General features: G+C 62.9%; 44 protein-coding genes (1 of these 44 running past the window's edge). 13 read left to right on the plus strand and 31 right to left on the minus strand.

The genetic code is table 11. From position 1 onward, the window contains the following. The first annotated feature begins 104 nt into the window (after positions 1-104). Entirely contained in the window at positions 105-1,868 is a 1,764-nt protein-coding gene (locus ABFD92_04385; GenBank protein MEN6503755.1) for an IS1634 family transposase, read from the plus strand. A gap of 209 nt (positions 1,869-2,077) precedes the next feature. Here the strand turns inward: ABFD92_04385 and ABFD92_04390 are convergent, their stop codons facing one another. From ABFD92_04390 to ABFD92_04410, 5 genes are all read right to left on the minus strand, one after another. Further along, complete coding sequence (locus ABFD92_04390) at positions 2,078-2,647, minus strand: hypothetical protein (GenBank protein ID MEN6503756.1); 570 nt, start codon at positions 2,645-2,647, stop codon at positions 2,078-2,080. Between the two features lie 464 nt (positions 2,648-3,111). Beyond that, on the minus strand, positions 3,112-3,522 hold the full coding sequence (locus tag ABFD92_04395) for a hypothetical protein (GenBank protein ID MEN6503757.1): 411 nt from the start codon (positions 3,520-3,522) through the stop codon (positions 3,112-3,114). Between the two features lie 41 nt (positions 3,523-3,563). Beyond that, entirely contained in the window at positions 3,564-4,265 is a 702-nt protein-coding gene (locus ABFD92_04400) for a transposase (GenBank protein ID MEN6503758.1), read from the minus strand. A 103-nt stretch (positions 4,266-4,368) separates the two neighbouring features. Beyond that, positions 4,369-5,610 (minus strand): hypothetical protein, encoded by a 1,242-nt coding sequence (locus ABFD92_04405; protein MEN6503759.1) that lies wholly within the window; start codon positions 5,608-5,610, stop codon positions 4,369-4,371. A gap of 838 nt (positions 5,611-6,448) precedes the next feature. Further along, complete coding sequence (locus ABFD92_04410) at positions 6,449-8,665, minus strand: diguanylate cyclase (GenBank protein MEN6503760.1); 2,217 nt, start codon at positions 8,663-8,665, stop codon at positions 6,449-6,451. A 641-nt stretch (positions 8,666-9,306) separates the two neighbouring features. Here ABFD92_04410 and ABFD92_04415 point away from each other — a divergent pair. Next, entirely contained in the window at positions 9,307-9,795 is a 489-nt protein-coding gene (locus tag ABFD92_04415; GenBank protein ID MEN6503761.1) for a peptidylprolyl isomerase, read from the plus strand. A gap of 229 nt (positions 9,796-10,024) precedes the next feature. On the opposite strand, the gene ltrA is transcribed toward ABFD92_04415, so the two are convergent. Next, positions 10,025-11,362 (minus strand): group II intron reverse transcriptase/maturase, encoded by a 1,338-nt coding sequence (gene ltrA / locus ABFD92_04420; GenBank protein ID MEN6503762.1) that lies wholly within the window; start codon positions 11,360-11,362, stop codon positions 10,025-10,027. A 609-nt stretch (positions 11,363-11,971) separates the two neighbouring features. On the opposite strand from ltrA, the gene gltD reads away from it, so the two are divergent. The 3 genes from gltD (at position 11,972) to nth (ending at position 18,137) form a co-directional block, all read left to right on the plus strand. Next, complete coding sequence (gene gltD / locus ABFD92_04425) at positions 11,972-16,720, plus strand: glutamate synthase small subunit (protein MEN6503763.1); 4,749 nt, start codon at positions 11,972-11,974, stop codon at positions 16,718-16,720. 78 nt (positions 16,721-16,798) lie between these two features. Then, complete coding sequence (locus ABFD92_04430) at positions 16,799-17,470, plus strand: hypothetical protein (GenBank protein ID MEN6503764.1); 672 nt, start codon at positions 16,799-16,801, stop codon at positions 17,468-17,470. A 1-nt stretch (position 17,471) separates the two neighbouring features. Further along, the gene (nth, locus tag ABFD92_04435) at positions 17,472-18,137 is read left to right on the plus strand and encodes an endonuclease III (protein MEN6503765.1); all 666 of its coding nucleotides are present in this window, start codon (positions 17,472-17,474) and stop codon (positions 18,135-18,137) included. Positions 18,138-18,284: 147 nt separating this feature from the next. On the opposite strand, the gene proB is transcribed toward nth, so the two are convergent. From proB to ABFD92_04460, 5 genes are all read right to left on the minus strand, one after another. Next, positions 18,285-19,400: a glutamate 5-kinase gene (proB, locus tag ABFD92_04440; protein ID MEN6503766.1), complete on the minus strand. Its 1,116-nt coding sequence runs from the start codon at positions 19,398-19,400 to the stop codon at positions 18,285-18,287. Between the two features lie 60 nt (positions 19,401-19,460). Further along, positions 19,461-20,795 carry a 3-deoxy-D-manno-octulosonic acid transferase gene (locus ABFD92_04445; protein ID MEN6503767.1) on the minus strand — a complete coding sequence of 445 codons (1,335 nt, stop codon included), beginning with the start codon at positions 20,793-20,795 and terminating at the stop codon, positions 19,461-19,463. 106 nt (positions 20,796-20,901) lie between these two features. Beyond that, a complete protein-coding gene (locus ABFD92_04450; GenBank protein MEN6503768.1) occupies positions 20,902-21,165 on the minus strand; it encodes a MazG nucleotide pyrophosphohydrolase domain-containing protein in 264 nt (87 codons plus the stop codon). Further along, positions 21,162-24,113: a tetratricopeptide repeat protein gene (locus tag ABFD92_04455; protein MEN6503769.1), complete on the minus strand. Its 2,952-nt coding sequence runs from the start codon at positions 24,111-24,113 to the stop codon at positions 21,162-21,164. The genes ABFD92_04450 and ABFD92_04455 overlap by 4 nt, the downstream gene beginning before the upstream one ends. A 159-nt stretch (positions 24,114-24,272) precedes the next feature. Beyond that, positions 24,273-24,446, minus strand: a complete 174-nt coding sequence (locus tag ABFD92_04460; GenBank protein MEN6503770.1) for a 4Fe-4S binding protein — start codon at positions 24,444-24,446, stop codon at positions 24,273-24,275. A 224-nt stretch (positions 24,447-24,670) separates the two neighbouring features. Between ABFD92_04460 and ABFD92_04465 the strand changes: the two genes are divergently transcribed. The 3 genes from ABFD92_04465 (at position 24,671) to ABFD92_04475 (ending at position 27,434) form a co-directional block, all read left to right on the plus strand. Continuing rightward, on the plus strand, positions 24,671-25,462 hold the full coding sequence (locus ABFD92_04465) for a HesA/MoeB/ThiF family protein (GenBank protein MEN6503771.1): 792 nt from the start codon (positions 24,671-24,673) through the stop codon (positions 25,460-25,462). Between the two features lie 96 nt (positions 25,463-25,558). After that, positions 25,559-26,509, plus strand: a complete 951-nt coding sequence (cysK, locus tag ABFD92_04470) for a cysteine synthase A (protein MEN6503772.1) — start codon at positions 25,559-25,561, stop codon at positions 26,507-26,509. 7 nt (positions 26,510-26,516) lie between these two features. Further along, the gene (locus tag ABFD92_04475; protein ID MEN6503773.1) at positions 26,517-27,434 is read left to right on the plus strand and encodes a PHP domain-containing protein; all 918 of its coding nucleotides are present in this window, start codon (positions 26,517-26,519) and stop codon (positions 27,432-27,434) included. Positions 27,435-27,549: 115 nt separating this feature from the next. Here ABFD92_04475 and ABFD92_04480 read toward each other — a convergent pair whose 3' ends face one another. Further along, on the minus strand, positions 27,550-28,470 hold the full coding sequence (locus tag ABFD92_04480; protein MEN6503774.1) for a glycosyltransferase family 2 protein: 921 nt from the start codon (positions 28,468-28,470) through the stop codon (positions 27,550-27,552). A gap of 354 nt (positions 28,471-28,824) precedes the next feature. On the opposite strand from ABFD92_04480, the gene ABFD92_04485 reads away from it, so the two are divergent. The 4 genes from ABFD92_04485 to ABFD92_04500 are packed head-to-tail and all read left to right on the plus strand — an operon-like array spanning position 28,825 to position 34,648. Then, on the plus strand, positions 28,825-30,852 hold the full coding sequence (locus tag ABFD92_04485) for a nucleoside-diphosphate sugar epimerase/dehydratase (protein MEN6503775.1): 2,028 nt from the start codon (positions 28,825-28,827) through the stop codon (positions 30,850-30,852). Positions 30,853-30,874: 22 nt separating this feature from the next. Beyond that, complete coding sequence (locus ABFD92_04490) at positions 30,875-31,996, plus strand: DegT/DnrJ/EryC1/StrS family aminotransferase (protein ID MEN6503776.1); 1,122 nt, start codon at positions 30,875-30,877, stop codon at positions 31,994-31,996. Between the two features lie 18 nt (positions 31,997-32,014). Continuing rightward, positions 32,015-34,045, plus strand: a complete 2,031-nt coding sequence (locus tag ABFD92_04495) for an alginate lyase family protein (protein ID MEN6503777.1) — start codon at positions 32,015-32,017, stop codon at positions 34,043-34,045. A gap of 3 nt (positions 34,046-34,048) precedes the next feature. Continuing rightward, complete coding sequence (locus tag ABFD92_04500) at positions 34,049-34,648, plus strand: GNAT family N-acetyltransferase (protein ID MEN6503778.1); 600 nt, start codon at positions 34,049-34,051, stop codon at positions 34,646-34,648. Between the two features lie 6 nt (positions 34,649-34,654). On the opposite strand, the gene ABFD92_04505 is transcribed toward ABFD92_04500, so the two are convergent. After that, positions 34,655-35,884, minus strand: a complete 1,230-nt coding sequence (locus ABFD92_04505) for a glycosyltransferase family 4 protein (GenBank protein MEN6503779.1) — start codon at positions 35,882-35,884, stop codon at positions 34,655-34,657. A 101-nt stretch (positions 35,885-35,985) separates the two neighbouring features. On the opposite strand from ABFD92_04505, the gene ABFD92_04510 reads away from it, so the two are divergent. Continuing rightward, positions 35,986-38,250, plus strand: coding sequence for an ATP-grasp domain-containing protein (locus ABFD92_04510; protein MEN6503780.1), 2,265 nt, complete (start codon positions 35,986-35,988; stop codon positions 38,248-38,250). Here ABFD92_04510 and ABFD92_04515 read toward each other — a convergent pair. The 18 genes from ABFD92_04515 to ABFD92_04600 form a co-directional block, all read right to left on the minus strand. Continuing rightward, positions 38,195-40,372, minus strand: coding sequence for a bi-domain-containing oxidoreductase (locus ABFD92_04515; protein MEN6503781.1), 2,178 nt, complete (start codon positions 40,370-40,372; stop codon positions 38,195-38,197). The genes ABFD92_04510 and ABFD92_04515 overlap by 56 nt on opposite strands. 22 nt (positions 40,373-40,394) lie before the next feature. After that, positions 40,395-41,723 (minus strand): O-antigen ligase family protein, encoded by a 1,329-nt coding sequence (locus ABFD92_04520; GenBank protein MEN6503782.1) that lies wholly within the window; start codon positions 41,721-41,723, stop codon positions 40,395-40,397. Then, the gene (locus ABFD92_04525) at positions 41,723-42,919 is read right to left on the minus strand and encodes a glycosyltransferase family 4 protein (protein ID MEN6503783.1); all 1,197 of its coding nucleotides are present in this window, start codon (positions 42,917-42,919) and stop codon (positions 41,723-41,725) included. The genes ABFD92_04520 and ABFD92_04525 overlap by 1 nt, the downstream gene beginning before the upstream one ends. 123 nt (positions 42,920-43,042) lie before the next feature. Continuing rightward, positions 43,043-44,470, minus strand: a complete 1,428-nt coding sequence (locus ABFD92_04530; protein MEN6503784.1) for a hypothetical protein — start codon at positions 44,468-44,470, stop codon at positions 43,043-43,045. Between the two features lie 27 nt (positions 44,471-44,497). Continuing rightward, positions 44,498-45,103, minus strand: coding sequence for a class I SAM-dependent methyltransferase (locus ABFD92_04535; GenBank protein ID MEN6503785.1), 606 nt, complete (start codon positions 45,101-45,103; stop codon positions 44,498-44,500). Continuing rightward, entirely contained in the window at positions 45,103-46,152 is a 1,050-nt protein-coding gene (locus ABFD92_04540; protein ID MEN6503786.1) for a lysylphosphatidylglycerol synthase transmembrane domain-containing protein, read from the minus strand. The genes ABFD92_04535 and ABFD92_04540 overlap by 1 nt, the downstream gene beginning before the upstream one ends. Next, the gene (locus tag ABFD92_04545; GenBank protein ID MEN6503787.1) at positions 46,149-47,156 is read right to left on the minus strand and encodes a glycosyltransferase family 2 protein; all 1,008 of its coding nucleotides are present in this window, start codon (positions 47,154-47,156) and stop codon (positions 46,149-46,151) included. Before ABFD92_04545 ends, ABFD92_04540 begins: the two co-directional genes overlap by 4 nt. 23 nt (positions 47,157-47,179) lie before the next feature. Beyond that, a complete protein-coding gene (locus tag ABFD92_04550) occupies positions 47,180-48,091 on the minus strand; it encodes a glycosyltransferase (protein MEN6503788.1) in 912 nt (303 codons plus the stop codon). Positions 48,092-48,102: 11 nt separating this feature from the next. Continuing rightward, positions 48,103-49,257, minus strand: coding sequence for a glycosyltransferase family 4 protein (locus ABFD92_04555; protein MEN6503789.1), 1,155 nt, complete (start codon positions 49,255-49,257; stop codon positions 48,103-48,105). After that, positions 49,254-50,342: a glycosyltransferase family 4 protein gene (locus ABFD92_04560; protein ID MEN6503790.1), complete on the minus strand. Its 1,089-nt coding sequence runs from the start codon at positions 50,340-50,342 to the stop codon at positions 49,254-49,256. The genes ABFD92_04555 and ABFD92_04560 overlap by 4 nt, the downstream gene beginning before the upstream one ends. Next, complete coding sequence (locus tag ABFD92_04565; GenBank protein MEN6503791.1) at positions 50,339-51,355, minus strand: polysaccharide deacetylase family protein; 1,017 nt, start codon at positions 51,353-51,355, stop codon at positions 50,339-50,341. The genes ABFD92_04560 and ABFD92_04565 overlap by 4 nt, the downstream gene beginning before the upstream one ends. A 14-nt stretch (positions 51,356-51,369) precedes the next feature. After that, complete coding sequence (locus ABFD92_04570) at positions 51,370-51,903, minus strand: acyltransferase (GenBank protein MEN6503792.1); 534 nt, start codon at positions 51,901-51,903, stop codon at positions 51,370-51,372. A gap of 3 nt (positions 51,904-51,906) precedes the next feature. Then, entirely contained in the window at positions 51,907-53,034 is a 1,128-nt protein-coding gene (alr, locus tag ABFD92_04575; GenBank protein MEN6503793.1) for an alanine racemase, read from the minus strand. A 7-nt stretch (positions 53,035-53,041) separates the two neighbouring features. Then, on the minus strand, positions 53,042-54,055 hold the full coding sequence (locus tag ABFD92_04580) for a glycosyltransferase family 4 protein (GenBank protein MEN6503794.1): 1,014 nt from the start codon (positions 54,053-54,055) through the stop codon (positions 53,042-53,044). Positions 54,056-54,255: 200 nt separating this feature from the next. Next, on the minus strand, positions 54,256-55,902 hold the full coding sequence (locus ABFD92_04585; protein MEN6503795.1) for a hypothetical protein: 1,647 nt from the start codon (positions 55,900-55,902) through the stop codon (positions 54,256-54,258). Between the two features lie 13 nt (positions 55,903-55,915). After that, on the minus strand, positions 55,916-56,668 hold the full coding sequence (locus ABFD92_04590) for an acylneuraminate cytidylyltransferase family protein (protein MEN6503796.1): 753 nt from the start codon (positions 56,666-56,668) through the stop codon (positions 55,916-55,918). Then, on the minus strand, positions 56,665-57,474 hold the full coding sequence (locus ABFD92_04595; GenBank protein MEN6503797.1) for an SDR family oxidoreductase: 810 nt from the start codon (positions 57,472-57,474) through the stop codon (positions 56,665-56,667). Before ABFD92_04595 ends, ABFD92_04590 begins: the two co-directional genes overlap by 4 nt. Further along, on the minus strand, positions 57,467-57,671 hold the final stretch of the coding sequence (locus ABFD92_04600) for a Gfo/Idh/MocA family oxidoreductase (GenBank protein MEN6503798.1). The gene runs 794 nt beyond the window's last position; 205 of the gene's 999 nt are visible here — the last part of the coding sequence; its start codon lies beyond the right edge, outside the window — the gene reads right to left on this strand; its stop codon occupies positions 57,467-57,469. Before ABFD92_04600 ends, ABFD92_04595 begins: the two co-directional genes overlap by 8 nt.

A 57,671-nucleotide genomic window follows, 5' to 3' on the forward strand; every position in this document is an offset into this window, starting at 1 on the left:
AAAGGGTCTTTTCACTTGTTTTGGATCCGATCAGCCCGCCAAACGCAATGTAGTGAAGACCAAGTGGATTGCACCCTGGCAACGCCCGTCGCCACAATGGCGGCATGTATCTTCGACGCTGTTACAAGGTCAAGGACGGCAAGCGGCATGCGTACTGGGCGCTGGTGGAGTCGGTGCGGACAGAGCGAGGCCCGCGCCAGCGGGTTGTGGCGCACCTGGGCCAGTTGGAGAAGTCAGCGGCCCGGGACTTGGCGGCGGGGCTGGGGCCTGCGGCTGATAGCCGCGGCACTGCCGCCGGCACGCTCTTTGACGAATCTCACCCGCACTGGGTGACGGTCGATGCATCGCGGATGGCGGTCGTCGGCTGCAAGGAATTGGGCGGGGCGCTGCTGGGCCTGGACCTGATGCATCGCCTGGGGTTGATGGAGTTCTTCCAGCGTGTGATGCCGGCCGGCCGCGAAGATGTCCCTTGGCCGGCGATGGCGGCCGTGCTGGTACTGTGCCGCCTGCTCGATCCCTCCAGCGAGTTGCACATCGCAGAGCACACCTACGAGCGGTCGGCCTTGTCGGACCTGCTGGCCGTGCCGGCGGCCAAGGTCAACGAAGACCGGCTGTACCGCGGCCTCGACGCGCTTTTGCCGCATAAAGAACAGTTGCAGGTCCACCTCAAGAACCGCCTGGGGCAACTGTTCCAACTGGACTACGACCTGATCCTCTACGACGTGACGAGCACCTACTTCGAGGGGCAGGCCGATGGCAACCCCATGGCCCGGCGCGGCTACAGCCGCGACCATCGCGGCGACTGCAAGCAGGTATGCATCGGGCTGGTGGTCAGCCGCTGCGGGATGCCGCTGGGCTACGAGGTCTTCGACGGCAACCGCAGCGATGTGACGACGCTCCAGGAGATCGTCACGACGATGGAGACCCGCTACGGCAAGGCCAATCGAATCTGGGTGGTGGACCGCGGCATGGTCAGCCAGGAGAACATGGAGTTCCTCAAGAACGGCTGCCGGCGGTACATCGTCGGTACGCCCAAGAGTCTGCTCAAGCAGTACCAGCGGCAACTGCTGGAAGAGAACTGGCAGACGATCCGGGCGGATCTGGAGGTCAAGCTCTGCCCCTCGCCCGACGGACAGGAGGTCTTCATCCTCTGCCGCAGCGGCCCGCGGCGCGACAAAGAGAAGGCGATGCATGAGCGATTCGTCCGACGGATCGAGCAAGGGCTGCTGGACCTTCAGGCCGCCTGCATCCGCCAGAGACAAGATCCCATCCTGATCGCCCAGCGCCTGGGCAAACTGATGGGCAAGAACTCGCGCGGGGCCGGCGGCTTCCAGACCGCGGTGCTGGCGGGCCGGGATGGCTCGGCGTGGCTGGACTGGTCCAAGGACCCCGCCTGGCAGGACTGGGCGGCCCTGAGTGAGGGCTGCTACATCCTGCGCAGCAACGTCACCGATTGGACGGACCATGAGTTGTGGGAGGCGTATATCCAACTCACGGAGGCCGAAGGGGCATTCCGCATTCATAAAAGCGACCTGTCGCTTCGGCCGATCTGGCACCAGAAGAGCGAGCGAGTGCAGGCCCACATCCTGGTGTGCTTCCTGGCCTACGTGCTGTGGAAGACCTTGGGGCAACTGTGTCGGCGTGCGGATCTGGGCGATGAGCCGCGCAAGGTTCTGGATGAACTCTCGCAGATTCAGGTGATCGATGTGACAGTGCCGACCCGCCGCACCGACGGCTCGACCGGGCCGCTACTGCACAAACGCTGTATCAGCCGCCCGACGGATCACCAGGCGATCCTGCTTCAGCGTTTGGGCCTGAACCTGCCGTCGAGGATGAAGATCATGCCCCCGCCGCTGACTGCTTCGTAGCGATGTAGTGAAGACTTTCAGGGCGCTGCCCTTGATAATAAAGCACTTACGTCGCCAACTGCGGAAGTTGGGGTAGTGCGCCGCCGTGGTGCTTGTTGCAGTGTGGGCCAAAAGTTCATCGAGGCGATCCGCAACTGTAAATGACGCAAACACGATGGAACCGCGACAGAAGCGTTATTAGCGGCGGAGCTCGCTCTGCACCTCAGCATTCAGAGCAGAGTAGAAGCCCTGACCTTCAATTCACTCAAGCGGCGCCTGAGCCTCCAGATGAAGCCTGCAAGGCCCAGAGCATAGACTGTCATTGTGGCGACAACAGCCAGGTACACATGCGGCGACAACGGAACATCGAGCCTCGGCTGATCGTTGACGGGGGTAATTAGCACCGCTGCGACGAGCGTGAGCAAGGTAAACCACGTCCACTTGAGGAATCGTTGCCTCAGCGTATTGTCGCCAAGGTATCGGCTGACGTGCGACAGATACCAGCATTCGGCCGCGACGCAACAGGCAGCAATGCCATCGGCAATTGCCATCCAACCGAGCATCAGCGGGCTGCGGTGCGTGTTCGGATAGATGTATTCAAATATCAGTTCAAGAACCGAATTGAGGAAGGCGACGACCAGCAACCATCGGATCGTGTGGCGCAGCAATCGATGGCCCGAGATCTTCGGCAAAGGCAACGTCAGCAGAAAACCGCCCACGACCCAAAATATGTCGGGCAAAGTCTTGACTAGTTCACTGCCGGGAAAGCTGCCCAAGAAGGCGTCCGTCAATAGGAACATCACAGACGCATAGATAACTGCGGCTTGAAGTACGCACCCGCGGACACAGGGTCTGGCCCAGCGAATTACCGTCCATGCGGGGGCTATCGCGAGAAGATCTGCCTGCACCTTTTCTGAAACGCTCAATACACCCATGGTCAACCCCGATTCTATAGAGCCGCTATCCTAGCGTCATATTGTTTGCGATGCACCACTTCGTCGTGCATCTTGCTTCCACGGTAATAGGGTAATAGGGACAGCGCGCGGCCGTCGTCATCGACGAAGAAGACATCCTGACAATTATTGCCCCGCTGCGTGATGTGATGCGGGCAGCCAGGCAGCACCATTCGAGCGACTCGCGGCATGGCCGAATCCTATCCACCCCAGCCGCCGGCTGTCAACATCCGTGCAGAATGATGGGTGACTGTCCCCTAATGGGCGACTGTCCCCTATGACCCTGCAGAATAATAGGTGACTGTCCCCTATTACCCGGTGTGCAGGCGGACCAGTTTCCCCGAATCAAAGGTGACGGTCGTGGCAAAGCTGTCGTCGTCGGAGAGGAAGCCGAACAACCCCTGGCCGAGGAGGCGACTCACCTCGCGAGAGAAGTTCAGCCAAGGCAGTTCGTACTTCAGGAAAACCTTGTGGGCGGCTTTGACCGCCGCGATGAAGGGTTTCGCTTCTGGGAGCGCCTCGGCAGGATCACTGAACTTGTCGCTGGACACGAAGTCGGCGAAAGGTGGTAGGCGCTCTCTTCGCCCGGAGCAAGCACTCAGCAGCCAGAGGCCCTGTTTTTTGTGCTTGTAAAGCTCCCACCAAACTCCAGGGCCGAGTCCTGATAGCTTCCGGGGCTCCGGCTCATTCGTCACAACGTATCCGGATAGTAGCGATCCCATGGGCTTCTCCCGGGATAATAGGGGACAGTCACCCATTATTTTCATGGCTCACGGCCTTTTGTTTTTCTCCGGCGCGGGCGGCCGACGGGGAGGGGGCGCAGGCGGCGGCCGACCAGGTGCTCCAGCTTGGCGATGAATTTGTCGCTGCCCAGCGGGCGGCCGCGGTGCGTCCACGTCCGCATCTGCCGCAGCGTCGGCTCATCCTGCGGCCGTGCCAGCGATTCACGCCAGTTGCCGTCGGGGGGCTGGAGATTCTTCCAAGCCGCCATGTCCAACATACCCGGGATAGCTTGGCAGGCCGCCTCGCCGCAGTGGGCCGCAGCGCTGCTGAAGGGCCACCGCCACGCCACGCGGCACAGGCCGGCCCGCACGGGGTTGCGCTCGACGTACGCCATCGCCGTCCAGAAGTGCTCGTCGTCAAGGCCGCACGAGTAGAAGCGGTTTTGCCACAGATGCCCGCTGCGGCCGTGCATGCGGTTGATGTACTGCGTGTACAGCCAGTGCGTGCGCCCGACGGCCTTGGCCAGCGACTCCTCTGCCGCGGGCGTGGCGATCAGGTGCACGTGGTTGGTCATCAGGCAGTAGCCCTGGACGCTCAGGCCGTAGGCGGCCGACTGCTCGGCGAGGATGGAAAGATACGCGCGGCGGTCATCGTCGACGAAGAAGACGTCCTGGCAATTATTGCCCCGCTGCGTGATGTGATGCGGACAGCCAGGCAGCACCATTCGAGCGACTCGTGGCATGGCCGAATCCTATCCACCCCAGCCGCCGGCTGTCAACACTCATGCACAATAATGGGTTATCCGGGAGCATCGCTGTTCAGCTCCTCTTCTTTGTCTGTCGCACCTACCGAACGGGAAGCCCACAAATCCACGCTGCTATGCTATAGTCATTACTGTAACCTGGAGCCGTCCACCCGTCGTCGAACCCGAACACACCGTCGTTAGACTCCGGCATTGGGGTGGTGAACGCTTCCTGGGCCGATATGCATCCCCTGGCGAGATCAACGAGCGTGACTTTTGAAATAGTGGCATAGGCCTTTATCGGTTGCCCCCCGATTATCCTAGTTCCATTTTTGTGAGTGATTGTATAATTAGTTGGCGTTTTTGCCCGACTCTCCTCATAGAGATATACTGCGACGCTGTCCCGGCTTGCGACTTCGGAGAAACTGCGATATCGTACTCCATTGGTCGGAATTGCATACTCCAAGTGTTTCAGCCTGTCACCACTTCCACCGTAAAAGTAGATCTTGGCATTGGGCCGATAATTCTGAGCGGGCGAGTTAGCCGAACGGCCCTTCTCTGCGATTGCTCGTGCCTGACGGATCCAACACGACTTTCTGAGTCCTACAAACGTCTCATTCCATTGCACTGTCTCCTTTGCATCAAAAGTGATTCCGGCGTCCATAAGTACCTTGTCAGCGGCCTCCATAGCTCGTGCAGCCTCCTCAGGAGAACCACTCGCGGCGTGATGAACACCTTTCAGTAGTGCATCTAACGCCCACGTCTGCTCATAACTACCATAGCGTTTAACTACCTCAACCAATGCCGTAGCGTCCCCGGAACCCAAGCGATGAATGGCGGCATCTCGTATGTTAGGCGGGACAGATTTATATAGTGCCCAACTTAGACCGGATAGCAACAGGATCTGCATGAGCACAGCCGGGATAGTTGCGACATACCAGATGCCTGCCGATCTACCAATACTTGTTCTATGGGACGCGACGCGCACTATCAGGCATATTGTCCACCCTATGTATGCTAACCCGCATAAGCCAGATATCATATACGCCCACGAACCGCACAGTGAGATGAAAGTCATGAGGCCGATAACAACTGTAGTAAGTACTAGCGTCATGAACCAGAAGTACACGGGGCCCCCGAAATGGCTCTTTCGGGACATGGCATCAGCAGAGACAGGCTGCGATACTGTTTGCCCGTCGGTGGGCACGGCAGGGCTGATGCTGCTGGCGGTCTTCAAGGGGACCACAAACAGCTCCCCGCACTTCGGGCACCTCCCGTGCTTTCCAGCTTTGTCGTCTGCAAGTTTCAGCCTAGCCCCGCAACCTTGGCACTTGACGATGATCATTCGTTCGCCTCTTCTCGCCTGTGCAGCCGGACCTCGACGTGGTTCCCAAGATTCGTCTGACTGGGTGCCCGTGATTGTACGCGATTGGTCAGACGCGTCAAGAGACAACCTGACCGCTCCTCTGCCCACCCACCTCCTGGAAATTCGTCCATGAAGTCAGCCAACCGCCCATGCTCGCGATTGTTCCAGAATGCTCTGGATTCCTTCGTGGCTATCTCAAAACGCTCTTCTCGAACCTATGCTCCGGGCAAGGAACAAAGGGGACAGGCTACTTTTACGGGCTGGTCTTTGGATGTAGTTCCTTTATTCTGGGGCGGCCTCGGGGGCGGGGGGGTGTTCCAGGCCCGGCGCTGCGGCCGACCGCTTGGCGAGCATGGTCTGGCAGGACATCGCCTTGAGCCCGGTTTGTTGCCCGCGTCGTTGAGCAGAGCGCGCGGAGTGGAACGTCTACTATTGAGGTCTGCGCATACCACAATTAGACGCGATTCCCGCGAAACCGCTGTGAAAAGTACAACAAAGTGCAAGGAAGTGCAGCAGGGGTTAGGTCGGAGGGCGTAGGGCATAGAGGCAAAGAGATGCCAACCCGATGACCGAAGACCCTACGACCTATGACCTAAGCCCTAAGACCTCTCTGCCTGGGCGCTTCCCGCCAAACCGCTGTGAAAAGTACAACAAAGTGCAAGGAATGTGCAATTGTGGCACGGCCCGTACCGCTTATGCGGGAGGTCATGGGCGTAGGTCACAGGTCGTGGCATCGTATCGCCTATACCCTACTCCACGACCTTTGCGACGAACCATCCGGGCCAACAACCGCGCGGGGCAAGCCCCGCCGCTAACGTTACTCCTCCTCGGCGGGCTCGGGCGACTGGAGCTGAGCTTCCAGTTGCGTCTGCAGATCTTCCTGGGTGCGCCAGGTCTGCTTCTGGCGCTGGCTGTTGAGCAGGACGGCCGGGCTCAGGCGATCGGCCAAAGCTGTGAAGGCCTCGACGACGATCGGGTCGAACTGGGCTCCGGACTGGTTCTTGATCTCATTGAGGGCTTCCTGGGGCGAATGCGGTCCGCGGAACGCCCGGGGCGAGGTCATGGCCTCGAAGGAGTCCGCCACGGCCAGGATCCGCGCCGAGAGCGGAATCTTGGCCCCGACGAGGCCTTCGGGATATCCCGTGCCGTCGAAGTGCTCGTGGTGATAGCGGACGGTGGGAATTTCCTGTTCGAGGAACTCCATGCCTTCCATGATGCGCGCCCCGATCTGCGGGTGGCGCTGCATGATCTGCCACTGCTGCTCGTTGAGTCCGCCGTTGCACAGCAGCACCGAGTCGGGCATGGCCAGCATGCCGATGTCGTGCAGAATGGCCGCGCCGCTGAGGTGCTTGATCAGGCGGTCGGGCAGTTCCATCTCGCGGGCAATGAGCACCGCTAGGTGGCGCACGCGGTGGGCGTGGTCGGCCATGTGAGGGTTGCGTTGCTCGAGGGTCTCGATGACCTCCTCGACGGCGCTGACGAACAGGTCCTTGAAGTGCGTGTCGAGGCCGGCGAGCTTCTTGGACAGGCTGTTGACCTTCAGGCGATCGGGCGCCATGTCGGGCCACTGGATCGAGTCCAGGTCCTGCGAGAGGACGTACCGATTGCGTCCGAGCTCTTTGGCCGCGTACAGCGCGCGGTCGGCCATGCTCAGCAGCGCGCTGGGGCTCTCGATCTCGCCGCTGTGCAGGTCGGCGATGCCGATCGAGCAGGTGGCCCGCAGCTCGACGTTGGCGGCGGTAATGACCAGGTCGGCCACCGCTTTGCGGATGCGCTCGGCCACGGGAACGGCGTCGCTGGCGGCGCTTTCGGGCAGGAGGATGGCGAACTCGTCGCCGCCGAAGCGGGCGGCCAGGTCCGCCTTGCGGCAGGCGGCCTGGATGGCCGTTCCGACGCGCCGGATCATCTCGTCGCCGGCGGGATGTCCGCCGACGTCGTTGATCGCCTTGAAGAAATCGATGTCGATCACGACGGCTGTCAGCGGGCGGTTATAGCGCCGGGCCTGCTCGAAGCAGGTGTGGAGCATCTCGTCGAACCGGCGGCGATTGGCCAGCCCCGTCAGGGCGTCGGTCTTGGAGATGCGGTCCATCTCGTCAAACGCCGATTCGAGCCTCCGGGCCACCTCCAGCGGTTCGCCGTGCAGATCGCGCGTCAGGGTGTGGCTGTCGGCGGCGCCGCATTCGATCTGCTGCAGGCGCCGCATCAACCGCAGGACCGGACCGGCCACCAGCATGTGTACCCCGGTGATGACCAGCAGGATCAGCCCCACCGACAGGCTCAGGATGATCAGCACGGTGCGGCGGGCGCCGACCGCCTGGCGGAAGACCTGGTCGTCGTCGACCACCGCCCGGTAATAGCCCAGCACCTGGCCGGCATGGTCGTGGGCCAGCCAGACCGTCGTGAGCTTGTTGCCCTCGCCGTGCCAGAACGACTGCGAGGCGGTGACGCTGGAATCCTTCACCAGCGGCAGCGCCGGCGAGCTCACAAAATCAACCTGCCCGCTGATCAGGCGCCCCAACTGATCGAAACTGGCGCCGTCAAGCACACTGGCGATACAGAACGCGCCGCCGGCGCCCGGCGCCTCGCTACGGACATAGATACCAACACTGTGACCGAACTTGAGCAGCCGCACGGTGTCCGTCTCAGACGCTGCCGCGGTCTTGGCCGCATCGGCCCCGGTGGCGGCGACGCCACCCTGGCGCGACCACGCCATCAGGGTCTTGCCCCCGGCGTCGCTGATCCAGGCAACATCCACTTTGGTGGCATTGAACCCCTGATCGAGAACGGCCCGCATCGCCGTAGCGTCCTGTTTACCCGAGAGATATCCCTTCACCTGGCGACCGGAGGCCCAGGCCGCACAAACCTGCTGCAGCTCGTTGCGCTGGCTTTGCAGCGCCATTTCAACGGTCTTCTGGGCTCCCGTCGCCCGCTCGCTCAGCGCCGACTGCTGCTGATCGAGCGACTGCGGACGCAAGAAGAACAGGTCGACCAGGAAGATCGCCCCGGCCGAGGTAATGGCAAAAATCAGAAGCATACCCGGCGATGTTATTTTCAGACCGCTCAAAACCAACCTCCGTGGGCGTTTGCCAATACATCGAGCCGCGGTGCGGCTGGAGTGCTCTCTGATGGAAGTCTGGGATACATCCGCCCTCTTGCCAAGCCAGCGTCAAAAGAATCTACCGTCATTTCCTGGACTCCCGTCTGCACCGGGTCCGCACCCGGGGCAACTTGCCGCACCGCGCGCCCACACTAAAGGGTTCGGATGAATACCCGGCTGACTTTTGTAACGCCTTGAGTTGCTCTTGACTGACCGCCGCGACGGGCGTAGTATCCCTCAATCCTCATGAACCTTGGCGGCAGCGTGCGTTGCGCGCTACACTAAAGGTCATGGGATGAACCACAGAGGCACAGAGACAACTGAGGTAGAGACCAGAACAAGAGCTGCTGGGTCCCGTGCCTCATCGATCTCTGTGCCTTTGAGGTAAGTTGTTGTTAACACGCAACCTTGCCAGGAGCGATGAAATGAAGGCAACCGTATTGACCGTCGTCTGTGTCGCCGCCGTGGTCGGGGCGATTTTCATGGCCAAGAGCCAGGGGTGGTTCGCCGCCCCGGGCGTAACCTCAGCCGAGCCGACAGCGCCGGCACAGCCCAAGGAGAAGAATCCCGTGGTCATCATGGAAACCTCAAAGGGAACGATCAAGATCGAACTCTGGGCCGACAAGGCCCCCATTACCGTCAAGAACTTCCTGACCTACGCCAACGAGAAGTTCTTCGACGGCACGATCTTCCACCGCGTGATCCCCAACTTCATGATCCAGGGCGGCGGCTTCGACGCGACCATGAAGCAGAAGCCCACCCACGACCCGATCAAGAACGAAGCCAAGGCCGACGTGAAGAACGACCGCGGCACCATTGCCATGGCTCGCACCAGCGTCGTCGACAGCGCCACCGCCCAGTTCTTCATCAATCTCAAGGACAACGCCTTCCTCAACCACCAGGATGAAACCGACGAGCGGTTCGGCTACTGCGCCTTCGGCAAGGTCATTGAAGGCATGGACGTCGTCGACGCTATCGCCAAGGTCCGCACTGGAAACAAGAACGGCCACCAGGACGTCCCCGTCGAACCGGTGACGATCACCTCCGTCCGCGTGGCTGACAAATAAACCCGCTGAAGAACGACAAAGCGCCACAGAGATCACCGAGAACACAGAGAGAGTGAAAACTTCCTTGTGGGCTTGGTGATCTTTGTGGCGTTTCTTTTTCTGGCGACCGCTAACGTAATGGAACGCGGGCGCGCATATATAGGGGTAGGGAGATCCGGTTGTTAACCGGTTCCCCCTCCCTCCGAACCGGACGGGCGGGTCTCCCGCATCCGGCTCTCCAGTTGGTGGTTCACCCACGGGGGGATTGACGCAAGATGCCTTGGGCTGTCAGCAGTGACAGCAGCCCACGGGTCTCAAAGTATGCGTTGGGCCAGCGTTGATGATCGGCCCCCCGGCCGCGGCCACGCAGACCGTGGCGGCGTCGCTGGATGCTCCGCAGTCGCATGCGCACCCATCGGTCGACGTTTCGCAGGGCCGTGTAGTGGCTGTGCTTGAAGTATTCCAGCCAGCCACGCAGCGTTCCGTTGACGTTGGCGATGATCGCGTTGAGGCTTTGGCCGTTGTTGCGGCCGGTCTTGGGTCGCAGGGTGTCTCGAAGCTTCCTGAGGCTCTTGTCGCTGGGCCAGCGATAGCCCCGCTCAAAGTGATATCCCAGGAAGTCGAAGCCGCCTTTCTGACTGGCGTCCACGATCCGCGTCTTGTCCGGGTGCAGCGTCAGGCCCGCCTCGTGCGTCCATTGTCGCACGTGCTCCAGAGCCTGCCGGGCCTCCTGCTCACTTCGGCACAGGATCACGAAGTCATCGGCGTATCGAACCATCTCGTATCCGGCACAGGCCATTGCATGGTCCAGCCCATCGAGATAGATGTTCGATAGCAGCGGGCTGACGACTGCGCCCTGGGGTGTGCCTTCTTCCGGCGTCCACCACCGGGCCGTCTCCATCACCTGCTGCCGCAGATATGACTCGACCAGTCCCAGCACCCGACTGTCGGCCACGCGGGTCTTGACCCGCTCCATCAGCCGCTTATGAGGGATGCTGTCGAAGTAGCTCTTGAGGTCCGCATCCACCACCCAGACGTATCCGGCTTCCAATAGCCCGCTCACCCGACGCAGCGCGTCTTTGCATGATCGTCCCGGACGGAACCCGTAGCTGTGGGCTGCGAACTCCCGCTCGAAGATCGGCTCCAGCACCTGACGCACCGCCGCCTGAGCCACCCGGTCGCGAACCGTCGGGATTCCCAGCGGCCGCAACTCTTTGCCGCCGCTCTTGGGAATGTACGTCCGGCGGACCGCCTGCGGCCGGTATCGTCCCGTCCGCAGCTCTTCCTCCAGCCGCCCTAGATTCGCTTCCAGTTGCTCAGCGAACACCTCGATCGTCTGATGGTCCACTCCCGCCGCGCCTCGATTGGCTTTGACTTTTTCAAAGGCCGACCGAAGGTTCCGCGGCGAGTACACCTTGTCAATCAAGCTGAACCATACGCCTCCTTTGACGCCGTTTTCCAGCGCCGTCAACATGCGATCCGTCCAGACGGAGGGTTCCGTCCACGACCATCGGTCGCGAACCTGTCCGGCTTGATTAGCCTTGGGGGGCACTGCCGCCGGGGGTTGGTCCCTGCCTGGTTCCTTCACGCCTCCACCTTCCTGCGGTCCCTTCGCTCCAGGCCCGTTACGGCCCTTCGTCGCTACTATGGCCGCTCTGACTCCTGCAGGGTGCGGCTCTTCGGCACAGCGTGCATGAACACCGCGTCACTGGCCCTGCAGGTCTCCCTGCTTACGTACACGCCCTTGCGATCATTCCGTCTCCAAACACCCGGTGCCCCTCTGCCGTCGCTTTGACACGTTACCCTTCAGCTCGACAGACGTCCTTTGCAGGTCTGGGCTTCGCCAGCCGCTAGCGGGCTCGCCAAGGCACCTGGCCGAATCGAGTTCGTCATCCTACGGACTGATCGTTCACCTCTCGTTGCTCTCCACCTTGCCTCGCGGCAACGCAGTTACGGTCGGTTACAGGCCGGAGAACGTTTGCCTGGAAGGGACTTGCACCCTTCTGTTCGTGTACGCTCACAGGCGCACTAGCGATCGAGCTTGCTCGACGCGGTTTCTTCCCTGACCTCAAAACCGCGCGGGGCAAGCCCCGCCGCTAATGATTCCAGGTTCCCGGTTCCCCAGTTCCCGGTTCCCATCTCCTCGGCGGGGGAAAACTCTTGGGCTATGGGCGCTGCTTTTCGTAAAATGCCTCCCATGAAGGTCGATCCCCGTTACCTCACCAGCCAGGGCCCCCAGGTTTTCACCGGGGCGGAGATGTTGCTCAAAGGCGCCCTGGAAGCCGACGGCGGCGTACACCTGCTGGGCGGTTATCCCGGCAGCCCTGTCGCCGGATTTTTCGATTCCATGGCCCTGATCAAGGACCTGCTCAACGATAACGGCATCCGCGCCGTCATCAACCATAACGAAGCCCTCGCCGCGGCCATGCTCAACGGCACGCAGCTTCTGCCGGCCCGGGCCATCATCTGCATGAAGTCCGTCGGCGTACACGTGGCGGCCGACGCGCTGGCTCTGGGCAACATGTCCGGCGCCAACCCCGCCGGCGGGGCTATCGTCATCTACGGCGACGACCCCTGGAGCGACTCGACGCAGGTCGCCGCCGACAGCCGCTATATCTCCAGGCACCTGTACATCCCGACCATCGAGCCGGCCACGCACCAGGAGATCAAGGACTGGGTCAACCTGTCCTTCAAGCTCTCGGCCCGCAGCGAACTGTTCGCCGGGTTCGTGCTGACAACGAACCTGGCCGACGGCGGCGGCACGGTCGAGTGCAAACCCAACCAGTTCCCCGCGGCGAACATGCTCAACCCGGTCGAGCTCGAGACCGCGCGGATCGACCTGGACAAGCGCGTCCTCCTGCCGCCCAAGACCTGGTGGCAGGAAGCCACCTTCGCCGACCGCTTCGCCCGCGCGCAAGCCGCCGCCTGCGACCTCAAACTCAACCGCCTGGACTACCCCTCCGACACCCGCAAGCCCGTGGGCTTCGTCGCGACGGGGCTGGCGTATTCGTACCTCGTCCAGTCGCTGTGGGAGATGGACCTGCTGGGCGAGTTCCCGATCCTCAAGTTCGGCCTGAGCTACCCTATCGACCCGGCGATGGTACACCTGATGGCCGAGCAGGCCCAGCGCATCGTCGTCGTCGAAGAGCGACGCGGATTCATGGAAGAGCAGATCGGCCAGATCATCCTGCGCGACCGCCAGAGCGGGCAACTGCCGGCCGACCTGGAGCTCTGGGGCAAAAAGTTCCCCGCGCCGCTGCAGGGCATCCCCGACACGCGGGGGCTGCACCCCTCGATCATCACTGACCGCCTGGTGGCGCTGCTGCGTAGCCTCGGCGGCGGAAAAACCACGGTGGTCTTCCCGCCCGCCGCGGCCGAGGCCATCGAGCGCGAGGCCGCCACGCTGGCCTCGACCGCCCAGGCGCAGACGCCGGCGATCCCCGGACGCACGCCGACCTTCTGCCCCGGGTGCCCCCACCGCGACTCGGCCAGCCTGTGCCTGGAGATCAAGCGCCGCTTCGCCGACAAGGCGTACATGGCCCGCAAGTACAAGCGCGCCCCCATCGACATGGTCTTCCACGGCGACATCGGCTGCTACACCATGCTGATGTTCCCGCCGACGACGGACTTGATGCACAACCTCTCGGGCATGGGCCTGGGCGGCGGGACCGGCTCGGGCGCCGACCCGTTCATCACCAACAAGCAAGCCGTCTTCATGGGCGACTCGACGTTCTTCCACTGCGGGGCCCTGGGGATCTCGCAGGCCATCAAGCTCGGACAGGACATCACCTTCGTCATCCTCGATAACTCCACCACCGCCATGACCGGCCACCAGACCACGCCGGGGCTGGACTTCGACGTGCTGGGCAACCCCACGGCGGTGCAGGACATCGAGGACGTGGTTCGCGGGATGGCCTCGCATACCGACATGCTGGTGGCCCGCGTGGACCCCGAGCAGCGCGACGAATACGGCGAGCTGCTGGAGCGGACGTTCATGGCCGAGGGCGTCAAGGTCCTCATCGCCACCAAGGAATGCGGGATCACGCGCATCCGCCGCCATCGCCGCCTGCAGCGCCAGACCCGCAAGGAGCTTGGGTATCTGCCGGCGTGGCAGCACATGAACGTCAACACCGACGTCTGCCGCTTCTGCCTGGCGTGCGCGGAGCTGACGGGCTGCCCCGGGCTGCGCCACGTGCAGACGGACTACGGGCCCAAGATCGACACCGACATCACCGCCTGCGTCGACGACGGCGCCTGCCAGCGCATCGGGGCGTGCTGGAGCTTCGAGCGGGTGATGATCCACCGCCGCAAGGCCCCGCGCACGCGCGTGCCCGAGCTGCACCTCGACGACATCCCCGAGCCTGAGAAACGCGTCGTCGGCGATCTGTGGCGCTGCTGCCTGGCCGGCGTCGGCGGACAGGGCGTCGGCCTGAGCACGCAGATCCTCGTGCGCGCCGCCCACAAGGAAGGCTACCCTGTCCTGTTCCTGGACAAGAAGGGCCTGGCCATCCGCAACGGCGGCGTCACCAGCCAGATCGTCTACAACGTCACCGGCCAGCCCGTCACGGCCGTGATCCCCTTCGGCAAGGCCGACCTGCTGATCGGGATCGACGCCCTCGAGGCGGTTCGCATGCTCGAGCCGCACGGCCGCATGCGGGCGGCGTCGAAAGACCAGACCGCCGCGGTGGTCAACACGCACAAGGTGCCGACGGTCTCGGGCCTGATGGGGCGCGAGGACTACGACGTCGAGCAGATGGAGCGCACGCTGCGCGAGTGTACGCGCGACGACGACTTCATGGCCCGCGACATCTCGCGCATCTGCGAGGAGTACCTCGGCAGCAAGCTCTTCGCCAACATCATGATGCTGGGCTTCGCCTTCCAGAAGGGCCTGATCCCCGTCTCGATGCACTCGATGGCCTGGGCTATCAAGGACACCATCAAGACCGACATCCGCCGCAACCTCTACGCCTTCAACATGGGGCGCAAGCTCGTCGTCCAACCGGATCTCTTCCAGGGTCCGCCCGTCCGAAACGACTGGGGCAGCGAGCTGGAAGAACGCTGCCGAAACACCATCCGCCGCTATCCCACCGGACAGCAGCTCGCCGACGAGTTCCGCGCCCTGGCCGCGGGCGTGCTGACCGCCGGGGCCGACCTGGGCGAGGCGCTCAAGCGCGACTTCGTCATCCGCCTCTACGACACGATGCGCTGGGGCGGCATCGAATATGCCCGCCGCTACGCCGACGCGGTGCTGGCGACGTACCGGCGCGACAGCGCGGCGCGCCACTTCGCCGCGACCCACGCGGTCGTCCACAACCTCGCCTCGGCGATGCTGATCAAGGACGCGTTCTTCATCGCCGAATTGGCGACCAGCCCCGAGAAATACGCCCGCGACCGACGCAAGTACAACGTCAACCCCGCCAACGGCGACTGGATCGAGTACGTCCACCTGCTGCCGATGACCCTCAAACTCGGCCCCTGGCAGTGGACCTGGTGCAGCCACGTCGGCGACAGCGGAATGCGGTGGCTCCGCCGTCTGAAATTCCTGCGCCGCCTCATGCCCTGGCGCCACCGGCGCCAAAAACAGTTCCTGACGCGATACGAAGCCGCCATCGCCGCATTCCGCGGCGAGACCGACGAGGACTACCGCCGCACCCTGTCCGCCCTGGCCGCCCGCCAGTGCATGGACTGCCTGGTCCCCCGCTGCAGCGACGCCGGCTGTCCGCTCGAAGCCCCCGTGCCCGTCTGGCTCAACCTAGCGTACGAGGGCAAATGGTCCGCCGCCGCCGAGGCGCTCCACGAGGCCAATAACTTCCCCGAGTTCACCTCTCGCATCTGCCCCGCGCCGTGCCAGAGCGCCTGCAAGCAAAGCCACAGCGGCACGGCTGTGCCCGTGCGCGACGTCGAACGCCAGATCATCGAGAAGGCCTTCGAGAACGGCTGGGTCAAGCCTCACAAGCCTGCCCCCGCCAGCGGAATGAAAGTTGCCATCGTCGGAAGCGGACCGGCCGGACTGGCTGCCGCCCAGCAACTGGCCCGCGCCGGCCATGCCGTGACCGTCTTCGAACGCGACGACGCGCCCGGCGGGCTGCTGCGGTACGGTATTCCGGACTGGCGGCTGGACAAGGCCCTGATCGACCGGCGCGTCGATCAGTTGCGAGAAGAGGGAATCAGCTTTCGCACGTGCGTGCAGATCGGGCACGATCTGCCCGCCCACGCCCTGCGCGAGGACTTCGACGCGATCTGCCTGGCTGTCGGCGCCGCCCGCCCGCGCGACCTGCGCGTCCCCGGGCGAGACCATGGCGGCATCCACTTCGCCTGGGACTACCTTGCCCAGCAGAACCGCCGCTCTGCCGGCGTGGCTGTCGAGTCCACCTCGGCCATCGACGCCAAGGGCAAGGTCGTGCTGGTCATCGGCGGCGGCGAGACCGGCAGCGACTGTGCCGAAACCGCCCTGGCCCAAGGCGCCGTCGCGGTGCATCAGTTCGAAATCCTCTCCCCCGCCCAAGTGCGCCGCGACCCGCTGCACCAGGGACCGCCGCAGGTCAAACGCCACTGGTGTACCACCACCAAGGCCATCAACGCCAACGGCCACGCCGGGCTCGAAGTCGTCGCCAACGAAGTGAGATGGGTTCAGTCCGCCGCCGGAACGCAGATGATCGACGTCAGCGGCAGCGAGTTCGTCCTGCGAGCCGACATTATCCTGCTGGCCCTGGGGTACGACGCCGTCTGCGACGGGGCTGTCGCTGAGCAACTGAACCTGGCCCTCGACGCCCGCCAGCGCCTCGTCGTCAATGAGTTCGCGACCTCGGTGCCGGGCGTCTTCGTCGCCGGCGACCTGGCCAGCGGCCCGTCACTGGTCGCCGCCGCCATCGACTCGGGGCGACAGGCCGCAAAGAAGATCGACTACTATCTCAGGCACCTGAAGAAGCCCGAGGCGGTAAAATAGTATCGGATCGGGCGCCATGGCGGCCGTTCTCAGCCGCCGTGTCCCTGAGAGCTGATAGCTTTTCCCAAGGAGCCGGCCATGAAAACCGTCAGCATCTTCGCGATGGTCCTGATCCTGCTGGGACTGATCACCACCATCGGCCTCTTCGCCTTCCGGGACGGTCTGCAGCACGCCGGGTGCGACATGGAGGCCGCCGCCCTGGGCGTGCTGGCCGTTTGCCTGGTCGCGTGCGTCATGGGGTTCGTCTCTTTCCGCGAACCGTCTGGCAAGATCGCGGCCATCCTGGGCGCGCTGCTGGTGGCGTTCTTCGTTTTCCAATTCCTGTATGTTGCGCCAGACCAGTCGAGGTCGGCACAGAGCGTACCGCCGCCTGCTGCCAGACTGCTGCCGGCGTCTCTGGAAGAGATGACGCCGCTGCCGCGCGAACAGTCGCCCCGCGAGCAAAGCCTGCCCCGCCGCGAGGTGGTCGCCGTGGCGCCGGAACCGACGCCGGGCAACGCTCGCTTTGAAGGGTTCCGAGACCTGCGCGTCATCAGCACCGGACCGGTCGATGGGCCTGTAGACAACACTCAGAACTACCAGTTCTACGTCGGCGGATACGCGGGCCCCTTCATCGGCCCGGGCGGGTATCAGTGGGCCGGGCGGGTCGCCTGGCCAGGCCCCCGCGCCGGTCAGGCCGTATACCTCCGCTATGCCACGCCGCCCCAGGACGCCCAGCCGATCCTGATTTACGGCACGGGCGGGAACTGACATGAAGAAGGAAACGCCCCAGCAACTCCGCAAGCGCGCCGGCACGATCATCGCCCTGCTGAAAAAGAAATATCCCGACGCGACGACGCGCCTGTTCCATCACTCGCCGATGGAACTGCTGGTCGCGACGATCCTGTCAGCCCAGTGTACCGACGACCGCGTCAACATCGTCACCGACACGCTGTTCAAGAAATACAAGACGCCGCAGGATTACGCCAACGTGCCCCAGGACGTGCTCGAGGCGGAGGTGCGATCGACGGGGTTCTTCCGCAACAAAGCCAAGAACATCCGCGCCGCGGCGGCAAAGATCATCAGCGACTTCGACGGCAAGGTCCCGGCGACGATGGCCGAACTGCTGACGCTGCCAGGCGTGGCCCGCAAGACCGCCAACTGCGTGCTGGGCAACGCGTACAAGATCGCCGAGGGCATCACCGTCGACACTCACGTAGCGCGCCTGAGCATCCGCCTGGGCTTCACCGACAAGAAGAAACCCGACGCCGTCGGGATCGAGCAGGACCTGATGGCGATCGTGCCCAGAGAAGACTGGATCCACGTCTCGCACCTGCTGATCTACCACGGACGCGCCACCTGCACCGCCCGCAAACCCGACTGCGCCGGATGCGTGCTGAATAAACTCTGCCCCTCAGCGTTCAGAGTGGACGCGTAGCGGATACTTTTCCGTCGCTTGCGGCGTAGCATCTTTTCAGTATAGAGTTGGTCTCGGTTATGGGGAGACTACATTGGCGCATCCCATCGTCATCGCGCATCATCTGATCATGACCGCCTACGGATGGTGGTAGCACAGCATCACTGCTCATCCTAACGTCATGTTGTTGCGATGAACCACTTCGTCGGGCGTTTTACCGCTCATAATCTTTGCGATCTGCGCAGTCTTGAGTCCCTTGATCCTCTCGATCTGGGCGGAGGAATAATTGCTAAGCCCGCGAGCGATCTGGTTGCCCGCGGCGTCGATGATCGCCACGTTGGCGCCCTTGGCAAAGGGACCGCTAACGGCGATGATCCCCGAGGGCAGCAGGCTCTTGCCGCCCTGAACCAGCGCCTCGATGGCGCCGGCATCAACAACGATCTTGCCTGCAGCGCGGGCGGCCTGCCCGATCCACCGCCGACGGGAAGACATCTTGCGCTGGGCGGGCACGAAGATCGTCCCGACGCGCTCGCCGGCGAGCAATCGCGTCAGCACGTCGGGCATCCGGGCGTTGGCGATCACCGCCACCTCGCCGGCACTGGTGACCATTCGGGCGGCCTCGAGCTTGGAGCTCATGCCGCCGCTGCCCAGTCGGCTTTTTTCACCGGAAACCAGCGCTCGCACGTGCGAATCAACCTTCTCGATCACGTCGACCACGGCGCCGTCCTTGAGCACGCCGTCAACGACGCTCAGCAGCACCAGCACGTCCGCGGCCAGCATGTTAGCCACGTGGGCGGAAATGATGTCGTTGTCGCCGTAGCGGATTTCATCGACAGCAACGGCGTCATTTTCGTTGATGATCGGCAGCGCTCCATGTCTGCCCAGTGCGGTCAGCGTGTTGCGGATGTTGAGGTATCTCGCGCGATTCTCGAAATCATCCCGCGTCAGCAGCACTTGGCCGACCGGAACGCCGTGCTCGGCGAACAGGTCGTGGAAAGCCTGCATCAGTTGCCCCTGCCCCACCGCGGCGCAGGCCTGAAGTTCGGGCATCGACCGGGGGCGCTGCGACATGCCCAGCTCATTGAGTCCCGAGCCGATGGCGCCGCTGGCAACAAGGGTGACCGATATGCCTCGCTTGACCATAGGGGCCAGTTGAGCGGTGATGCTGCCCAGCGTCGCCGTGTCGGGCCGCCCGGATTCGTCGCAAACGGAATTGGTCCCCATCTTGACGACGATCCGCCGTGCGCGGGCGATGATCTGTTGTCTTACTTTCATATCAGGCATGACGTGAGATTATGGCGCGGGCCCGTCCAATGCAAGTTCCCACCGTTTGCGCGGAGGGCATTACCGCGCGGTTTGAATCTTGTCTGTGGCAATGTCGCCTTCGCCGGCGGCGGGGACGCGGCCGAGGATGTCGCAGATCATCTCGACGTTGCGGCGGGTTGCGCCTTGTTGACCCAGGACATAGGCGCGCGCCGTTTCGCCGGCGCTCCGCGCCTCGGCGGGATGTGACAGCAGGCGGTCCAGCAGAACCTCCAGCGATTGCGCATCGGCGATGCGGAAGCACCCGTTGGCCGCCAGGGCGTCGGCCTGGGGAAAGTTGAACGTGTGCGGACCGAACGCCACCGCCTTGCCCAGAGCGGCGGCCTCGATCATGTCCGACCCGCCCATCGGCGCCAGCGAGCGCCCGACAAAAATGGCGTGTGCCAGGGCGTAGAACTTTCGCAATTCGCCCATCGTGTCGCCAAGGATAACGGCGCCGGCGTCGGCGGCGGGTTTATCGTCGGGATGTTCGCTGCGGCGGATGATGCCCATGCCCGCAGCGGATACCTGGGCGGCGACTTCGTCGAACCGCTCGGGTCTGCGCGGCACGATCGCCAGGCGCGCATCGGGATGCTTGTTCTTCAGGCGGGCAAAGATGTCCAGAACGATCTGTTCTTCGCCCGGGCCGGTGCCGCCGGCCACGATCAGCTTGTCGGCGGGACCTATTCCCATCGCCGCGGCCAGGACGTCAGTGCCCGCGGGTTTCACGTCCGTGCCGATGCTGTCGAACTTCATCATCCCCGTCACGCGGATCTTGGAAGGGTCCACGCCCAGCGAGCGGAAGCGCTGGGCATAGCTCTCGTCCTGCACGCCGATGGCCGTCAGGCGATTGAACAGCTTCGTCGCCAGCGAACCGAGCCTCTTGTAGCCGGGATAGCCTTTGTCAGGGCTCATTCGCCCGTTGACGATCACCGCGGGAATCCCCCGCTTGTTGCACGCGGCGAGAAAGTTCGGCCACGCTTCGCCTTCCATCAGCACGACCATTGCCGGGCGGATGCGGTCCAAGGCCACCCCGACGGCGGAGGAGAAATCCAGCGGCCAGCGGAAGACCAGGTGGTCGGGCTCGTAGAGTCTGCGTGCCGCGGCCATGCCCGTCTCGGTGCTGGTTGATACGACGACGCGATAATCCGGAAGCTGGGAGTGCAGCTGCGCCACAAGCGTTCGGGCGGCGTTGACCTCGCCCAGGCTCACGCCATGAATCCAGATCACCGGCTGGAGCCCGTACCGCCGCGGCACCGCGCCAAACCGCTGGCCGATATCCTCGCGATACCGCCCATGGCGGATCATCTTATAGAGCCAGATCGGGCTGGCGGCGACCAGGCCGGTGGCGTAGATGGCGTCAAGAAGATAGCTCATGGCGGACATTCTATTATCTTTGGGCTTTGTGGACAAAGTGGACCTTGTGGACGAAGTGGACTTTCGTTCATACCGTCCACCCTGTCCACTGCGTCCACCACGTCCATCATTTGAACCCGGGCTTCCCTCGCACCGTGTATTTCTCAATCGCCTTGGTCAGGTCCACGTCGTTGATATTGGCCAGGGTGCATAGCCAGGCAAAGACGTCGGCGAACTCTTCTTCCTTGTTCACGTGGTCGTTGCCGGCCAGGGCGGTGGCCAGTTCGCCGACTTCCTCGATGAACCACAGGAAGGTCGCCGGCGTGCCTCGCTTGGAGTCGGTGGGATAGTACTTTTCGCGGATGAAGTCCTGGAACTGGCGGATGGTCATTGGGGTCTCTGGATTTCCTGCAGGGTCTGGTCGATCAAGGCGAGCACCTGGCGGGCTTGCGAATCCTTGTCGATAGCCAGCGATTTTTCTGCGGCCTCGCGGGCCTGCCGGAGCCCTTGGACGTCGCGGGTCGCCCGTGCGGCGAGGAATCGCATCATCGCCATCTTGGCCCAGGCGTCGGCCGACTCCGGCTGCAGCGTGCAGACGTTGTCGATGGCCTCGATGGCCTTGTCGAACTGGCCCACCTGGCGGTAGATCGCGGCCATCGACTCGTAGGCGCTGATCTCGTACGGATTGATCTGCGCCACTTGGCGCAGGTAGGACAGGGCCTGGTCGGTCTTGTCAGCGGCGATGCAGATCTCGGCGATCTGCCTGGCGTATTGCGGGTCGTTCATCGTGCGGCGGTGCAGCTCTATAAGGTTGGGCAGGGCCTTTTCGTCCTGCCCAAGCTGGCGATACAGGCGTGCCAGTTCCTGATAGCTGTGCGGATACAGCGGGCGGCGCAGCTTGAGGGTCTCCAGGGCCACGATGGCCTGGCTCCACTTACGCAGACCCACATACGCGTTGGCCAGTACGTACGGGGCCGTCCGCGAGTCCTTGTCGACGGCTTCAAGCTTCCGGGCGACCGTTTCGGCCTCGGCGTAATTTTTCTGCGCCGCCAGCACGGACGCCAGCACGGCCAGGGCGGTCTTTTCCGCCGGGTTGTACGACAGCGCCTTTTTAGCCGCGTCGAGGGCGGCGGGGAGGTTGCCCAGTTCGTAGTGACCCTTGGCGACCTGGGCATGGGCGGCGGCGTTGACGGGGTTGATCGCCAGCAAAGCGGCGGCCTTCTTGAGGTCAACGGGCGGCTCGAGCGAGAAGCCCCACTTCTGGATGTCAGCCTTGGCGTAGGCGCGGAACTCGTCGTCGAACTTCGCCTCGGTTGTCTTAAGCACCTTCTGGAAGACCTGCGCCTGCGTCAGACCGTCGCGGAAGGCCTGGAGCATCTGAACCACGGTGTCAAACTTGTACTTGGCGATGATGTATTCCATCGTCCACTCGGCCTGGGCGTACGCCAGCGAGCGGTCGCCGCTGCGTTTGGGACGGATGAACCCCCAGTCCAGCTCGCGGATGGGCATCAGGCGCCCCTGGCGCGTCGCGAACACCAGCATGTTCACCGCGTCGTAGTTTCGCCGATCCGGCTGCTGCCAGACGGCGCAGGCCTCGGTGAACCAGTGCGGGATGAGGTTATTGGTGGCCGCCAGCGTCACGGTGTGGGTGTACTCGTGCCGCAGGACGGTGGCCCAGTTATACGTGCCGAACTCGCTGCGCTGCTTGTTGGGGGCGACCATCACGATGACGTTTCCGGTACTGGCCCCGACGGTGCCGATCCAGGCCTTGCCGGTGATGCGGATGGAGAACTGGCGGTGCAGCGGGAAGAATTCGATGAGCGTTTTTTCGGCGGGCTTGTAGGCGAAGTCACCGGTGATTTCGGGGTAGATCTCCTCCATGTACGCGGCGACCTGGTCCAGCAGCACCGCGTCGTGTTTGGGGTCGACCTTGATGATGAAGTGGGCGGTCTCCTTGACGGCGAACTTCTCCATGTCGCCCAGGACGCCCAGGTAGTTCACCACGTCGCTACGGTAGTCGTCGATCTCGTGGGCCTTGGCGAAGATCTCGCGGGCCTTGTCCTCGGCCCCGGTCTGCATGTACAGCAGGCCCAGCGTGATCAGCGGCTCGGCCTGCTCGGGAGCAAGATCAGCCGCCTGGCGCAGATACTTTTCCGCGGCGGTGAACTGCCTGGCGGCCGAGAGCCACTGGCCGATCGTCTGGGGCAGGTCGGCGCATCGCGGGTTTACCTTCGCGACGCGGTCGATAAACGGCTGGGCCTGGGCGGGCTGATTGGTGCGAATCGCCAGCGCGGCAGCGAGGCTGAGGGTCTCGATGTGGTTGGGGTTGACCTTCAGCGCCGCGTCGAGCAGCGGCTGCACCTGGTCGAACTTGCGCCACTGCATCATCACGACGGCCTTGAGCACCAGGGCGTTTGCGAAGTTGGGGTTGACCTTGAGCGCCTGCTCGGCCATCTGGATCGCCCGCTCGAACTGCCACTGCTCCAAGGCGATGATCCCCATGCCGACCATCGCGTCGGCGGCCTTGGGATTGATCTTCAACGCCAGGGCGAACTCCGCCGCCGCGCCCTCGGGGCGGTGCTTGCTGAGCATGAACATGCCCGCGGCCAGGTTGGCCGGCCAGTACGTCGCGTCGGCCTTCTGGTAGGCTTCCTGCAGATAGTTGTGCAGGATGTTGGGCGCCTGCTCGCTGGCCTTGCGGGCGCTGAGAATGGCGTGGCGGTCGAGAATCTGCCCCAGGGCCGTCAGCGCCGGGGCATCATTGCGGTATGCATCGCCGGCGAGGATCCGGTCGACGCCGGCGTAGACGGCCTTGGCCTGATCCCTGCGCCCCAGCGTTTCGAGCAGCCGCCCCTGCAGCCAGATCGCCTGCGCCCAGTCGGTTTTGAGCTTGCCCGCGGCCACGGCGTGTTCGAGCGCCTGCTCGTACTGTCCGACAGCCTCCTGCACTTCGCCCAGCGCCAAGTGCCACTCGGCACGGGCGGCCCCGGCGGCGCTGCAGGCCTGCAGGGCATCCTGCGCCTGCGCATATTGCCCCTGGGCACTCAGGGCATACGCCAAGCCGATAGACGCCGAGACGGCCTGCTCAGGCGCAGAGGCCAACCGTCGGTACCCTGTGGCGGCCTGGTCGTAGCGGCCGGACATGTGGAGCTTCCAGCAGCCATCGAGGGTGTTATCGGCGACGGGCTGCGTCGTTGCCCCGACGCGCCTGGTAGCCGCACTGGTCGACGTCGGCTGCGTAGCGGCGGCCATCGCAGCCGCCGGCACGGCAACAAACAGCACCGCGGCCAGAACGGCCCCGGCCCCAACGCGGCACAGGCGCGATCGCATGGAGATCATGACATCAATTCTACTCAATTCGCAGGGAGGGATGAAGAAAGTTGTGAGTTGTGGGGGTGAGTTGTGAGCGAGGGAACGAGCTGCGAACGAGCGCGAGCCGTGAGTTGCGAGAGGTACTTACCACTCACAACTCACAACTCGCAACTCACAACTGTGCTACTACGCGTCTTCTACAATGGCCGAATTGGGGCAGGTGTCGACGCAACTGCCGCAATCGATGCAGGCGTCGGCCTCGATCATGTAGATCGGGTCGCCTTCCTTGATCGCTTCGGCAGGGCAGCTATCCGAGCACGAGCCACAGGCCGTGCAGGCATCAGTGATCTTATACGCCATGTCTGGAACTCCTTCGTGGTTATCCGCCCTCCGGGGCGGGGCTTGCTTGGGGGACAAGCCGATTATCTTACGAAATACCCCGCCGGCGGTTCAAGTGCGTTTTCTGGCGGTTTGATCCGGGGATCGAATCAGCCGCAGAGGTCGCCGAGGACGCAGAGGAAAGAGGTTGTTTATCTTCTCATTTCCTCAGCGTCCTCAGCGACCTCTGCGGCTAAACTAGACCTATGTCTGCAAACGATGACGCTCGTGAACTCCTGCGCTACAGTAGGCAGGTGGTGTTTGAACCGCTGGGGCTGACCGGTCAGCGCCGGTTGGCGGCTTCGCGCGCGGTGATCGTGGGCGTGGGTGGGTTGGGGTCGTGGATCGCCGAGTTGCTCGCCCGTGCAGGGGCGGGCTTTCTGCGACTGGTCGACAATGACCGCGTCGAGTTGACGAACATTCATCGCCAGGGGCTTTACGATCAGGCCGCTGCGGCTGCGGGTGTATATAAGGTTGATGCGGCAGCGGCGCGGCTGGCGGCGATTAACTCGGCGGTGGCTGTCGAGCCGGTGCGGCAGCGGTTGACGAAGGAGAATGTCGCCTCGCTGGCGGGCGATGTGGATTTGATTGTCGATGGGACGGATAATTTTCCTACGCGGTTTGTGCTCAATGATTTTGCGGCCATGACGGGGCGGCCTTGGGTTTTCGCCGGCGTCGTCGGCGCGCAGGGGCAGACGATGACGATCATCCCCGGGCGCACGGCGTGCCTGCGGTGCATCTACGATCAGCCGCCCCCGCCGTGCAAAGATCCCACCTGTGCCGCGGCCGGCGTACTGGGCCCTGCCGTGGCGGCGATTGCGGCCATGGCCGCGATAGAGGCTCTGAAGATCCTTAGCGGCTGCAGCGACCAGGCCAGCCCGTACCTGCTGAAGATGGACTTCTGGAGCGGCGGCGTGCAGCGCATCGACGCCACCGCCGCCGCGGCCGGAGTCCCCTGCCGTTGCTGCAAACAGAAACTCTTTGATTTCCTGGACTAGAATGGGACACAATCTGGTGGCACAGGCGTTCCAGCCTGTGTCTCAGGGTCACGGCCTGGAAAGGCTGTGCTACCGGTAGACGACGAGGAGCAGACAATGGGCCGGATACTGGACGACATCACGCAGGCGATCGGCAACACGCCGCTCGTTCGCGTCCGCAAGATCATCCAAAGCCACGCCACCGTGCTGGCCAAGATGGAAAGCCTCAACCCGATGGGCTCGGTGAAGGACCGCATCGGCCTGGCGATGATCCAGGCTGGCGAGTGCGACGGGAGCATCACCCCCGGAACGCTGATCGTCGAGCCCACCAGCGGCAACACGGGCATCGCCCTGGCGTTCGTGTGCGCTGCCCGCGGGTACAAGTGCGTGCTGACCATGCCCGACTCGATGTCTATCGAGCGGCGCAAAGTCCTGCGGGCGCTGGGGGCCGACCTCGTGCTCACCCCGGCGGCAGAGGGCATGCCCGGGGCGATCCATAAGGCCGAGGAACTCGTCAAGACCACCCCGCGGGCGTTCATGCCCCAGCAGTTCAACAACCCGGCCAATCCCGAGATCCACCGCACCACTACGGCGGAAGAAATCTGGCGCGACACTGACGGCAAGGTCGACATCTTCGTCGCGGGCGTCGGCACCGGCGGAACGCTCACCGGCGTGGCCGAGGTGCTCAAGAGTCGCCGCCCGGGCGTGCAGATCGTGGCCGTCGAGCCCGCCCAGAGCCCCGTGCTCGCCCAGGCGCGCAAAGGTGAAGCACTCCAGCCCGGACCGCACAAGATCCAGGGCATCGGCGCCGGTTTCATCCCCGGCGTGCTGAACATGGACCTCGTTGACGAAATCATGGCGGTCGATCATGACGCCGCCATCGCCATGGCCCGCCGCGCCGCCAAGGACGAATCGCTCTTTGTGGGCATCAGTTCCGGCGCCGCCCTGCAGGCCGCGGCGGAACTCGCCGCCCGTAAGGAAAACAAGGGCAAGGTCATTGTGGCCATTATGCCCTCCTTCGGCGAGCGGTACCTCTCGACGGCGCTGTTCGAGCACCTGGAAGGTTGAGGGCCTCGTGCGGCGGTTTGTCGATCTCCACGCTCACAGCACCGCCAGCGACGGCACGCTGCCTCCGGCAGACCTGATCGCCGCCGCCGAGCGCGCCGGGCTGGCGGCCATCGCCCTGACCGACCACGACACGATCGACGGACTCCCCGCGGCGCGACAGGCCTCTGCCGCCCTTGCAGAGATGAAGTTCGTGCCGGGCATCGAGGTCTCCGCCCAGCCGCCCTCGGGCACGCTGCACATCCTGGGCCTGGCGTTCGACGAGAAAGCCCCATCGATTCTTGCCCTTGCCGAGTTTCTCCGCAGCGGCAGGCGGGAGCGAAACCCGCGGATCGTGGAGAAATTGCAGCAGCTTGGCCTGGGCATCGACATGGACGACGTGCTCGAAGCGGTTGTGGAAGCGGGCGGCGGTTCCGGCGTCATTGGTTCCGGGGGAGCTGGTAGCGGGACCTCGGGCAGTGCGCACCTGGTCGTCAGTCGCACGCACATCGCCCTGGCGATGCTGGACAAAGGCTATGTCGCCACGACCGCCGAGGCCTTCGACAGGTACATCGGCAAAGGCCAACCCGCCTACGCCGATCGCCCGCGGAAAAGCGCCGCCGAGACGATCGCCGCCATCCGCGACGGCGGCGGCATTGCCGTGCTGGCCCATCCGATGCAGCTTAACTGCGCCAACAGCGCCCAACTCGAACGCATCGTTCACGACCTCAAGGACAGTGGCCTGGACGCCATCGAGGCTTACCACAGCCAGCACAGCCCCGAGCAGACGCGAGCCTTCATGAAAATGGCTAAGCGATTCGGCCTGGCCGTGACCGGCGGCAGCGACTTCCACGGCGCCCCGAAGCCCGACGTATCCATCGGCCGCCCCCGCGTACCCCTGGCGGCGTTAGAGGAGACATTCCTGACCCGACTTTTCGCGCGGTCATGAAATAAGTTGGGACGCTTACCACTTTTCAGTCGCAGACAGGACGCCGCCTGAGCGGAACGAGCGTAGTCCCCGACAGAACCGCGTTCAGAAGGACAAAAGTGGTAAGCGTCCCAACTTATTCGTTTGAACCCGTTCTTTCGGCCACGACGTAGCGAGGGCGGGCTTTGACTTCTTCGTAGATGCGGGCGATGTACTCGCCGATGATCCCCAGGCCCAGCAGCACAAATCCCCCCGTCAGCAGTTGCAGGATAATCACCGTGGTGATGCCCGCCCCGGGCTGGCCGGTGAAGAAGACCCACAACGCCCGCACGCCCAGCACCACCGCCAGCACCAGGAAGACCGCGGCTAACCAGTTGACGATGCGCAAGGCCGATGACGAGAAGGCCGTCAACCCGGTGGTCGCCAGCGACCACAGGGCGCCAAATCGCCACTTGGAACGGCCGTTGGGGCGGTCGGGCACTTCAAAGGGAATCTGGACGCGGCGGAACCCCAGCCAGGCGATCATCCCGCGGAAGAACAGCGCTCGTTCGCCCATGCGGCGATAGGCCTCGCACACGCGCTGGTCGAGCAGCTTGAAGTCGGACGCGCCGGTCAGGTCGAACCCCGAGAGGCGGCGCAGCAGGCGGTAGAAAACCATGCTGCCCAGCCGCGCCGTGAGCGGTTCGCGCGGGCGGCGGGGCTTGACGGCCTCAACGATATCCGCTTTGCCGCCGCGCCAGAGTTCGACCATCTGGACGATCAACTCCGGCGGGTGCTGGAGGTCGCCGTCCATGATGATGGCGGCTTGAGCTCGGGACGCTTCCAGTCCGGCGCAGATGGCGGCTTCTTTGCCAAAGTTGCGGCTGAGCCTGAGCCCGCGCACGCCGCCGGCGGCGGCATGGCGGGCGATGGCGTCCCAGGTGCCGTCGTCGCTGCCGTCGTCGACGAGGATAATCTCACACGACTGCGCGAGCGCGCCCAAGGCTTTGCGGGCGGCCGCGACGGTCGCGTCGAGCCCCTGCTCCTCCCGATAAAGGGGGATGATGAGGGAGATCACGATTTTGTCCGCATTTTCCAGCGGTGATGCTCCATTACGTACCGAACCAGCCGCGTCATTTTCAGCCCCGGCCGCGGCGGCGTCAACGGGAAAGGTTTCTGGCCGTGCCAGGGGCGTCTCGCCCAAGCTCTCCGGATCGGACGCTCGGGGACACGCGCAACAGATTCATGAGCGGACTCCATCTCTCGGCGCCGTTTTTTTCAACTGGAATGCCGGTGCCCGGTTCGATATTCTATGATGGCCGGGGCAACCGAAGCTTCTGCAGTGACGTGCAGCATTCCTCTGTTGAATTTTGCTGCAAATCCTGCCGATCCATAGGGCAGCGTCGTTTTTTTGGAGTTGCGCGACACGAGAATGGTTGAACCAGCCGTACAATCTCTGATCGGACCACAAGCCTCACCCAGCGACGAGCCCAAGCTGACGCCCGCTGAAGCCTTTGTGCTTCGCCACCGTGCGGCCGTCAGCATCATCGTACACGTGGTGCTCTTTGCCGTGGCGCTGCTGGTCGCTTACGGGATTCGATTCGAGGGCAGCAGCCGCTCGGAGGAACTGCCCTGGTTCCATCTCTACATCCACTGGCTGCCGGTGTTCATGGTCATCAAGCTGCTGGTCTTCGGCAAGATGAAGCTGTTCCACAGCAACTGGCGATATTCGAGCATTCGCGATATCGTCAACATCCTGCTGGGCAGTTGGATCGCCCTGGCGATTCTGTTCATCTTCGCCCTGCTGTTCTTCTACCTGCCCACGTATTTCGGCCGCGAACCGCTGTTCTACTACAAGGAAGGCCCTGTCAAGTACTACCAGACCAGCATTCTGCTGCTGGACTTCCTGGCGACGGTCTTCCTGGTCGCCACGGCCCGGCTGGCGTTTCGCCTGTATCGTGAGGAGCTGCGTCCGGTGGCGGCCGAGGGTCTGCGGCGCGTGCTGATCATCGGGGCCGGAAACGCCGCCGAGGCGATCATCCGCGAGATCAACCGCATGCGCGTCGAGCGCTACCGCGTCATCGGCATGGTCGACGACGACCCCCGCAAGAGCAGCCTGACGCTCCACGGCGTTGGGGTGCTGGGAACCACTGAAGACATCCGCGAGATCTGCGAGCAGCGAAAGATCGACGAGATCCTCATCGCCATCCCCTCGGCCACGCGAAAGCAGCTGTCCAAGGTCATCGAGTACTGCAGCGGCACCAAGCTGACCTTCAAGACGCTGCCGGGGCTGCAGGACCTCATCGACGGGCGCGTCGCCACGTCGCAGATGAGGCCCGTCGACATCAACGACCTGCTCGGGCGCGACGTCGTGCGCCTCGATGACGCGGCCGTGGCCAACTACCTCCGCGGGCGGCGCCTGCTCATCACCGGCGCCGGCGGAAGCATCGGCTCGGAAATGTGCCGCCAGGTCTGCCGTTACCAGCCCGCATCGCTGATCCTGCTTGAGCAGGCGGAAAACCCCCTGTTCGATATCGAGAACGAACTGGCCGAAAAGTTCCCCACCATCCCCCTGACGCCAGTCATCTGCGACGTGTACGACCGCCAGAACGTGATGGCCGTGTGGAACCGCTTCCGCCCCGAGGTCGTCATCCACGCCGCCGCCCACAAGCACGTCCCCCTGATGGAACGCAACCCCTGGGAAGCCATCAAGAACAACGTCCTGGGGACCCGCAATGTCGCTGACGCCTCCGTCGAATCCGGCGTCAAGGAGTTCGTCCTGATCTCCACCGATAAGGCCGTCAACCCCTCCTCCGTCATGGGCGTGACCAAACGCGTAGCCGAAATCTACACGCAGTCGCTCAACAACCGCCCGCTGTGCAAGACGCAGTTCAAGGCCGTCCGCTTCGGCAACGTGCTGGGCTCGGCCGGATCGGTCGTGCCGACCTTCCGCAAGCAGATCGCCGCCGGCGGTCCGGTGCGGGTGACGCACCCGGAGATGACGCGGTATTTCATGACGATCCCCGAGGCGTCGCAACTGGTGCTGCAGGCCGCCGCCACCGGAACCGGCGGGCAGATCTACCTGCTGGACATGGGCGAGCCGGTCAAGATCGTGGATCTGGCGCGGCAGATGATCACGCTGAGCGGGTTCCGCCCCGGCGAAGATATCGACATCGTCTTCAGCGGCGTGCGCCCCGGCGAGAAGATGTTCGAAGAGCTTCGCACCACCGGCGAGGATGTCGAGACCACCTGCCATCCCAAGATCAGCATCTGGCGCTGCCGCTCCGCCCAATGGGAAGCGGCCCAGGCCGCCGTCGAACGCCTCGCCCTGCTGCAACACAACCACCAGCGCCAGCCGATCATCGACGCCCTGAGGCAGATCGTCCCCGAATACACCCCGCTCAACCCGCCGGCGAGCGAGAAGAATGAGCAGTCCCCCCCGGCCAGCGAGCCTCTTTGAAAAAGCAAGGATCCAACCTGAGATGGAATCTATTCCGCTGTCCAAGCCCGATGTGACCGAAGCCGAAATCCAGGCCGTGACGACCGTCCTGCGCAGCGACCGCCTGAGCATCGGACCGGCGGTGGAGGCCTTCGAGCAGGCCATCGCCGCCCGCGCCAACCGCCGCTACGCCATCGCCGTCAACAGCGGCACCAGCGGTCTGCACCTGTGCGTGCGATCGCTCGAAATCGGCGAAGGCGACGAGGTCATCACCACGCCCTTCTCCTTCATCTCCACGACCAACTGCATCCTCTTCGAGCGGGGCAAGCCCGTACTGGTGGATATCGACCCCGACACGTACAACATGGACCCCGCCGCCGCCGAAGCTGCCATTACGCCGGCCACCAAGGCCATCCTTCCCGTCGAGGCCTTCGGCAACACCGCGCACTTCGACGCCTACGAGGCCATCGCGCGGCGTCATGGACTGGGCATGATTGAGGATAGCTGCGAAGCCCTGGGCGGCAGCTTGAACGGCCGCCCTGCCGGCAACTTCGGCGACTGTGGCGTCTTCGCCTTCTACCCCAACAAGCAGATCACCACCGGCGAGGGCGGCGTGATCGTCACCGACCACCCGGACATCCGCGACATGTGCTGCTCGCTGCGAAACCAGGGGCGCGACACGGAGCACTGGCTCCGCCACGCCAGGCTCGGCTACAACTACCGCCTCAGCGATATCAATGCCGCGATGGGCGCCGTGCAGGTTCAGCGCCTCGACGACATCCTCGCCCGGCGCCGCCGCGCGGCAGACCTGTACGCCCAGGCGCTTGCGGGCATCGAGGGCATCCACCTGCCCCCCGTCGCCGCCAACCCCGGGGCCAGTTGGTTCGTCTACGTCGTGCGACTCGACGACAGCTTCCCCGCCCATGCGCGAGACCAGGTGCTCGAGCGGCTCAAGAAGGCCGGCATCGCCTGCAGCAACTATTTCGTCCCGATCCACACCCAGCCGTACATCCGCGAGATGCTGGGGACGCGAGACGGACAGTTCCCCATCACCGAGCGTGTGGCCGCACGCACCATCGCCTTGCCCTTTTTCGCCGCCCTGACGCAAAGCCAGGTCGATCGCGTCGCGGCGGCGCTGAAGTCGGCTATCGCCGGCGGCGCGTGATGGACGATCCTTCTGAAAATGAACGCCTTTAGCAGACTCTTCTGGACCGCCCGCGCCGTCGGCTGGGACAACTTGCCCCGCCGGGTGCTTCAGGCGTGGCGGATCCGCTCGGGCCTGCTGCGAAAGCGATTAGACCCCGCACATTTCTCCGACGAAGCCTTTGCCGCCGAGTGCGATCCCCACCTGGCGGCCAGTGTCGAAAACTGGCGACAGAAAGCGACGCGGTTTTTCAAGGTTCCCTCGCCGCAGGCGCTGGCGGCCGTCGCCGACGACGACGCGTGGGAGCAGTCCGTCCATCGCATCTCGCAGGCGGCGCTGGACGGGCAGTACCTCATGTTCGGCTGCAACACGGCGCCACTGGGCTGGCCGCCGGATTTCAACCGCGACCCCATCCACAATATCCAATGGCCGGTGGGCGAACACTGGACGCGCACGGCGCACAGTGGCCCGCCCCGCGACGACATCAAGCTGGTCTGGGAAGCCTCGCGCCTGAGCCTGGCGTACTATTTCGCCCGCGCCTACGCCCGAAGCCGCCAGGAGTGCTGGGCGGTGGCCCTGTGGCAAATGGTCGACGCGTGGATCGAGCAGAATACGCCGCAATTGACGGTCGCCTGGGGCTGCGGGCAGGAAATGTCCTTCCGCCTGATGGCCGCACTGTTTGGGGCCTTCGCCACGCTGGACAGCCCGGCCGCCACGCCGCAGCGCCTGGAGCGCCTGACGCGCCTGGCCTGGCAGACGGGGCGGCACATCAGCATCAACATCAACCAGGCCCGCATGCAGGGCAACAACCACGCCATCAGCGAGGCCGCCGCCCTCTGGACCATCGGCCTGTTGTTCGGCGAGTTCAACCAAGCCGACTTGTGGCGCCAACGCGGCGCCGAGGTGATCGAGGCCGAGGTGCTGCGGCAGATTTATGACGACGGCTCTTATGTCCAGCACAGCCTCAACTACCACCGCGTCATGACCGACGATCTGCTGTGGGTGCTCGCCCTGGCGCGAATCAACAATCAGCCCCTGCCGCCGGCCGTGGCGGATCGGCTCAAATGCGCCACGCAGTGGCTGGCCCAGATGGTCGATCCCGTCAGCGGCCACGCGCCCAACTACGGTCCCAATGACGGCGCGCAAGTGCTGCCCCTGAGCACGTGCGACTATACCGATTACCGCCCGGCCCTGCAGGCAGCCTGGGTGCTGACGCAAGGCCGCCGAGCCCTGCCGCCGGGGCCCTGGGATGAAAAATCGCTCTGGCTGATGGGCGGCGATGCACTCGCCGCCCCGCTTGAGCCCCCCGCGCGAGAGAGCGCCTTTGCCGCACGTGACGGCGGATATTATGTCCTCCGCGGCCGCGATTCCTGGGCCATGACCCGCTGCCACAGCTATCGCCACCGGCCCAATCAAGCCGACATGCTGCACGTGGACCTCTGGCACAAGGGCGTCAACGTCCTGCGCGACGCGGGCAGCTATCTCTATTACAGCCCGCCGCCGTGGCAGCACTACTTCCTGTCGACGGCCGCCCACAACACCGTCGAAATCGACGGCCAGGACCAGATGGTCAAGGGCCCGCGGTTCCTGTGGTTCAACTGGACCGCCAGCCACCTGGAGCAATTTGAGGCAACGCCGGAGGGGTTTCGATGCATCGGCAGCCACGAGGGCTACCGCCGGCTCAAGGATGGGATCATTCATCGCCGTGCGATAGAGCGGCGCGGAGACGTGTACGAGATCATCGACGAGATTGGTCCGGCGGGCGCCCATGAGGTGGCTCTCCATTGGCGATTGGCTCCGTTGGAGTGGAGGCGGCACGGCAATGAGTGGCGGGCGGACGTTGCGGGCGATGACTACCGCGTGCAGATATTCATGCCACCAGACATGGCGCTGGATAGTGTCTGCGGCGAAGAAGGCCCGCGTCCCCAAGGGTGGGAGTCGTGCTATTACACCCAGCGAACGCCGGCGCCGACGCTGACAGTGCGCGGGCGAGTGGAATTGCCCATATGCGTGCGCACGATCGTGGGTCCGCAGGGACAGATCCAGACCATGCCACAGGAAGAAGGATAGTTCATGCCCAACCGGGTAGTTCCCTTATCCAAGCAGTATGCCCGCCAAGCTGCCCGCTTGCACGCCATGGGCATTGGCAGCGGATTTCTTTCATCGCTGGGGCAGGGGTTCCTCCGACAGTTGTACGCGGCGATCTCTTCCAGCCCATCGGGCTTCGGGTTCGTGTGCGTTGACGAAGAGGACCGCGTACTGGGTTTCATCGCTTGCGCCGAGAGCGTGGGGCGGCTCTACAAGCAGAGCCTGATGCGGCGTGGAATATTCATGGCCGCGGCTTTGGCCAGATTCCTGATCCGCCCTGCGGTGATCGCCCGCGCATGGCAGACGCTGCGTTATCCCTCAGAGGTTAGTGCGGATTTGCCGCCGGCCGAAGTGTTGAGCATCGCCGTGGACGAGCGTTGCCGTGGGCTAGGGGTGGGACGGGACCTGATGGAGGCGGCGAACGCGGAATTTCGCCGGCGAGGAATTGTGCAAGTTAAAGCGGCTGTCGGCGCCGCCCTGGTTAGCGCCAACGCCTTCTATCTCAAATGCGGGTTCCGATTGGCCGCCACGCAACAGCATCATGGCCTGCCGATGAACCTTTACATCGAAGAGCTGGAACGCTAAGAGCCGTTATCGCAGCGTCTCCAGAATGCGTAGATAGCGGGCCGCCATTTCCTGGCGGCTGTAGTTCGTCGAGGCGTGTCGAAACCCGCTTTCACCCATCTGGGCGGCCAGTTGCGGCGCGCTCTTCAGCGACACCAATGCCTCGACGAACGCCTGTGGGTTCTCCGGCTCGGCATAGATGCCGGCTCCGGCGTCTTCCACCAGCCGCCGCGCCACGCCGTCGATGGCGATGATGATCGGGCGCTTGCAGCACATGTAGTCGAAGACCTTGTTGGGGTAGACGGTCTTGAACGTCTCGTTCTTCATCAGCACGGCCGTGCAGACGTCGGAGGCATTGATGTAGTCGCAGACCTGGTCTTTGGGCACCGCGTCGACGAAGACCACGTTGCCGAGTTTTCGCTGAGCGGCCTGTTCGACGAGCATCGGCTTTTCCATGCCCGAACCCACCAGCAGGATCCGCACATCCGGATGGGAATTCTTGATCAACTCGGCCACGTCGAGCAGTTGGCCCACCTTATTGGCGCGGCCGTGGGCGCCGAAGTAGCTGACGACGAACTTGTCCTGCAGCCCCAGGCGCTTCCGCACGTCGTTATCCTTGGGGCCGGGGGTCATGATGTCCAGGTCGGCGCCGTTGGGGAGCATGCTCAACCGCCGCGGGGCGACGCCTTTGGCCTCGATGAGCTTCTGCTCGAAGGCCGGCGTGAGCACGTTGATCCAACTGGCGCGGCGGTAGGCCAGTTCTTCCAGGCGGTAGCTCAACCAGATCAGCGGCTTGGAGGTCAGCACGCCTGTATCGATGGCGCTTTCGGGCCACAGGTCGCGCACCTCGAATATGCACCGCGCACCGCACAGGACCGACAGCAGCCACATGGTCGGCGCCACCGTCAGGGGCGGACTGGTGGCGATGACAACATCGGGTCGCGGGGCGTACAGAATGCCAGCCAGCAGTGAGGAGAAGGTAAAGCTCAGGTACGCCCAGAAACGCCCGACGAAACTGCGATTGTAACTCTCGCTGACATGGCATCGGTATACCGTCACGCCCGGAAAAGGCTGCTCGCGAACGACGATCTTACCTTTGTACTGTGGGGCCTTGAGACCGCTGGCGTAGTGGACCATCCCCGCCAGCACGGTCACCTCGTGCCCGGCGGCGGCCCAGTACTGGGCGAACTGGTTCCAGCGGCTGCCGCCCGCATCGTCGGCGCCAAGAAAATATTGGTGAACGATCAACACTCTCATAAACACGATCCTTGCAGTTCATGATGACAAAAGTCGCCGTTACGCGAAGCGGCCTTGCCGCGCTTGCTGACGCTGTGGCGGCGGCGTACACTGGGACAATCATGGAAACTCATCGCGCGATACTGGATGTTCTGGCCGACCGCTGGTGGATCGCCGCGCTGTCATTTGGCGTGGCGCTGGTGGCGACGCCTCTGATGCGGCTGATCGCCCATAAGACCCGCATTGTCGACCGTCCGGATGAGCTGCTCAAACCGCACGGGCGTCCGGTGGCGTACCTGGGCGGCGTGGCCATCTGCCTGGGGCTTTTGAGCGGGCTGCTGGCCCACCTGCTGACGCGCCCGGGCGGGGACTTGCTCTGGGCCCGCATCGCCGCCGACCTGGGCAGCGGCAACGTCCGCGGCCTCATCAGCAATCCGTTCTGGAACCTGCTGGGGATCGCCGCCGGCGCCATCGTCATCACGCTGGTGGGCCTGCTCGACGACATCAAGAACATCAGCCCCCGCAAGAAGGTTTACGGCCAGACGCTGGCGGCGGGGCTGATGCTGGCCGGCGGCGTGGGAACTCGAATGATTACGATCGTCACCTCGCAGATAGGCATAACGCTGCCGCTGTGGTTGACGATCGCCGTCAGCGCCGTGATGTGCGTCATGCTGGTGATCGCCACCTGCAACGCGACCAATCTGCTCGATGGGCTCGATGGCCTGTGCGGGGGCGTCACGGGCATCATCGCCGTGGGGTTCGTGGTGCTGGCGGCCTGGCTGGGGGCATGGGGGCATTCCCCGATCAACAGCCCGCTGCGCCTGACGCTGTGCGTCGCGATGGCTGGAGCGGTGCTGGGATTCCTGCCTCACAACGTGCCGCCGGCGAGCATCTTCATGGGCGACGCGGGCAGCATGTTGCTGGGCTTCTTCGTCGCCGCCATGATGGCGCTGTTCTCCGAGGAAGGCAATCCGCGATGGTTCATTGCCGCCTGTGGAATCTTTGCTCTGCCAATCATTGATACGGGATTGGCCGTCGTGCGTCGCCTGCTGAGTGGCAAGAGCATTTTTGCCGGCGACCGCAGCCATCTCTATGACCAGTTGATCGATCGGGGTATGAGCGTGCGCCAGGTCGTCGGGCTGTTCTACCTGCTGGCGGCAGTAGCCGCCACCCTGGCGGTCAGCATGGGCATCTTCCTTCGAATGCGGGAGGCGGTGCCGATTTACGCTGTCGTCATCATGCTGATCAGTTATGTGCTCTACCGCATGGGGATGGTGCGCCCGCAGGCTCGCAAGGCCGGTTTGGTGGGCATCGAACTGGAAAGCAAGCGAATGAATCTCTTGTTTACCTCCGCCGGCCGCCGCGTGTCGCTGCTGCACGAGTTCCAGCGGGCGGCTCACGACCTGGGCCTCCGGCTCGAGATTCACGCCGCCGACATGGACCCGATGGCCCCGGCGCTGCAGATTGCGGACCGACAACTGCTCGTGCCTCACATCGGACACCACGAGTACACCCAGCGATTGAGCGCGTACTGCCGTGACCACAAGATTCACGCTGTCATCCCGCTGATCGACACGGACTTGAGCGTGATGTCCGCCTCGCGCCAGCTCTTCGAGCAGGCCGGCACGCGGGCGATCATCTCGTCGCAGGAGGTCGTCAAGGTCGCCTGCGACAAGCTCCTGACCTGCCGGTTCCTCCAGGACAATGGGTTTCTTACCCCCCGCGTCCTGACGGCCGACGAAGTCGCCGCCGCGTGCCCGCCCCTGTTCATCAAGCCCCGCTTCGGCAGCGCCAGCCTGGGCGCTCACAAGATCCTGACGAACGAGGATTTGGCCTACTATCGCCACAAGAATCCCGACTCGGTCGTGCAGGAATTGATCGAGGGGCAGGAGTACACTGTCGACGTTTTCACGGATTTGTCCGGACGCTCGCTCTGTGCCGTCCCGCGCCAGCGCCTGGAAGTTCGCGGCGGCGAAGTGACCAAGAGCAAAACGGTTCGCCATGAGGAGATCATCCGCCAGTCCCGCCGGCTGGTAGACTGCCTGGCCGGCTGCGTGGGCATGATCACGATCCAGTGCTTCCTCACGCCCGACAACCGCGTGGTCTTCATTGAGATCAATCCCCGCTTCGGCGGCGGCGTCCCCCTGTCGATCGTCGCCGGGGCCGATTCGCCGCGATGGCTTCTGGAACTGCTGCTGGGACGCACGCCGACGATCCATTCCGACGCCTGGCAGGACAACCTGGTCATGCTGCGATACATGAAAGGCCTCTTTGTACCGCAAGACCAACTCGCCGCCACGCGGGGAGGATCGTTGCCAGAACCCCTCGACGTCAAGCCGTCGCAACAGCCCGCTGCAGAATCTCTGGATATTCCGCTTCCAGAATGACCGTCCGCTCCTCCATTGCCGAGGCCACGGCGGCAAAACTGGCAAGCGTTACCGCCACCTGATCTCGCCATCGCACCGGAGGCTCACGCCCCTGCGCCGCCTGAGCGATGAATTGCGCAAACTCTTCCTGGTGCCCCTTGTCCTGCCGGCGCGTCCTGACGGTGCGGAATCCGCGCGCGCCAAAGGCATGGGTCTGGCGGAAGTTGTCCAGTTCAAACACGCGACCGTCGCTGAAAACTCGCAGCAATTCCTTTGGGTACTGCTTTGAGCCGTTGGCGTAATAGCACACGGACCCCACCGACCCATCGGCAAAGCCAAGCGTGATGGCCATCTTGTCGTCGCGCGTGGCGAAGCCCCGGCCCGCCATGCATGCCGAGACCGTCGTGACCTCGCACCCGGCCAGAAACGCCAGCAGGTCGATGAAATGGCAGGCCTCGCCGATAATGCGCCCACCGCCGAGGACCGGGTCATGCACCCAGTGCTCGGGCGGAATGTATCCGGCATTGACCGTCATCGTCATCGACACCGGTTCCTTGCGACCGGACAGGGCCTTGGCGATGGCTTGCGTGTGCGGCGAGAAGCGGCGGTTGAAGCCCGTCATCACCATGCACTGCGGCGCCGCCGCGGCGGCCGACTGGATCTGCGACAGCTCCTCGAGTGTCATCGCCAACGGTTTCTCAACGAAGGCATGTTTGCCGGCGCGAAGGATCTCCGTCACCAGCCGCGCGTGCAGGTTGTGATTGACCGCCACGAACACCGCCTGGACGGCCGGATCTTGCAGCATCAGGTGATAGTCGCTGACGGCCTTGTTAGCCTGGAACTTGCCGGCCAAATGAGTGGCCGCGGCGGTATTGAGGTCTGCGATATATCCTACACGCGCGCCGATTTTGGCCAGCGCCGGCACCAGCGTGACCTTAGAGAAGTTCCCCGCCCCTATGACGCCGACGATGGGTGAAGCAACCGCCCTGTCATCCCTGTCGCGCCAACCCAGCGTCAAGGCCGGCGCTCGGTCCACCGCCTCGGGATACTTGAGGATCACGCCCAGCCCGCCGCGGGTGCTGATCAGGTCATATGCTTCGGCGGCCTCATCGAGATTGAAGCGGTGGCTGATCAGGGCCTCGACATTGAGCCTCCCGGTGGCCAACATGTCGAGAACCGCCTGGAAGTTGCGTTGCTCGGTCCATCGCACCTGCGAGAGTGGATAATCCTGCCCGCCCTTCTCGTAGCGGTCGTCGTACCTGCCCGGTCCGTACGAGCAGGAGACCTGGAACGTCAGTTCCTTTTCGTAGAAGTCGCTGCGGCGGATGTTAAGGCCAACCACGCCCACCAGCACCAGTCGTCCGCGTTTGCGCGACATTTCGGCGGCCTGGTGCATGATCAGATCAGTCTTGGCCGCGGCGGTGATCACCACCGCGTCGACGCCGCGCCCGCTGGTCCACGCCCGGGCGGCGACCACCGGGTCCGTTCCCTGTCCGGCCAGTGCCGTCGCGGCGCCGTAGGCGGCGGCCTGCCTGAGCCGATCGGCGTTGACGTCGATGGCCAGCACCTGGCATCCGTTAGCCCGCAGCAATTGCACGGCCACCAGGCCGATCACGCCCAGTCCAAACACCGCCACCTGCTCGCCCATCAGCGGATTCACCAGCCGCAGGCCCTGCAGGGCGATGCTGGCCAGCACGGTGAACGCGGCCTGCTCGTCACTGATACCGTCGGGCACTTTGGCACAAAGGTTTTTTGGCACGGCGACGATCTGGGCGTGCGGACCATTGCTGATCACACGGTCGCCGGAAGCGAAACCCGTCACCCCGGGCCCCACCTCCAGCACCACCCCACAGTTGCAGTAGCCCAGCGGCAGCGGTTCGTCCAGACGGCTGAACACCGCTTCGAGCGTGGCCGAGAGTCCGTCGGTCTTGATCTTGTCGAGCACCTGCTTGACCTTGTCGGGCTGGCTGCGCGCCTTTGCCAGCAGCGAGGCCTTGCCGAACTCGACGAGCATGCGTTCGGTGCCCGCCGAGATCAGCGTTCGCGTCGTGCGGATCAGCAGCGACCCGGGCGTGACGATCGGCGAGGGGACTTCAACCAGACGCGTCTGGCCGCCGCGGAGATCTTGGAGAATTTGCTTCATCTAAGAAAGGTCTCCTTGCTCGTCAGGCGTAATAGCTCTGGATCAACAGTGCGAGGTTCGGATCGGCCCGCTCCTGCAAGGTGTAAGGCGGCAGGGCCGTCTCCTGCCAAACGGGCTTCGAGTCTATCGCAGCCAGGCGGGAAACCATGACGCTGACAGCGGCAGTCATGAAGATGAAAAAGTTGCTGGGGCTGTCCAGCTTAACTTCAAAGAAAGCCGCGACAATTGATCCCAACATGATGCCGGCAAATAGTCGTCCGTACTCCCTGTCTTCCTCGCAGTGCCGCGGCAACATGAGTCGCAGGCTTTGGCCCAGCAGAGCCAATAGAGCCCCGGCATAAAGGGAGAGGCCCAGTAATCCCTGGTCATACCAGATGCCCAAGTATGCATTGTGAAATCCAAACCCCAGGGTGGCGTTTGAACCTACTCCATGCCCCAGCCATGGCGCAGTCAAACATCCTTCATAAGCCGCTTGCCATAGTCCCATGCGTCCGGTGGTATCTGCTGAAGTGAATCGCTTCATGACGAACTCTTTCTGGGCCGGAAAGAGACTGAGGACCTGGTATGCGACCAGAGCGGTAGCGGCGACAATGACTAAAGCCATCAACAATCGCTTGATTCCCAGCCGCGCACCCACCAGAGGAACACACGCAATAAATCCGGCAAAGGTGCCGGTCCTCTGGCCGCTTAGAACACAGATCGTGGCAATTCCCATGCCTATGGCCGCAGATGCTGCCCGCAGCCATTTCACTTTGATTGCCAGGGTTGCCCAAAGCACCACCGGCAGCAACATTCCGCCGGTCTGAACGAATAGCGGGGCATTCTTTGTGGCGCCGCCGAATCGCGAGCCTCTCAACTCTCCCAGGGAGGCCAGGGCCAATACTAGGAAGATCGATGAACCGAACAGCAGGATCAGGAGGAACCGCCGGACGTCAGATCGCGTCTGGATGGAGGCGGCCATGGCAGAGGCCATCGGGATCACCAGAATAAACAATAAGCCGGACTTCTGGATCGCAAAAAATAACGACGGCGCCCGAAAAGAACCGACTAAACCGACAATCGCCATGGTCCCCAACATGATTGCCGCCAGACCGGGATTGCCAATCCCTCGCAACGCTGTCAATGCCATCAGGAACATGATTGCCCATCGCAGCAATGTCGATCCGGAGTCCAGCCGATCATTTACATGTCCGGAGAACATCAGAGCTGCCACAAAGATCGTCAGCAGCCACCACCGCTTGCCGGCGATCGTCATGATCAGCAGGGCCAGCAGCAGCAGGATCACAATGATGGCCCCGGCCAACCCTGCCGCATCATAGAACCGGTCAAATCGTCCAAAGACGTCACGCATCAAGCCAAATCCTGCCCTGGAGGCGATGATTCTTCTGTGGCTTGCAGACCGACAGCCACACAATAACCATCATGGTACTGTTGCATTCTTTCCCCGCCAGCCAGCGCACAACACAGCAACAAAAGCCTTCTCGCCACTTCTGCCGGTTGGAACATCCAGATCCGTTCAAGTGCCGCACGCCGCATTCGCTGCAGAAGGTCCCGGTCATCTACCAAAGTCATCACCCGCCGGACCAAGTCGTCAGTGTCCTCGCTGCGGAACAGGAAGCCGGTCTTACCTTCCACCAGCAGCGGGCGCGTGGCGCCCACTCGGTCGCTGGCGATCACGGCCAGACCGTGCCCCATCGCTTCATTTAATACCGCTCCCCAGCCGTCAAACCGACTGGGGAGAATCAGGATCTGACTGCGACGGTATACATTCGCGCATTGCTGGATCGGCAGAGCCCCAGTCAATTCGACTTTGGAGGAGACCCCGAGTTTTCGAATCTGATCTTCCAGTGCGAGGCGTTCAGGGCCGTCGCCCACAATCGTCAAGTGCCAATCCCGTTGGGCAAGATCGGTCTGCCCGAGTGCGCTCAGCAGAATGTCTACTCCCTTACGTTTGATCAACGAGCCGGAGTATACCAGACGAACCGTCCCGGAAAGCGGTACCGAAAGATCCGGCTTCTCCTTTGGATCATGATAGGTGGAAAAGCCAAAAACCCAAGTATTCCAGCGACAGACACCAAGACGGTAGAAATCGATTTCCGCCCCGCGACCCGCAGCCAACAGGTGAACGTTGGGCGAATCGCACGGAGCTAGCAGGAGGCGCCGCAACATCAGAGAAATTCCTGAGCGAGATGTTCTGGGGTGATCTAGGAAGGGCTCAGACCAAAGAAGCGTGGGCTTGCCTGTCAGCCGTCGCAGCCAGTGATGAAAGGGAAGCGTCGGGAAATGGAAGAAGCCGGGCAGAATCACGACATCGGCGGAGAGAAGTTTCCAGTAATATGCCAGTCGGTCAGATAGGCGGCGCCACGGCTGCAGATAGGGCGAGTCTGGGGCCATCTCGGGCCAGCCTAGAGACAGACGTTCCTGCGCCAGGGCTCGTAGTGAGACGCGAGTCACCTTGACCCATTCCGCCCGTGCCATTTCATCATACATGGGCACGATGTGCGGGTTGTTGAACGGAGCAACACAGACAATTGTGGTGTGTTTCATCGAACGGCCCATAGCCAACTCAACAAGCTATAGCCCCGAGCTGCGATAAAGGCGGGGCGAGGACTCCGGCTGGCGCCATCGTTCCATTCTCGGATAAGGCTTGTGCCACTTGCGCCGGCCAGATCATAGTGCGGCTTTCTTCCTGCGCCGCTCCACCCAAGCTGAGCCGACCAGCGCGAGGCACGCCATCTGGAACGGAATCAGGGGAATCAGGTAACGGTATACATAAAGTGTGCATGTGTACAAAAGGACCGTATAGACCGGCACCGCCAGCAACATGGAGACGCTCTTGCGCTGATCCCAGTACAGGATGATGACCAATAATGCAGCCATAGACCCCAGACCGGAAATCGCCATCACCAGGATGCGCTCCCAGAATGCATTGATCACATAGCCGGGGTAACGCATGAATGTTTGCACGGGCGTCAGGCCTTCCTTATTGCGGAAGTGGCTGATCATCCCCTGGGTCCTGTTGGAATTGACAAACCCTGTGGAATAAGGCGTCGCGAGAATCAGGGGAAGTCGACTCAGAGCCGCCTTAACAAAGAATCCCGGGTTCTCTTTGGCATGTGCCTTTACTTCCTTTAAGAACCAAGCATCCGCCTCCAGCGTCAGATCGGACTCGAATCCCTGCTGCTTTGCCACCGCTGTCCCCACGTTATCATCGCAGACGATGCCCCATGGATTCGGGTTCTGCCCGATGCCCTTCCATAGCGTCACCCCCGCCCCAGTCGATCCCCAAAGCCAGCAACCGCTTGTCACGTAATTCCGATAGGCCCACGGAAAGGTTGCAGCATACAGCGCCACCGCAAGGACGGCCGTCGATACCAGCGGTCGCACCCATCCGCGCTGCCGGATCAACAGAGCCAGACCCAGAAAGGGCCAGACCAACATGCTTCCCGGACGCAGGTAGGAGCTGATGGCGATGAGCAGGCCTGACGCGGCCATCCAGATATAGCTGGGCTTATCCGCGCCATGGATGCAGCATAGTACGCCCAGCAACAGTACCCCCAGCGCCATGCCGCTTGGAAGCACCTGCACCGATGCGGTGAGCACTGGCGGGTAAACAGCCATCAGCCATGCGGCCGCATATGCGGCGCCAGCCCGTTTGAAGAGTTTCATTACGATTGCAAAGACAATCAGGGGGAAGAAAGCGGTTATGAACGCCTGGACCCACTTAACGTGGAGTTCCAGGGGCTCTCCGAAAACCCGATAGACCGCCAGAAGAAATACCGGATACCCAGGTGTCCTCAGGTACTCAGGGCGCAGGAGGCTCATGTCCGTCTGGGGCCTGTGCTGGAAATCGACCTGGAGCCCTTGCTGGCTGACCTGCTGTGAATACGTGGCCAGTTCACGCCTGAAATCGTACCACTGGTCGATCGGAGGTCGGTTATAGCCGTAACCGCAGGCCAGCATGTAAGCCGGGCCCAGATAATCCCTGGTCATTCCCGAGTATACCGGACTGAACCAGGCCATCAACAGTCGAGCAACTATGCCCACGATCACGATCGCGGTCAAGTGAAGGATTCGTGTGCGGTTCTTCATGTTCATGACAGACTCCGGGGCATCTGCAGCCCATTAAGATACGCGACAGAGCAGGATCGTCCATGGCAGCGGAGTTCGTCGCGATATCACTTTGCAGTAAAGACTGACGAAATTTATAAATCCACGGGCGGTCCAATGGTTCAGGTGGCCTGGCGTATTACCCAGCGACCTGACATATTTCAAACGCCCCATGTTCATCATGCACCAGATCGGCTCTCGCGGCACCGACAGGATCGCCCAGCGCCGGCTCACGCGGCAGATCTCGGCCATCGCCTGCTCGGGATGCTCCAGGTGCTCCAACACCTCCAACACAAACAGGATATCCACCGAGTGATCCGGCCGCGACAAGTGGTAGATGGATTCCCGGCGGACCGGGACATCCGGATTACGCTCACCGGCTAGCTTCACCAGATCAGGCTCGACATCGCTGGCGTCGAAGACGACCTTCTGCGAAAGGCTTTTTCTCAACTGCTGGGTGCTGAAGCCTGGCCCACAGCCGATTTCCGCGGCGACCTGAACATCCAGGCCCTGGAGAAGTTCGCTCATCTGAGAAAAGAAACGGTTGATCAGCCAGCGAGAGGCACCAGTGCTGTGGGTATACTTCCCGCAAAAATCCTGCTTTTGTGGATCGTGTTCCATTAGAGAATGTCCTGTGATTCCCCTTTAAGTCGCGTCGGACTCATATCCTCTGCCGGGCGGCACAGGGGCATGAACAGATAGCAGACGCCGCCCGACAGGCCGCCGATGACGTTGGACATCACAAAATACAACAGTGAAAAGGCTATGGCTTGCTCGGCGGCAATACCATATACTTGGCCCATCAGGAGAACGGCAGCGCCTTCGCGCGTGCCAAAACCGCTGACACTGACTGGCAGCAACATCGCCAAGCAGATCGAGGCCATTAGAACACACATGTCCGGGTAGGCGATGTTGTTGATGCCCATCGCCTTGACGATCAGCCAGGCCTGCAAGAACCCCACCAAGTATGCCAGAAGCGTCATCGCCGCGCATAGCCCCCCTAATGGCGTATAGAAGATAGACAGCGTTTCTTCCAGCCACGCCATCAGTTTGCTGAACTTGCTCCGCGACGGGGCCCATTGCCCCAGGGCCCGGATCGCCGGGGATCCCCAAAGCGGCCCGGTCAACAGAACGATCGCCACAATTCCAAGAAGGGCAACCCTCGTGGTCGTCATCCCCTCGATTCCCCGCAGCCCCAAGGCTGCCCAACCCAGCAATCCGACTGCCACCAGGCACAGTACGTCAAACATGCGGTCGATGAGAACCGGACGAAATGCCCGCGCGACCGTTACCTGATGGCTCTTGACCAGGTAGCGAACTCTTGCAAACTCACCCAGCCGTCCGGGCGTAATGATTCCGACAAAATACGCCGCCAAGTATACAATCCATGCCCGGCCAAGGGAGATCCTGCCGACCGTTCGCTGCGTCAGGGCCTGGAACCGCCACGTCTTGAAGATCATCATGACTGGAAACAGCAGGCAACCCAGCGCAAACAGATCGCCGCGCAGAGTCTGCCAGCTCCGCAGCATCGCCCGCCAGTCACATCTCCAGACCAGCCACACGAACACGACCAGACCGACGCAGTGGAGAAGAATGTTGCCCACTTTGCGCCAGCGCGACTGTGCGGGGACAGGATCGACAGGGATGTCGTTAATGCCGATCAGATTCACCCAACATCCCTCTCCGAGACCTTCGGTTGAGGGCGCTGGTCCCGGTACAGCGCCGTACGGTTGATGAACAGCAGCTCCTCCAGCAGCATGCGGATTCGGTTGAGCATGTCGGCCAGGAGGGCCAGAACCAGAAAGACAAATCCCAAGATGAGGCCTACCGCGCTGCCGATCAACATGGAACGGTACGGCGTCGTGTAGCCCGTCTGCAGCCAATGAATGAACACGAATGCGCCCATCACCAGTCCGGCCAGAATGACCACCGAGGCGATGATCCCAAAAAACCCCAGCGGGTGCAGGTCCCGGAACGTCCGGAAGATGATCGGCACGGTCTTAGACACGTACTTCAGGAGGCTGCCGGCGACGCGGCTCTTACCGAACTCGCGCGTGCCCCGGATCCGTAGCGGCACCTCGGCCATTTCGACGCCCATACTGGCCAGGTTGATGAACGTCTCCTGGGTGTACGTGTACTGCCCGAACAGATTCATCCGGAGCAGCGTTTCCCGCGTGTAGGCTCGGAAGCCGCACGATACGTCAGTGAAATGCCTCTGCCCTCGACAAAGGCGACTGATGAGCCAGCTCATCATATGGTTGCCGACGAGTTTGGTCCTGGGCATCACCGGAACCACCTCGGGATTTCCAAAACGGCTGCAGGTCACGAATTCCGCCCCGTCCTTGAGGATCGGGCGAACCAGTGCGGGAATGTCCTCGGGAGAGAACTGCCCGTCCCCGTCCATGTTCACGACGATGTCGGCGCCCCGCGCCAGGGCGGCTTTGACCCCGGTGGCAAAGGCGATGCCCACACCGCGATTGTTGGCATGGCTAACGACGTCTGCTCCCGCCTTGAGGGCGGCGTCCGCCGTGGCGTCGGTAGACCCATCGTCGACAACAACGACCTTCACAACCTCCGCCCCGTCCATCTTCCGGGGGATCCGATTGATCACATCGGCAATGGTCTGCTGCTCGTTCAACGCCGGGATGATGACGATCAGTCGTTTGTCTTGCATTTTCCCATATCCCTTCGCAGCTGCTATCGGCGGCCGCGCACCATCACATTGTGCATCTCCCGCAGCCGCCAATTTATTGCGTGCAGCAGGATTCCCAAAAAAACACTGCCTGCCGACAGGATCATGAGCCCGGTGGCCAGAATCGCCGACGGGAAGTGCGGTACTTTGCCCGTCGTGATATAATCATTGATCGGCAGAATGCCGGCCAATATTCCGCATCCAAACAACAAAACCGCCACCGCGCCAAAGAACGTCAACGGTTTGAAGGACCGAAACAGCGTGAACATCTTCCACAGCACCCGCAGACCGTCGCGGACTGTCTGAAGCTTGCTCACACTGCCCGCGGGCCTCTGGCGATACGGTACGGCCACTTCAACGATCTCCATGCGGTAATACAGCATCTGGATCGTCATCTCCGTTTCAATCTCGAAGCCGGCCGACACCACCGGAAGGCGGTCCACCACCCGCCTGGAAAAGGCACGATAGCCGCTCATAATGTCGCTCAGGCGGCTGTGTCCCATCCAGTTCACCAGGGCTCGGACGACTTTGTTGCCGGTGACGTGCATGGGGCGGAAGGAATTCTCGCCGTACTCCTGGAGGCGTGCGCCGACCACCATGTCCGCTTCGCCGCTGAGGATCGGCGCCAGCAGGTCATGCACCTTCTCGGCCGGATACGTGTCGTCGCCGTCAACCAGCACATAGGCGTCCGCCTGGACAGTATCCATCATTCGCTCGACGACATAGCCTTTCCCCCGCCGGGGCTCTTTCACCACGCGTGCTTCGTGGGCCAGGGCAGTGGCCGCCGTGTCGTCCGTTGATCCGTTGTCAAAGACGTAGATCTGAGCCTGCGGCAATTCGCGGCGGAAATCATCCACGACTTTGGCGATGGTCATGGATTCGTTATACGCCGGGATGAGCACCGCAACCGTCGTCATCCAGATTCCTTCTACCGCATCAACTGTTCGTAAAGAGCCCGCACCTGGTCAATCATGCGATGGAGACCAAATGCCGTCGCGCGCTGCGCCCCTGCCGCCGATAGCGCCTGCCGTCGCGGCGCACTGCCCAGAAGCTGCTCCACCGCACCGGCCAACGCGCGGGGATCTTCCGGCTCAACGAGCACCCCCCACTGCTGGTCGGCGACAATCTCCGGCAAGCCGCCCACCCGCGAGACCACCACGGGCACGCCGGCCGACATCGCCTCAAGCACGGACACGCCGAAGCCTTCGCTGCGGCTGGGCAGCACATAGAGATCACTGTACCACAGCAACACCTTCAATGCCTCCCGATCCAACCGCCCGACAAAATGCACACGATCCTGCAGACCCAACTGGGCGCACAGCGCCACCATGCGGGCGTTGGCTCGCCCCTGCGGCGAGCCGGCCACCGTCAGCGACAAGTCCCCGCGCCGGGCGAGCAACTGCTGCATCGACCGCAGGAGAATGTCCAGCCCCTTGATCTGCCAGTTCGTCCCCACCAGCACCAGCCGCCCCCCGGCAGGGCGCTGCGGCAGCGGGTCCGGCGGCAGGACGCCGGGGCGGATGAAGCAGGAAGTGTCGACGGCTTTGTAGATCGTGCAGACGCGAGACTCTTCCGGACGGTACGCCTCCAGCACGCGGCGGCGGGTGTAATTCGAGTTGCAGACGACTCGCGTGGCCGCGGGGATCACCTTCTGCTCCTGCACCCGGCGCCACAGCAGGCTCATCAACCGTCGCGGTCCTTTGCGGACCAGCGTACCGGCCAGATGAGCGGCCACGTCAGCCACTTCATAGTCATTGACCTGCACCGCCCAGGGTCCGGGGTAGTTGACGAACTGGAACATCGCATGGGCGATGTTGCCGTGGATAATCGTCGACCGCTCGTATCCTGCGGCCACCCGCATCGCCAAGCGCCCGATGCGGTGATAGAGTGAACCGCGGGTATCGGCGCCATCGAGCGTGTGCAGGCGCGGGTGCGTTTGCGCCGCCGCCGGGGCGACCAGGTGAAACTCCAGGTCCGGGTCGTCGCGAAATGCCTGCCAGAGATACTGGGCGTACATAGCCGGACCGTTAGCCACCTCGTCGAAGACCGTAGTGGCGAACACTATCCGCCGGACGGTCGTCACAGAATGGCCTCGTACATCTTTCTGACCTTCAGACCGATATCATGCCAGTCGTAGTGCTGGCGGGCGTACTGGCGGGCCTGCTGGCCGCGATGGAGGAGGTCGTCGTGGTTGATCGCCTCGGACAGGGCGGCATCGAGCGCGCCGCTCTGTTGGGGATCATAGCCAAAATACGCCTGCGGGCAGGCGACCTCCGGCAGGGCGCCCACGCGCGGGGCCACTACGCAGCGAGCGAAACTCATCGACAGCAGCAGGCTGCCGGAGTTGAGAATGTTCTTGAACGGCAGGGCCACCACGTCGGCGGCATTGAAGTAGACCTGCATCTGGTCGTCGGGCACTTCGCCGGCGTGAAGTCTTATTTGCAGGTAACCGGGAAGGGATTGTCGTGCCAGGTCTTCGAGTTCGGCGGCGAATTGATTACTCTCCGGCTGGCCTGCCAGCACCAGCACATCGCCGCGTTGTCCGGCGGCGCCGAAGGCGCGGATCAAGTCGTCCAATCCCTTGTAGCGCCGCATGCGCCCCAATGAAAGCACCACCCGCCGCGCCTGTTCGAGACCCAATCGGCGCCGCGCCTCGTCGCGGCTGACGGTGTTGGCATATTCGTCGATGTAGTGCCCGTGCGGAATCACCTCGACGCGCAGACCCGGCGGCAGGCGATAGGCTTCCTGCACCTGGTCGCGGGCGCTGTTGGACATGACCATCAGCGCGTCGCAGCGGTCCACGAGGCGCTGAAGCAGGCGGAGCTCTTGGGCGGCATCGGGGGCATCATGACCGATCAGGTTGTGAACGGTCCAGACCACCTTGTGCCGGCGCAGCCGCCTCAACCCGAGGTAGTACATCGCCCGCTTGACTCGCGTCAGCAGCCAGGTTCGACCATGGTAGAAATCGTGCGGCCAGTCGAGGTGCAGCACGTCAATCGGAAACGAGGTGGCGTAGTGCAGGGGAAACAGCTTCCGCGGCGGGATGCGGATCACGTGCAGCCCCGCCGACTCCAGGGCGCCCGAGAATAGCCGCTGGTACGGGTTCGAGTCGAGATTGTATGGAAAATGTCCTACAGTGATCTTGCCCATTGCCATGTCGCCGCTCACGTTCCCTTCAGCGCGTGCTTCACACCACAGAGCGTCGCAAACAGGTGCGCGCGCCATGGTGTTGGCGGGAGCCCAAATCGGGGAACCGCCATAGCATCCGGACCGGGCACCCGAGCAGGAACGTTCATCAAACCCACGCGGTAATTGCACTCGGCGGCCAGAGTCATAGTTTCCTGATCCACTTCCGCAGGCCCGCCGTAAGGGTATACGATTACTTCCGGCGCCTGGCCAAGCCGCGCCGCCAGCATCGCACGCGACCGCTGCAGTTCTTCTCGCTTCTGGTCGTCAGGCAACAGGCTCAAAATTCGGTGGGACCACGTGTGCGAAGCAATCACGTGTCCGGCAGCCTGGAGGCTGCGTACCATCGGCCAGTCCATCGGGCTGAAGCGCTCCGGATGAACCGTTTCGCGGTGATAAGGCAGAGCATTGCATTCACAAAGAGTGCGGACCAACCTATATACGTCGGCGATCTTATGGCTGACCACATGATCCTTAATGGCCGCGCCTATGGCATTGATGTTGTCAGCCCCGATGGCCACGGGTTGTCCGTAATGGTCCATGGGCAACCTCAGCGAGCGACCAACAGATTGCTGAAGGATCAGGTAGATGTGATCCCGCCACACGTGCGGAATATCGCCCTCGATGAGCCCAGGACAAACGGCAAATATTGCCGTAAGATTCCTTCGTGACAGGATTGGGGCAATTGTGCTGTAGGCATTGAGCATGCCGTCGTCAAAGGTCAGTATCCATCCCTCTGAGGCTTCCTGCCCGATCATCCGTGCCGGCAGAATCGGATAGTGCCGGGCCAGATAAGCTACCTGCGATTCAAAAACCTCTATCGTGCAGTCAACCCTGTAGGCAAATCCTTTCGACATCTCTCCGGCCGCCAGGACGTTGTGGTAGGAGAGGATCCCGGATCTCCTTCCCCATAGCGCCGCCCACAAGGCAGCTAGACCACTGTAGTAGATCGTGATCAGAAGGATGTCCCGAATGATCCACCGAAGCCTGCGCATCGCACTCCTTTGCCTTAACGAAGGCGCGGCGCAAAATCCAGTTTGTAGGTCAGCGCATTGCTGCGTTGGCCGATGATCTTGGCCGGTACGCCGCCCACGATGGCCAGCGGCGGAACGTCTTTGGTGACGACCGCCCCGGCCGCCACCACGGCTCCGCGCCCAATGGTCACTCCCGGTAAAATGGTCACGCGTGAGGCGATCCAGACATGATCCTCGATGGTGACCGGCCCTGCTTTTGTCGCATGCGAGTCGCTATTGGGATCATGCTCGAGGGTCCAGATATGCGTGTGCGTTCCGATATCCACGTCGTTGCCGATCCGCAGCGGACAGTCGCGCCCATCCAGAATGCAGTGAGCGTTTATGGCGGCCCGCTCGCCGATGAAGATATTCTGCGGGTTCATCAAATGCACGTGCATGCACATGAACGCCTTGGGTTCGAACGCCCCCAGCAGCCGCTGCAGCCAGAACCGGCGCCAACGGCGAGACGGGGTGTGACTGACCCAGACGTTGTAGACATCCCTACAGAGTTTCGTAAGCCGCACGTTCATGAGCTAATCTCTGAGCACCCGCCGGACGCGCGCCCCCAGACGCACAATGATCTCATAGGGGATTGTTCCGGCCATCTTCGCCAGATTCTCCACCGAATTCGGCGCTGCACGATCCGACGAGATCACCTCCACCTCGTCACCGACCGCCGCGCCGGCTATGCCGCTCAAGTCGATGATCGTCTGGTCCATCGATACACGACCGATGACCCGCGCATATTGACCGCGAATGCCCATGCAGGCACGGTTGGAAAAACTCCGCAGATACCCGTCGGCGTAACCGATGGGCGCCAGACCGATACGTCCTGTCGCGGGCATGGCGTATGTCAAGCCGTATCCACAACGCGTACCCGCATCGACTTCTTTGACCTGCATCAGCCGGGCCGTCACCCGCAGCGCCGGCCGCAGCGATTCCTGACCGGGACAATCGTCGCCTGTTCGATATCCGTAGATCGCCAGCCCCGGACGCACCATATCCAGATGCGAGGCAGGAAAGCCCAGCGTGGCAGCCGAATTGGCCGCGTGGCAGATCAAGGTTTCGGCGCCGTTGCAGGCCTTGGCGCACTGCTTCAACAAGTCCAGTTGCATGGCGGTATATGCCCAATCGCCTTCATCGGCCAGGGGCAGATGCGTGTAAAGCCCCTCCAGTCGCACCGCGGGATGAGAGGTTGCCGCCGTCAGGACGTGCTCAAACTGCCCTGGCAAAACCCCGCTGCGACCCATGCCCGTATCGATCTTGACATGTACGCGCCCTCTTCTGCCTACTGACGCTGCGGCTTTTGCGACAGCCGCCACCTCGGCGGAACTGACTACACTGATCGTAACATCGTGCCGCACCAATTCCGCCAGAGTCGATTCAGCCTGCCCTTCCTCCATGACGCCAGGAGTAAAGAACACCAGCAGCGGTACGTCGGTGGCAATGCGGCGCACGTCAAGGGCCTCATCGGCCGTAGCCACCGCCAGTGCATCCACGTGGGGCAGAATCACCGGCAGCAGAATGTCCATGCCATGCCCGTAGCAGTCCGCCTTGACGACGCCACAGAGCTTGACGCCGCTGCGCAGGGAAGCGCGGACCGTCTGAAGATTGGCGACCAGGCTGGAGGCGGCGATCTGTGCGGTCAAACAGGTATTCATGCCTATCTCAACGGCTCGGACCTATCCCGCTCGCCAGGCGAGGGGGCAGGAAGCCTCGGAAGAAATCGGCCATCGTCTCACCCCAGACGTCCCAGTTCAGCCGTCGCTCATACTCATCGCGTGACGAGACTCGCATGGCCTGAAGGCGGACGGGATCGTTCCACAGATCCGCGATGACCTTGGCGTAGGCGTCCCCCCGGGCCGACAGGGGCAATCGAAAGCCGTTTAGGCCGTCGGTGATCACGCCCGAGACGCCTCCGACGTCTGTGCCGATGGCGGGCAGACCAAATGCATTGCCCTCAGCGTAGACGATGCCGTAAGCCTCCGACCGCGTCGGCACCACCAGAAAATCCGATTGTATCAGCAGGGCGGCCAGTTCGCGGCAGCCGGTTGGTTCCGTCTTGTCCAGGAAGGGGATGACCTTGATGTCTCGGCCGACGATCGCCTCCGGCGGCGGCGTGCAACCGACGATGGTCAGTTGAGCCCGGATGCCCATGGCACCAAGCCGGTCGAAAGCTTCAACCAAGATATCGCCCCCTTTGCGCTGCCAATCGACGCCGACAAAAATCATGCGGCAGCAGTTTCCTTGGCGGCGATCAAGAACCGCTTGGCGCGACGGGACATACTCTGGTTCGATGTTGGCCGCCATCGGAGCCAGAACAACTCTCGCGGCATCGGCGCCGTAGTTGTGTACCAGCGACTGGCGGGCCCAGTCGCTGGCCACGGCGATGCCTGCACAACGGCTAACCGCGTTGCGGACCAGTTGCGAAGCCTGCCGCATATTTCGTCGGGGGCGGTTGGTTGTGCCCCGGTACCATCCCATGCGCATGGAGTCCAGCGGCGTCATGTCCCGATACATGAACAACGGCAAGGGGCTGCTAACGTCAGCCAAGAGCGGCGCCGCTTCGAACAGGCCCAGCACCAGGTCAGGTTGGACTCGATCGATCTGCTCGTCCAGCCCTGCGGCACAACGCCTGTTGTATTGGGGCGTAAATGCGTAAACGATTTTCTTGCCGACCAAGGCTCGTTCGAGTTTCCATAGCGCACGTCTAACCAGCGGAGGTGACACCTTTGGGATGGGCCCCAGGTCTATGGTCTCACCGCAGTGCCTCCAGAGAGCCTGCGCCATTCGGAAAGGCGTTCCACTGGCGCTGACCTTGTCGGCCAGACCGCATGTGGCAATGATACCTATGCGTATCCTGCTCATCGTCGCTGCGAGCCTTAGTCCCGCACGAAGTCCTCTCGCTGATCGAGAATCGCCTGGCAGACGAAGTCCAGGTCGGCCATCCGCCCCGGCAGCAGATCGTCCAGCGATTTGATCTCGTAGCCCCTGCAGTCGAGATAACGCTTCTCCCGAACCAGCGGAATGTGGTGCTGGTACTTGAAGAACCGCACCAGCACATACTTCAGTGCCAGCTCGCGCATGTCCGGGGTGTATTGGCCGGGCAGTTCAGCGGCCCGGGCAATTATCGTCTCGTAGGCCGCAAAAGATTCCACGTCAAAGGTGAATCCTTTGCCCCGGTAGTGCGCCTGCGACACGGGGATCACCGGTTTGCCCAGCGCCGCCATCTCCAACCCGGCCGTCGAGGTGTGGGCGATGCCCACATCGACGGCCTTCATCAAGCTCATCGGATTCATGTGGACTCCGGCGGGCAGGATCGTGACGTTGGCGGGCAGTTTCGGGAACTGCCGGCGAATTTCCTCGCCCACAAACAGCTTGGTCCCGCGCATGACTTCGGCCGGATGAGGCTTGACGATCAGGTGCAGATTGGGATGGCGCGACACGATCTCGATGGTCTTGGCAACCCATTCCAGCGTGTTGCTGAAGACCAGGTCGCGTCCGACGGCCGCGGCGTCCCACACCAGGTTGCTCACCAGCAGCAAGGCGGTCTTTTCCGACGCAATGCCCAGCGCCGCCCGCAACTGCACCGGGTCCGATGGCGGAGCGTCGGAGTACTTGCAGGACTCTTTGGCGAAGGTCTCGCGGCTGGCCAGATAGTCCAACGCCTCCTGGCGCTGGGGCGGGGTCATCGGCCGGTTCTTCCATCGGCCATTCCAGGCCGGGCCGATGTCGCCATTCTGGGGGCTCGAGTCCCAATTGAACTGGAAGCGGTTGGGCCCGGGCTGGCGGTCGTAGGCCGCCACTCGGACGCCGCGTTTGAGAAAGACCGAAAGCGCGGGCTCCCAGGAGGTGTAAATCCCGTGGCTCATCAGCGCTGCATGGATGGGTCCTTCGTCCGCAAGTCGCTGCGCCGCGTGCTTGGTAATCAGCGCCGAAACGACGTACTGTCGCAGGACGTCGATGTCCGCGGCGGTGGAATCAAGAGACGCTCTACGGAAATGCCTCATCGCCACCATCATGGCAGGACGTCCTACGGGCACGCCCTCATATTCAAACTGCAGCGCGTTGTCGGCAGTAACGCTCATGGCCACTTGCCGGTACCGCTCGAGGCTGGCGGGGTCTACCAACTCGCTGATCAGCCGCACAGTCAAGGGCAGGCCTTGCGTCATACGGCGGCGGTTGTCCATGCATCGCCGGCAGAAGCTTTCCTTGTTGGCCATGGTATCGGCCACCGTCAGTTCGCACAGGGGAAATACAAAGTCGTCGAAGATCATTTCGACGCGCGCCCCCCGGGCATTGAGCGCCAGTGCCAGCGGCACTTCGAAGTTGGTCAAATACATGTTGCCGATCATCGACATGTACACGACGCGCGGCCCTTGCGGGTGGGCGGCGAAGCGACTTATATCCGTCGTACGCCGCATGACCTCCCTCCAGGCCGCGTGCCTGCCGGAATAAATCCAGTGCTTGTGCAGCTTCGCCACCGGCGAGCGAAACGGCCCTAAGAACCGTCCAATACCTTTGCTCATGAAAATATCCTGTTCAGGAACTGGCGGGGCTTTGTTGCGGCCGCACCATCTCCGGCGGATGCTTTGCCAGGATCCATTCAGCCATGTCCCACTGCTGCTGGTTGTCGATGTCGATGGCGTAGCATCGGTCGATGACCAGGGGCAGGATGCGGTCACCCGAAAGCGAGCGCTTGTCCAGCACCGTCTGGCGGCGGAAGACGTCCAGATGCCCTGTCTGCCAGAAGGTGGCGGGCAGGCTCTGGCGCGGTTGATTGTACGGCTCGGCCAGGTCGCAGCTCAGCAGCGGTTCCATGTGGTCGCCCACCAGGCGCCACATCTTATAGGGGTTCTCGCCCGATGGCGTCACCGTTCGCACGCAATCGGCGGCCGGGTCTTCCAGCAGTTTGACGACGGCCTCATCCACGCAGCCCAGCGGCCGAAACGGCGAGGTCGGCCTCAGTTGCACCAGGATGTCCGGTTCGTAGCCTTCGGCGTCTTTGAGGGCGCGCAGGGCGTGCTCGAAGACCGGCCAATCGGTGGTCCGGTCCTGGGCCAGGTCGGCCGGGCGGAGGAAGGGAACTTCTGCGCCGCACTGACGAGCAACGGCGGCGATCTCTTCACTGTCGGTCGAGACGATGGTGCGCGTGACGAGCTTCGACTTCAGGCCGGCCGCGACGCTGTAGGCGATCAGCGGAAATCCCGCCAGCGGCTTGATGTTCTTGCCCGGAAGGCCCTTGGACCCGCCGCGGGCGGGGATCAGGGCCAGCACCTCTGTGCGGCGGTTCACCATGCGCTCCAACCCCCGTCGCAGACGAGATTCGAGCCGGTCATGTATGATGAGGCGTCGGAAATCAGGAACGCCAGCGCCCCGCAATATTCGTCTTTGCGGGCCATGCGGCCCATCGGCGTGCGCGAGCTGTATCGCCGCACGAACTCCTCAGCGTGGTTGTTGTACACTCCGCCGATGGTCAGCGTGTTGGTGCGGATGCCCTTGAGCCCATAGTACGTCGCGAGGTACTTCGTGAAGCCGAACACCGCGCTCTTGGTCACGGTGTACGTGACGGGCTTGTAGTTGACCGGCTTGGACGGATCGTCGCTCTCGTAGAGCCGCTGGTCGGGCCCGCACATGCCGTAGGTGCTGGAGATATTGATGATCGTCCCCGCGCCCTGCGATAGCATGTGCGGCACCACCGCTTGCGTGCATAGAAACATGCCCGTCAGGTTCACGTCCAGCGACTGCTGCCAGACCTCCAGGGGGAGATTCTCGAAGGCGCTGGTGTGCTTGCCGGCATTGCCCGGATCAAATTTTGGATCCAACGCCGCGTTGTTGACAAGGCTGTCGATGCGCCCGAACGCGTCGAGCACGGCGGCCACCATCGCCCTGACGCTGTCGGGGTCGACGATGTCAACGGTCACGGCTATCGAGCCGGGCACTTTCTTGGCCAGTGCGGCGGCGCGGTCGCTGTTGGCGTCGGCCACCGCCACGCGGGCGCCCATATCGGACAGCGCGGCGGCGTACTCGCTGCCGAGCATGCCGGCCCCGCCGGTGATGATCACGCTTTTGCCCGCAACGTCGAAGCGATTCTTAGACATGCACGTCTCTCCTCTGTTGTGCGGCCTCTTTGACAGCCAAGGCGATCTTCAGCGCCGCAATGCCGTCGTCCAGACCGCAGCGGGGGCTCTGGGCGCCATCGATGCATAGCAGAAAATGCTTCATTTCGTCGAGGAACATCGTGTTTCGCTCGAAGCCTTCTGGGACGGCATGCGTCGTCCAGCTCTGGGGTCCTGCG

This window comes from Planctomycetaceae bacterium (assembly GCA_039680605.1).
Lineage (GTDB): Bacteria > Planctomycetota > Phycisphaerae > SM23-33 > SM23-33 > JAJFUU01.

What these genes read in the sequence shown, in the direction of transcription:
- ABFD92_04385 (MEN6503755.1), top strand. Translation starts at nt 105, where the DNA reads ATGTATCTTCGACGCTGTTACAAGGTCAAGGACGGCAAGCGGCATGCG.
- ABFD92_04390 (MEN6503756.1), bottom strand. Translation starts at nt 2,647, where the DNA reads ATGTTCCTATTGACGGACGCCTTCTTGGGCAGCTTTCCCGGCAGTGAA.
- ABFD92_04395 (MEN6503757.1), bottom strand. Translation starts at nt 3,522, where the DNA reads ATGGGATCGCTACTATCCGGATACGTTGTGACGAATGAGCCGGAGCCC.
- ABFD92_04400 (MEN6503758.1), bottom strand. Translation starts at nt 4,265, where the DNA reads ATGCCACGAGTCGCTCGAATGGTGCTGCCTGGCTGTCCGCATCACATC.
- ABFD92_04405 (MEN6503759.1), bottom strand. Translation starts at nt 5,610, where the DNA reads ATGATCATCGTCAAGTGCCAAGGTTGCGGGGCTAGGCTGAAACTTGCA.
- ABFD92_04410 (MEN6503760.1), bottom strand. Translation starts at nt 8,665, where the DNA reads ATGCTTCTGATTTTTGCCATTACCTCGGCCGGGGCGATCTTCCTGGTC.
- ABFD92_04415 (MEN6503761.1), top strand. Translation starts at nt 9,307, where the DNA reads ATGGAAACCTCAAAGGGAACGATCAAGATCGAACTCTGGGCCGACAAG.
- gltD (MEN6503763.1), top strand. Translation starts at nt 11,972, where the DNA reads ATGAAGGTCGATCCCCGTTACCTCACCAGCCAGGGCCCCCAGGTTTTC.
- ABFD92_04430 (MEN6503764.1), top strand. Translation starts at nt 16,799, where the DNA reads ATGAAAACCGTCAGCATCTTCGCGATGGTCCTGATCCTGCTGGGACTG.
- nth (MEN6503765.1), top strand. Translation starts at nt 17,472, where the DNA reads ATGAAGAAGGAAACGCCCCAGCAACTCCGCAAGCGCGCCGGCACGATC.
- proB (MEN6503766.1), bottom strand. Translation starts at nt 19,400, where the DNA reads ATGCCTGATATGAAAGTAAGACAACAGATCATCGCCCGCGCACGGCGG.
- ABFD92_04445 (MEN6503767.1), bottom strand. Translation starts at nt 20,795, where the DNA reads ATGAGCTATCTTCTTGACGCCATCTACGCCACCGGCCTGGTCGCCGCC.
- ABFD92_04450 (MEN6503768.1), bottom strand. Translation starts at nt 21,165, where the DNA reads ATGACCATCCGCCAGTTCCAGGACTTCATCCGCGAAAAGTACTATCCC.
- ABFD92_04455 (MEN6503769.1), bottom strand. Translation starts at nt 24,113, where the DNA reads ATGATCTCCATGCGATCGCGCCTGTGCCGCGTTGGGGCCGGGGCCGTT.
- ABFD92_04460 (MEN6503770.1), bottom strand. Translation starts at nt 24,446, where the DNA reads ATGGCGTATAAGATCACTGATGCCTGCACGGCCTGTGGCTCGTGCTCG.
- ABFD92_04465 (MEN6503771.1), top strand. Translation starts at nt 24,671, where the DNA reads ATGTCTGCAAACGATGACGCTCGTGAACTCCTGCGCTACAGTAGGCAG.
- cysK (MEN6503772.1), top strand. Translation starts at nt 25,559, where the DNA reads ATGGGCCGGATACTGGACGACATCACGCAGGCGATCGGCAACACGCCG.
- ABFD92_04485 (MEN6503775.1), top strand. Translation starts at nt 28,825, where the DNA reads ATGGTTGAACCAGCCGTACAATCTCTGATCGGACCACAAGCCTCACCC.
- ABFD92_04490 (MEN6503776.1), top strand. Translation starts at nt 30,875, where the DNA reads ATGGAATCTATTCCGCTGTCCAAGCCCGATGTGACCGAAGCCGAAATC.
- ABFD92_04495 (MEN6503777.1), top strand. Translation starts at nt 32,015, where the DNA reads ATGAACGCCTTTAGCAGACTCTTCTGGACCGCCCGCGCCGTCGGCTGG.
- ABFD92_04500 (MEN6503778.1), top strand. Translation starts at nt 34,049, where the DNA reads ATGCCCAACCGGGTAGTTCCCTTATCCAAGCAGTATGCCCGCCAAGCT.
- ABFD92_04505 (MEN6503779.1), bottom strand. Translation starts at nt 35,884, where the DNA reads ATGAGAGTGTTGATCGTTCACCAATATTTTCTTGGCGCCGACGATGCG.
- ABFD92_04510 (MEN6503780.1), top strand. Translation starts at nt 35,986, where the DNA reads ATGGAAACTCATCGCGCGATACTGGATGTTCTGGCCGACCGCTGGTGG.
- ABFD92_04515 (MEN6503781.1), bottom strand. Translation starts at nt 40,372, where the DNA reads ATGAAGCAAATTCTCCAAGATCTCCGCGGCGGCCAGACGCGTCTGGTT.
- ABFD92_04520 (MEN6503782.1), bottom strand. Translation starts at nt 41,723, where the DNA reads ATGCGTGACGTCTTTGGACGATTTGACCGGTTCTATGATGCGGCAGGG.
- ABFD92_04525 (MEN6503783.1), bottom strand. Translation starts at nt 42,919, where the DNA reads ATGAAACACACCACAATTGTCTGTGTTGCTCCGTTCAACAACCCGCAC.
- ABFD92_04530 (MEN6503784.1), bottom strand. Translation starts at nt 44,470, where the DNA reads ATGAACATGAAGAACCGCACACGAATCCTTCACTTGACCGCGATCGTG.
- ABFD92_04535 (MEN6503785.1), bottom strand. Translation starts at nt 45,103, where the DNA reads ATGGAACACGATCCACAAAAGCAGGATTTTTGCGGGAAGTATACCCAC.
- ABFD92_04545 (MEN6503787.1), bottom strand. Translation starts at nt 47,156, where the DNA reads ATGCAAGACAAACGACTGATCGTCATCATCCCGGCGTTGAACGAGCAG.
- ABFD92_04550 (MEN6503788.1), bottom strand. Translation starts at nt 48,091, where the DNA reads ATGACGACGGTTGCGGTGCTCATCCCGGCGTATAACGAATCCATGACC.
- ABFD92_04565 (MEN6503791.1), bottom strand. Translation starts at nt 51,355, where the DNA reads ATGCGCAGGCTTCGGTGGATCATTCGGGACATCCTTCTGATCACGATC.
- ABFD92_04570 (MEN6503792.1), bottom strand. Translation starts at nt 51,903, where the DNA reads ATGAACGTGCGGCTTACGAAACTCTGTAGGGATGTCTACAACGTCTGG.
- alr (MEN6503793.1), bottom strand. Translation starts at nt 53,034, where the DNA reads ATGAATACCTGTTTGACCGCACAGATCGCCGCCTCCAGCCTGGTCGCC.
- ABFD92_04585 (MEN6503795.1), bottom strand. Translation starts at nt 55,902, where the DNA reads ATGAGCAAAGGTATTGGACGGTTCTTAGGGCCGTTTCGCTCGCCGGTG.
- ABFD92_04595 (MEN6503797.1), bottom strand. Translation starts at nt 57,474, where the DNA reads ATGTCTAAGAATCGCTTCGACGTTGCGGGCAAAAGCGTGATCATCACC.